We start from the raw sequence: 57,671 nt of genomic DNA, 5'->3' as shown, positions 1-57,671 counted from the left end.
CAGCGCCGATTGCGAATCGGTTGCCGCCGGGCGCACCAGAGTGACACTGATGCCACTGTCGGTCAGTTTCTTGGCCAGGACACCGGCGTTGTGGCCGTCATCGAGCAGCAGCGCACAGCTGTTCGCGGCAAACAGAGCCTCGGCGCTTGCGCCTGAGAATCTATCTGCCGCCGGCAGCTTTTTTAGGCTGACTCCCGAATGGGGCGGCAAGGCCACACTCGGCTGAGTGTTTGGCGTCTCATCGGTTTGGGTTAGCGGCTCGGCTGCATGCTCAGCGTTTGAACCGGCAAAACAATCTATGATCTGCCCCAGGGTGCGGCATTCGCTTAAGCTTGCGGCGTCCAGCTGTGGCAGCTCTGGCAATTGGTCTTGCACTGTGCCGAGAATTTCCACCCGCTTGATGGAATCGATACCGAGATCGGCCTCCATATCCATCCCCAGTTCGAGCATTTCGGCCGGGTAGCCGGTCTTCTCTGCCACTACCTGCAGCATGATTGCCGTGATATCACTCTGATTTGAAACTGGCTCAGGCTGCGCGTTTGAATCCACTCCGGCGCTTTGCTGCAGATAATCGACTATCTGCCCCAGGGTGCGGCATTCACTTAGAGTTGCGGCATCCAATTGTGGCAGCTCAGGCAATTGGTCCTGCACAGTGCCGAGAATTTCCACCCGCTTGATAGAATCGATACCGAGGTCGGCCTCCATATCCATCCCCAGCTCGAGCATTTCGGCCGGGTAGCCGGTCTTGTCGGCCACCACCTGCAGCATCAGTGCAGTGACATCATTCTGATTTGCATGAGCTGTGTTTGACTTGACTGTACTTGACAGGGCGGGGCTCGGCTGAATTGGCTCAGGCTGAACGCTTGAATCCACACCGGCGCTTTGCTGCAGATAGTCGACAATTTGCCCCAGGGTGCGGCATTCGCTTAGGGTGGCGGCATCCAGCGGCGGCAGCTCAGGCAATTCATCTTGCACTGTGCCGAGAATTTCCACCCGCTTGATGGAATCGATACCGAGATCGGCCTCCATATCCATCCCCAGCTCGAGCATTTCGGCCGGGTAGCCGGTTTTGTCGGCCACTACCTTCAGCATCAGTGCCGTGACATCATTTTGATCTGCATGAGCCGTGTTTGACAGGGCTGGGCTTGGCTGAATTGGCTCGGGCTGCACGCTGGCGTTCACACCGGCACTTTGCTGCAGATAGTCGACAATCTGCCCCAGGGTGCGGCATTCGCTTAGGGTGGCGGCATCCAATTGTGGCAAGTTGGGCAATTGATCCTGCACTGTGCCGAGAATTTCTACCCGTTTGATGGAATCGATACCGAGATCGGCCTCCATATCCATCCCCAGCTCCAGCATTTCGGCCGGGTAGCCGGTCTTGTCGGCTACTACCTGCAGCATCAGTGCCGTGACATCATTCTGATCTGCATGGGCCGTGCTTGACAGGGCGGGGCTCGGCTGAATTGGCTCAGGTTGAACGCTTGAATCCACACCGGCGCTTTGCTGCAGATAATCGACAATCTGCCCCAGGGTGCGGCATTCACTTAGAGTTGCCGCATCCAATTGTGGCAAGTTGGGCAATTGATCTTGCACTGTGCTCAAGATCTCCACCCGCTTGATGGAGTCGATACCGAGATCGGCCTCCATGTCCATCCCCAGCTCCAGCATTTCCGTGGGGTAGCCTGTCTTCTCGGCCACCACTTGCAACATCAGCTCTTCGACACCTGTGCTTGGCTTGGCAGTGGTTACGGCTACTGCTGGGGCTGGGACTGGGACAGGGGCTGGAGCTTGAGGCCGGCTCTGTAGCACTTGGCTTGGTTGCTGGGGCGTGCTCGCTGCTTTGACTGGCGCTGCGGCGTGAGTTACAGGCGCTGCAGCCTGGACGGGCACTGGCACTGCTTGGGTTTGCTCTATATTGGGCAACACAGCACCGCCCTGAAGTTGTTGCAACAACTGCTGGGCGCCGAGATTTTGCGACTGAATAAAGTCGTTGTGGATCTTCAACGTCTCGGCCTGGTGCTGGTGGAACATGGCCAGGGTCTGATTGAGGCTGTCAGGAATCGCTTTGCCGGCCGTCGCCAGTTTTACTTGCTCTGCGAGTAGTTGTTGCACACTGTTGCCATATTGCAATGGGATATTCAGAAACTGCTGATGCAGCTCGGCCAACTGTTGCTGGGCGCTGAAAAACTGCTGTAATTCGCTGCTGTTCGCTGCCTGTGGCGCTGTAGCTTGGCTCGGTTGACTCGGGTTCTGGCTTGCGGCCGCAACTGGGATCTCGACGATTTTTTCCACGACTTTCTCGACTATTTTTGTCTGTTGACTGACCCGGCCCTCTTTGAGTGAGGCCGCCATCTTCTGGGCGGTCGCCGGGCTGATATAGTTACTGGCACCGAGCTTGATAGTCATCGGTGAGGCCTTGTGTTTGGCCTGGGTTTGTACGGCGCGATAGGCATCGGGATCTGTTAGAGGCAGGCCCGCCAATGCCAGGCTGAGCAGGGCTTGCTTCAGCTCAGTGTCGGCGGCCAGTGAATCGATACAGCTTGGGCTGTCCAGCGACAGGAACAGGCATTCGGCGGCGCGATCGCCCAAGGTGGCTTGTGCCAACCTGGCCAGGGTGTTTTTCGGGCCAAACTCGACAAATATTCTGGCGCCGTCCCGGTACATGCTCTCTATCTGCTCACTGAAGCGCACCTGCTTGAGCATATGCTGCTCCAGGTTGGCTCTGAGGCTTTCGGCATCCTGTGCCAGCTTATCACCTGTGGCATTGACATACAGAGGCGTTTTCGCATCGCTCAAGCCCTGGTGGGCAATCGCCTCGGCAAAGGGTTGCTGCGCATGGGCCACCAGCGGAGTGTGGAAGGCACCGGATACCGGCAGCGCTATGGCGCGCAAACCTGCCTCGTTCAGCTTGAGGTTGAGCCGGGCCACCGCTTCACTCGCGCCGGCAATCACAAGCTGAACCGGGCTGTTGATATTGGCTATCTGCACCTCGGGTTCAGTCTGCAGCAGCTGCTCGAGAGTATTGCGCTCTGCGGCCGAAGGCAGAATAACGGCGCTCATGCTGCCCGGGTCTTTATCCTCGGGGACGCTGGCCATGGCATCGCCTCTGGCGAAGGCCAGCGCGTAATAGCTCTCACGGCTCAAGGCACCAGCGGCGCGCAGTGCCGACAGCTCACCAAAGCTGTGACCGGCCAGCATATCCGCCTGGAATCCGGCCTGGCAAAGCAGAGTAAACTGCCCCATGCCGAGGGCGCCGATGGCGCTTTGGGCAAAGCGGGTATTGGCCAGTGCCAGTTCATCCTCTTTGCTGGCCAGGGGCGTGAATTTGGCTATCGGGAACACCCGCGCCGACAAGGGGCCCATGCCGTACTTGTCGGCTATGCCCTGGCGGGAAAACTCACGGTCGGCGGCGGCAAATTCGGCGCGAAGCTCGGGATAGAGCTGGGTTAGCCCAGAGCCCATCTGTAGATACTGACTGCCTTGACCGGCAAACAGGGCGGCGGTCTTGGCCTCAGTCAAAGGCGCGCTGCGGTACTCGACTCCCTGATGTTGCCAACGGGTTTGCGGCTGTTCTTCAGCCGTGCTTTGCAGCTTGTTCAAGGCCTGTTGCAGCTTTTGCTGCAGCTCTATGGTGTCGCAGGCAAGGAGTCCCAGCCTGGGGCCTTGTACCTGTGTCTGGCTGCCGAGGCGATAGGGCGCGCACAGGGTTTCAAGGTCGCCATGGGCATCTGACTCAAGCGTCTTGAGCAGAGCGCTTAGCTCTTGCTCCAGCGCCGGTTTGTCCGGCGCGCAGAACAGCAGCGGCAAAGGTGTGCGTCTCAGGCGAGCGGGTTGCTTGGGTAATTCGGGGCTGTGCTCTTCCAATACCAGGTGGAAGTTGGTGCCACCAAAGCCAAAGGAGCTGACGGCGGCGCGCCTTGGCGTACCGTCGGTTCTTGGCATCCAGGGGCGGGTTTGAGTGTTGAGATAGAAGGGCGATTGCTCCACTGCCATCTTGGGATTGGGCTGCTTTACATTGATGGTGGGCGGCAACACCTTGTGGTGCAGCGCCAAAGCCGCCTTGATCACCCCGGCGGTGCCGGCGGTCGACTTGGTATGGCCCACCTGGGACTTGATTGAACCCAGGGCGATATGTTGCAGCTCAGGATTATCCTGACTCATTACGGCGTTGAGGCCGCTGAATTCGGCCACATCACCGGCGGCCGTACCTGTGCCGTGGGCTTCCATCAGGCCCAGAGTATGGGGCGGGAATCCGGCATCATCGTAGGCCCGCTGCAGCGCTTTGGCCTGGCCTTCGGGGCGCGGCGCGTAAATGCTCTTGAACTTGCCGTCGCTGGAGGCGCCAACCCCTTTGATCACCGCATAGATGCGGTCACCGTCGCGCTCGGCATCATCCAGGCGTTTCAGCGCCACCATGCCTATGCCTTCGCCTATCATCATGCCGCGGGAGTCGGCGTCGAACGGCTTTATCTGCTCGTCGCTGGTAAAGGCCGGGGTCTTGGAGAAGCTCATGTACATATAGGCGGAGTTGTCGGTGCAGACGCCTCCGGTGAGCATCATATCGCTGCGGCCTTCGGTCAGCTCGGTGAGCGCCATTCGCATTGCCGCCAGCGATCCGGCACAGGCGGCGTCGACCACACAGTTCATGCCGCCGAGATCGAAACGGTTGGCAATCCGACCGGCGATAACATTGCCGAGCGACCCCGGGAAGGAGTTTTCCTCCCAATGTATATATTGGTCCTGGAACTTGCGGATCAGCATTTCGCTGTCCTGCTCACTGACGCCACTCTCGCGGAACACCTTTTTCAGCACAGGGTATTGCAGCCTGGCATTGAGGCTTTGGCTGATCTTCTGACCACCGCCAATTCCCAAGGTGATGCCGATGCGGTCGCGGTCATAGTCCGAGCCTTCATGGATACCTGCATCCTCCAACACCTCTTTGGCTACCACCAGCGACAGCAGCTGCGAGGTGTCGGTCAGTTCGAGGATATTGGGCGGCAGACCAAACTCCATGGGGTTGAAATCCACTTCCGGGATAAAGCCGCCGCGCTTGCAGTAACTCTTGTCGGCGGCTTTCTTGTCGGGGTCAAAATAGTCGGCCACTTGCCAGCGGTCGGCGGGCACTTGGGTGATGGCATCTATCTTGTCGCAGATCAGATCCCAAAACTGGTTCAGATAACGGCTGCCGGCAAACAGGCTCGCCATGCCGACTATGGCAATCGGCGTGTCTTTCAGCCTTTTGTTGAGGCGTTTGTCTATCTGAGAGGCTTGTTCTTGGCTCATTGAGCATCTCCATTGGTGGCTGCAAGTTGCGGCCTGGGTTTGCGCCCTGCCTTGGCGGCAGCGGGAAACCTGGACTGGAAAATATGGTAGTTGCGTACCAGCAAGCGGCGTAGTGCAAACGGGGCACGCTTGAGGACGTAGGCTATGTAGCGGTCGGCGGCGAGGGTGTCGTCATCCTGATAGATGTCGACATAGACCCAACCGCTGACGGGATCCATCCCTATGAGTACCGAATGGGTCTGTTGGCCTATGGGAATACTCATGGCTTCGACCTGAACCACAGTGTGTTCATCGGTACTGGGCAGCATCAACGCATCGGCGAGCGTTTGGCTGTTGAGGGTGTAGGTTTGCATTTTGCTGCCGCTGTAGACCGGCAGCTTATTGAAGTGTTTCGGTGGCAGCGAGTGCGCGGCATCGATATTGTCGAGCCGGGATGCGCCGTGGCGTTTCAGACAGCGGGCCAGCCCGGAGCGCGAAACATGGGGATTGATAAACTCCTGGGTGACTTGCAACAGCCTGTCCAGCGGCAGCTTGAGCTGCCAGCGCAGCCCGACAACCACATACTCCTGAATATCGCTCAGGGTAGTATTCAGATGATGCGGGGTATGGGATTGATCCTGTGTCGACTCGCGTTTACGCCACTTGCGAACGGTTGCTTCACTGATATTCAGTAACCGTGCCAGTTGGCTGACATTGAGCTCCGACTCTTGGATAAAGCGGCGCATTTCCGGGGTGGTGGTGGCATTACGATGACGCCGTTTTCCGGTTTGAGTTTGCTTCATAATCAGCTGGGACTAGGCCCTTGGGCTTCCTTTCTCGCCTGTCTGCCATGGTTGCAAACTTCCACAATACTGAGCGTCAGGCTGTTATTTCAGTAACAGGTGAAGCAGATTACCAGTGCCTGCCGCTCGATACAATCATCTGGGACTGAAAATCCTGCTTTTGTTTTAAAGACTTTTGTTCGCTAACTTCGCTTGTTGTTAACTTGTTTTTAAATTGATATAAATTGGTTGTTTTGGTTTTTTGTGCTGTAAAAATGGATATCTGATACCTATTTATCCCTAATCCCCAGTGGTCTGTTGCAGCTTATATTGCAGCTTATGTTACAACCTGGGTATCTGCCTTTAGGGCAACTGGATGAACTGGCATCAGCAACAGAAATGGAGAGTGTCAGGTGTATTTAACAAAAAATAATCTACTGGGAATGGCGAGTGCGGCCTTGTTTACACTACTCGGCGCCGGTTGCAGTGGTACCAGTACCACGACCGCCGAGTTGTCGCCTGAGGACGCGGCCCGCCAACAAAGACTCGATGAACAGGGATACCGCTGCGACCGGGTTAGGGTCACCGGCAGCAATATTCCCAACCGCCGCTGTACAACCGCCCAGCAGCGGGAAAGAGAGCGGGAAGAGGCGAGAGCCTATGTCGATAAAATGAATCAGCAAAACATGAATGATTAAGGAAGGTGCTAATAAGTCTTCGTGGCCTTCTCTTTTGTAGAGAGTGGCTTGCACAGCAATTGGCGTTCAAGGCACTTGAGGCAGGGGGGAGGCCAAGGCAAAATAGCCTACTCCCCCTTGGTTTTTTGGAGCCTCCCATCAACGCCGTGCAACTCTTTTTGTATCCCTTACGCCAGAGTGAGCCTTTAAAAATCAAAGACCTGGCGCTGTGCCTGACGCCGGCCGAGCGGGAAAAGTTTGCCCGAATAAGCCATAAAAAGGTACAACAACGAGCAATAACAAGCCGCGCCTTGCTGAGAAAGACCCTGAGTACTCAAGCGCCGCTTGCAGCCCGGGAGTGGTGTTTCGATTATGGTCCCCAGGGTAAGCCGCGCCTTTGTGATGAGCAGTTTCAACAGACTCAGCTGCATTTTAACCTCAGTCACAGCGGTGATTGGCTGCTGTTGGCATTGCTGAAACATCCTTCTCCTGAATTGCAACTCGGAGTCGATATAGAGCGTTTACGGATGCGCACGGCTATCGATACTGTGATGCGCCACTATTTTGCGCCTTTTGAGCTGCAGCAGTTACGAGATCTGGATGATGCCGCGCGGCGAGAGGCGTTTTTCGATCTCTGGGCCTTGAAAGAGTCTTATATCAAGGCGACAGGCAAAGGGTTGGCGCAGCCGCTCGATGGGTTTGCGTTTGACTTGAGCTCAGGGGAGGCATGCTCGGCCGAGCGGCCAGCCGAGATTGTTTCGATGCGCCGTGGGCTTTTGCTAAAGCCTAAGGAAAACACCCAGTGGCAGAGTTGGCTTGGCCATATGGAGCCGGGTTATCGATTGGCCCTGACGCTGGGGGCGCCTACAACCATCAACTGGCAACTGCAGTGGCACCTTGGTCAGTAGCACTTTGAAATGGGTTACCGGGCAGGAGCGAAAAAGCGGCTTTAAAGCCGCTTTATGTTCGATTACTGTCTTGCCAGGCGTTGGCTTTCCGGCACGTGCTCAAAGTCACTGCGGAAAGGGTTGATGTCCAATCCGCCTCTGCGGGTGTAGCGGGCGTAGACGGTCAATTTACTGCAATGGCAGAAACGCTTCAGATCGGTAAATATCCGCTCCACACACTGCTCGTGGAACTCGTTATGCTGGCGGAAAGAGATCAGATAACGCAGCAGTTTTTCCCTGTCTATCTTGGGTCCCTGGTAGCGGATCATCACGCTGCCCCAATCAGGCTGTGAGGTGATCAAACAGTTGGACTTAAGCAGGTTGGAGTTCAAGGTCTCGGCGACTATCTGCTTGTCGTCTGTGCTGTCCTCGAGCCATTTGGGGTTGAACCCATAGTCGCTGACTTCAATATCCAGATCGTCAATGCAGTGCCCCGGCAGCTCAACAACTCTCTGGCTGTTGAAGTGCTTGGGCTCAATCACTCTGACTTTTATCTCGCCATTGGCACAGCGGCTCAGATCTTGGGTCAGGGTCTGCTCGACGGCTTCAGTACTGTCAAAGCGGGTTTGATTGAAACTGTTCAGATAGAGCTTGAATGATTTGGACTCAATTAAATGCTCACTGTTGAGATCCAGCTGGAACTCGGCGATGGCCACCATGGGTTTGCCCTTGGCATTGAGCCAGGAGAGTTCATAGCCGGTCCAGATATCGGCCCCCTGAAACGGCAGAGGCGCACTCAGGTTGATTGCATCACGGTTGAGTTTGCGGGGCACACCCTGCAACAGCTCAGGGGCGTAATGCTCTTGATAATCTGTCTGCTGACCCAGTGTCAGGCCAGATAAGGCTTCGGCGTTCCGGTAAGGGTCGTGATTCTGTGTCATCAAGCGGGTTTCCGTGTCAAAATAGGCCACCATTATACCTGAATTTGGAAGTGCGATAAGTGTCTTGTGCCCAGGCGTTGGAGCAATTTCTCAGCCGTTATCATCAAAGTTACCAGTCGAGTCTGGGGGAAGGCCCCAGATATTATGCCAGGGGAGAGGCCTCGCCCTGTTTGCTGCAGGAGGATGGCGAAGATCCGCTACTGTGGCAGACTATTCGCCGTGAACAGCCAGGCAGTTTTGCCAATGTCAGTCATGCGCTGGAGTTGCCGCTGCATGCCGATATCGACGAGTTTTATGGGCAGTTTTTTGCCGCGCATCTGTTGTTTGAAGCCGATTTCGGCGAAGGGGAACTATTGCAGCCCTGGAGTCAGGATGATTTTGAGTTTCTGCAGCAGAATCTGATTGGTCACCTGATGATGAAACGCAAGCTCAAGCAGCCACCGACCTGGTTTATCGGTCTATTGGGGCAAGGTGATGAGATGATCTGCGTGGATAATGAAACCGGTGCTGTCTGGCGTGAGACCCCGGGTGAGCTCCCCTCAAAGAAGCTGGCAGACAGCCTGGAAGAGTTTCTTGTTATGCTGCGCCCCAGAGTGGCGCCGGCGGTTGAGCCTGTGGAGGCGGCCATGGCGAATGTCGACCATCCCGGTCTCTGGGCGCGGATGAAGCTTATGTGGCAACACCTGTTTTCCCGCCGCTGACAGTCGGGGTTACCACAATCACTATTGATTGATGATCACTGCTATTGATGATCCTAGACTATTGATTGTCCCAGTTTATTGATGATCCCAGGAGAGGTTGGAGACTATCCGGCAGTTGTCACAGCGGAAATGAAATAGATCCAGCAACGGGCTGGGTTGGCGCCAGTCCGGGTTGCCGCAGCGGGGACAGGGACGGGCCAATTCGGCTTGCTTACTCTCTCCCCCGACCCGGTAAAGGTAGTAATAGGTAGGAATTTGGGTCAGATATTCGATGCGGCCGCGTAGATCCCAGCCGCGGCGAAACAGATCGCTGTCCGGGCTGGAAAGCTCCTCGAGGGCGGCAAACTCGGCCTTGGTTGCTGCGGCCATTTGCAGTTCATCACAGGCTTGCCACTCGGTTTGCCAACGGATCACCCGCTTGTGATCGCCGTTGAAGGTCGCGGGAATACGGTAGAGGGGAATGGGTAGCAAGTTATCGCCGCTGCGCAGCGGTGAGCACATATGCACATAGCTGGTATAAAGCAGCTGCCAACTTGGGGGCTCCAGGGTGCTGACCTCGGAATTGATATCCTGACCTATGAGCTTTTCCTTGGGGGCCAGCAGTTTGGCCTCGGTTAACTGCTGCAACGCCTGTTTGGCCCAGGGACTGTTGTGCCTGTTGGCCAGACTGGTTTCTTCCGGTAGCAGCAGCCTGACTCTGAACTCCCCGTCCCTAAAGGCCACCGCAAATTCGCGCCCCAATACCTGACCGTTGGCCCGCCAGGCCTCAAGCAGGGTATTGATGGCTTTTTCTGCGGCGCTGATAGTGGTGTTGGCAAAGCATTCAAACCTGAGTTCGCAGACAAACATTATTGCTGTTCCTCAAGCTTGGCGAGTCTTTGTTGCAAGGCCGCGAATTCTTGTTTCAGTTGCTGCTGATCCTGGCGTAGCAGGCTGATTTCCTGCTGGAGAACTTCTACTGTGGTGACAGCTTGTTGTGGCACGGTTTCTTGCAGTTGAGGTGCGTCTTCAAGCAGTTTTTCCCGTTCACTCTCTGGCAGGGATTTGAAACGCTGCAGACCTTCAACCAGCAGTGGCATTGGTAACTTGTTGCCGAGTCTTGCCTTAATCAGTGCCAGAGAGGGAGTATGGCCGCTTTGGGCTACTGCCGCCGCCGCGGCCATGACCTGTTCCAGTGGAGTGGACATCTTGGTAAAAAACCTCACATTTTCGCGAATAGCTACATAGTGCAGCAGTTGTTTGCTTTTATCATTTTGATATTTATCAGTTTATTTTTTGGCCTGCATGTTGCAAAGCGTTTGCTGCATTTGCTTAACAAAAGTCAACATTTGATAAATATAACAAGGAGTGACAATGAACAAGTTATTACTGCCACTGATGGGGATTGCAAGCTTAGGGCTTAGTGCCTGTGTGGTCAATGTCGGCGATCACGAAGCCAACTGGGATGAAAAGGAGTCCTGGCAATTACAGCAACAGCAAAATCAGCAACAACTGGCCAAGTTGACTCTGGGGATGGATCAGCAACAGGTGCAGCAGCTCATGGGGCAGGCCGACTTTAATGAAGCCTTTCTCTCCAATGATCAGCAAGTACAGGTACTATTTTACCGTACCCGCCACAGACACAGTGATGGCAAGACCACCAAGGATGAGTGCACCCCCTTGGTGTTTCGCGATCAACAACTGATTGGCTGGGGCGATAAGGCCTACGCGCAGCTGTAATTCAAACTCATCCCAATCCCAATCAACTCCTGAGCTGGGCGTCCAAATGGTCTATGGTGTCTGACCATTGGGCGTCCTCGGCCAGAGCCTCTGTTAAAAAAGTGCGCTGCGCTTCATTCCAGAATGGTGCATCCACCAGTTTGACTCCCTCGGGGATAGAATGTGCGCCGATAAAGCCTTCTATCGCCTTGCTGCTGCTGGGGAGTCCCAATTGCTCAAATAAATGGGCCAAGTCTGTGTGGGTGGTATCCATATTCTGACCTCCTGAAATCCCGACATATATTGCCAAGGTGATGAGTGATGGGTGAACAAGCCTTAATAAAACAGATAGTAAGCCTTATTCCTTCCCCTTAGGGAAGGTGCGAATAAGTCCTCGTGGCACTCTGGCTTGCACAGCAATTGGCGTTCAAGGCATATGACTGAAGGCATGCCGGGGCCTGTCGAAGTCAGATAACGCAGAGAGCCGGTTGCTGTGAAAGCCCCTAAGGGCGTGGCTTACAGGCCTGCCTGCTGTGTTGTGCTTCTTGCAAAGGACTAGGGCCATTTGCTGCGAACCACGCCTTGCATCCAAGCCCGTAAGCCGACGCAGAGCCCACATGGGACTTGTTCGCGCCTTCCTTAGCTTATACCAATCTGCCTAAAGATGAAGTGACAATGCCTGGCAAGCAAGATCAAGATATTGCACTTTGATCCAATATTGTTAAATTGGAAATTGCCCTTTTGGCTGACAAGGACAACAACAAATGGAAACCCAGACTCCCGATTCTCTGCGTGCCGTCTACCTGACAGCGGAAGATTTGCGCCTGGCCGCATCAATTCTCTATAACGCCTATCACGATGATGCGTTTTTTCAGCAGACCTTGCCGGCCGCCAATGCCGCCGAATATGAACAAAAGCTCAGGGCCGCGATCCGTGAAGAGCTCAATGAGCTTTGGCAACAGGAGCAGCCTCTTATTGGGTTGTTCGACGATGAGCGCTTGATTGGGGTTGCCTGCGTGGTGACCTCATCACTTCCCCAGGGGGAGGGGCGCTATTGGCATTGGCGTTTGAAAATGCTGCTGGGGACGGGCTGGCAATCAACGCAGAAGTTGATGCAGAAGGAGAATTCAATTCTGGAGCACCTGCCGGCTACTGAATACGGCATTATACAGTTCATTGCAGTAGCTTTAACCGAGCAGCGCAAGGGTTATGGCAAGTTGCTCGTCCAGGCGGTATTGGGTTGGTGTGATGAGCAGCCGGAGCTGGAAGGGGTTGGAGTTTTTGTGACTGAGGATGGCCATTCTCATCTGTTCCGAGAGCAAGGCTTTGTACCCGTGGTTGAGCTCAATATAGGGCAGTTAACCGGAGAGTTGCTCTTTTACCACAGTCATACCGATGATGACGTCTACCAATAACAGGAGTTAAGCATGGAGCAAAAGTACAAGAATTTTGCTGAGTTTTATCCTTTCTACCTGTCTCAGCATTCCGATCCCGTATGCCGAGGTTTGCATTATCTAGGTTCGACCCTGGTATTGCTTATTCTGTTATTCAGCCTGCTTAGTGGACAATTTGTATGGCTCTTGGCTCTGCCTGTGGTGGGTTATGGCTTTGCCTGGATTGGTCACTTTGGTTTTGAACACAATAAGCCGGCGACCTTTCAATACCCAGTCTACAGCTTGATGGCTGACTGGGTCATGTTGGCCCAATTTGTCAGTGGCAAACGTCGTTTCTGAGTGTTTTTGGTTATTTACCAGTACCAATGTGAGATATGTCTCACAAAGCTGTGCGACAAACATAAGACTTATTTGCTGTTCTTACTGGCGAATAATTAAATATTGTTAATAAACAATTAATTATCATTTCATTAGCGACTACTGAATATTTGTCATTCCTAGCCTGTTCTAAAATTGACCATCTCAAAGAGGGGTCCTTGGGTACACTTAAGTTGTGGTCAGGGCAGGATACTTTGACAGAGCTTCCAAGGAAAGGAGCTGAAGTTACGAGCCTCAAAGAAGAGAGGGCCTCAAGGAAGAGGGAGCCGCAAGGAAAGCAACGCCAAGGAGTTTAAGGCGGCAGCTAAGGCAGGGCAAGTGTCAGGATGACACGTTTGGGAAAGGCCTATGCAAGGACGAGCTGCAAGGAAGCCTGCTAAATGGATTTCAGTCATGGATGACAATCAAGACAGGACGTCTTGAAACCATTCCAGGGAAGTTCAAGCCAAGGAAACGGCTCGCAGGGAAAGCAGTATCCAGGATGGATACACAGGAGATTTTTCCGGTAATAAGGAAATTGCCGCGCCAGGAAAGGCAATTTGAGACAGGAAGGTCTGCTAAGGAAAGCGTTCAGGACGAAGTAGAGGACAGGCTCAGGGATGCCAGCCTTTGGGTTAAGGGAATACCCAACTCATGGACGACAGCTGCTAGTGGATGGGCAAACATGGAAGATGAGTGCCAGGAGGCCACAAGGAGGCTCAAGGGAATTGAGCAGACACCAGGATGGTTGTAAGCAGGGATGAAAAGATAGCTTGGAAGCTGTCGTAACTGAGACAAGGTGTCCACAGGAAGAAATTCATACGCATGGAAGGTGCAGGGAGCACAACTCAGCGGGATGGCTGACAGCAGTAAATAGGGCGCGTCTTAGGACGCGCCTTTTCTTTTGCTGTTTTTTTTATAGGACGTCATTAAAGCTAGGGTCATTCCGGTACTGATTTATAGGCGATGTGTCTTTAACTACACATCGTTTTCCATTAAAGCCGGGCATCGTGTGCGAGATGTCTCACAAGACTGTGAGACAAACAAGAGTTAAACAGCGGGTTTTGTCGTTAAAAAACAATTAAGCCTTTTAAAATCAATTTGTTATAAACATTATTTCAATTGCTACAAAAAAGTTTCACGAGTTATTGAACGGTTTCTGTACAACCCTGGGGCCGGGATTGGATTAGTATTTAAGTCATCCAAGGACAAGGATGATTCAGGGAACAAGGTCAGGAAGACCTAAACCGTGAGGAACACGGTCCAGGGATGACTCAAGGAAGATGCCTATCAGGATGATGGCAAACAGGGAAAGGTACTGACCCAAGGAATGTGGTCAGCGTCAGGAAGACGAAACAGGATGTATTGAACGGATGCGCAAGGACGATACTGGACACGCTTAAGGATAGAGCAAGGCCCGATCAAGGGATAATCGGGACTAAGGGAACAGGTACGCAAGTACAGGGACTCACCAGGATGGTACAGGGAGCGCAGGACGCACGGCATACGCATGGATGGTGCAGGGAAGCAACTTAATAGCTGGAAGGCTTAACAGAGAAACAGATGGGCGCGGCTTAATTGTCGCGCCCTTTCTTATTTTAGGGATTTTTTATTTGGGGACTTAAATGGTTCTCAAACTTTGATGGCGCAAGAGTCTGCTGCCATTTTTCTGATTTTTTATCTGTGTAACCTGGCAAACTTTACTGATTCTTCAACGACGGGGTCGGCTCAGTTTTCTGTCAGATGCAGCAAAATATCAGCGGCACTTACCCGAACTGCAACCACCGCGGGAGCCACAACCGCCACCGACGCTGCCTCTGGCAGTTGGCGCTTCATGCCACTCGGGTTCGGGAAATATTGGCCATTCAATTTTCTGGATCTGTTTACCGTGCATCAGGATGTGGCCGCGATACTGGTTGATGCCATCGGTACTGAACTCAAACATAAAGCGTGCATTCCAGCACAGGCCGTTCTTGCCGCCTATGCTGGGACGCGCCGACTCCATGGCGATGGCCAGCATCTGCACCTTTTGCCGTTGGCATTCCCGCTCGGCAAATATCCGACTGAGTTCGGCCATTTGTCGCAGTTGCCAGAAAAACGCAGCAATCATTACCAGCGCTGCGATCAGGAGAAAATCTGTCATCATTCTGTGGTCGCCCTGAACAGACCGCCAATGGCGCCGGATAGGCGGTCACTGCGGTGAGGATTGCGAAGTTCGCTCAATACCTGGGTACGTATCCCGGGTATGGCCACAATATCAGCAAAGATTTGATTAAAGAAGCTTTGCTCCTGCAAAGCCAGAGCCTCGAGATAAATTTTGCGGCATTCATCCTGTTTCAGACTAAGCCAGCAGCGGGCGGCAATGGCGATCAAGGCGTCAATATTCAGCGCCTGCTGACTATCCAGCTCTGTTATCGCCTGTTGGCAGAGTTTAGGGTGAGATGCCAAGGCGCGAAGGAAGTAAACCTTATGCTCGGGGGCAGCGTCTTTGAATGCCTGGAAGAGCGTTTCGGCAAGCGGCTCTGGCAATAGTATATGTTCCAGTTGCTGGCAAAGGGCAATCTGTACCTCGGCGGCACCTTTGCTTAACCCTTGTTGCAACAGGGCTGAGTGATCCAGTTCATTGACCCGGGCACAGATATCCGCCAGCCCTTGCAGTCCCAAATGTTGCCAGTTTTCGGCAGCCACCTTGCCGCTCAGGTATTGGCAGGCATATTCATACTGCACCGAAGCGGCTTGTCCCAGTTGTTTGCGCACCAAGGCGTTGAACAGGGCCAGTTTTTCTTGCGGGGGCTTGAAACTGAAGGGATGATTGGCCATCTGTTGCTGCTGGGCTTCGGTCAGTTCACGGGTCAGGTTTTCCCCCATGGCTTCAAGCAACATCTGAATAAACTGGCTGCGTGCAGCAGGGACCAGGAGTCCGCGCTCATCCAAAGGTAATTTCAGGAACCAGATATATTGCTGATTACTGCCATCCCAGAACACCAGGGCAAACTGGGCATGCCCTTGTATGGGGAAGGGATAGGGGCTTTGAAGGGCCTCTATCTGATGAAAAGCCATGGGATCTATGTGTTGCACCCGGCGGCCGAGATCATAGACCTGATATTGGGTGTTGGCGGCGCTGAGAAGTTCGCTGAGGGTAGTGATACTGTCCATGCTCGTTTGACTCTTGTACAACAAATGCGGTGCATTATAGGGATAAGCTTGGCCCGATGGTATGATTGGTGCCAATTTATTGTTTTGGATCTGCGAGGTGACAGATGCCTTTTCTGGCGACTGAAAAACTCCTGTTGGCCATAGAGGTCGAGTTGAAAGCCCTGGGAATGTGGAGCGCAACCGAACCTGGCGCGGCAGCCATGGCCAGTCAGGCGCCCTTTGCCTGCGAGAGCATGGCATTTGAAGCCTGGTTGCAGTTTATTTTGCTGCCAAAAATGCGCACGCTGATAGACGCCGAAATGCCGCTGCCATCAGCCATAGCAACTGCACCTATGGCCGAGCATGTCTGGGGCGAAGCGCCCACATACCGTAATTTGATCACTTTGTTGAGAACCTTGGATGAACTCCTTACCAAACAAGCAAGATGAGACCCAGCTTCAAGCCGAGATTTCGGAGCAAGCTTTGACACCTGTGGATGAAGAGTGCCCCGAGATCCGTATCCTCTATGAAGATGAACACTTGGTTGCCATCCATAAACCGGCGGGATTACTGGTGCATAGAACCTATCTGGCACGAAAAGAGCGTTTTTTCGCCATGCAGCTGACCCGTGATCTGGTGGGTTGTCATGTATTTCCGGTGCACAGGTTGGATAGGCCGACCTCGGGTGTCTTGTTGTTCGCCAAGAGCAGTGAAATTGCCGCTATTTTATGTCAGCAGTTTGCCGGGCGCGAGACACGCAAAGAGTATCTGGCCCTGGTGCGCGGCAATATGCACCAAGCCGGTACACTGGACTATCCACTCAAAGAAGAGCTCGATGCAGTGGCCGATAAACATGCCGACCGCAACAAGGAAGCCCAGGACGCCATTACTCATTATGCGCCGCTACTCAATGCCGAGATCCCTTTCCCGTCAGGGCGTTACCCCAGCAGTCGTTTTGCCTTGATACGTCTCTCGCCGCAGACTGGGCGCAAGCATCAGCTCAGAAGGCATATGGCTCATCTGCGTCACCCCATTATAGGTGACACCACCCACGGCGATGGCAAGCAAAACCGTTTCTTTCGCGAACACTTCGGCCTCAACCGTTTATGGTTGTTGGCTCAGAGCTTGAGTTTCACTCACCCAACGACAGGCGAACCCGTCACCATAGTGACAGAGCCGGAGGCCGAATGGCTGCAAGTGTTCGAAGGCCTGGGCTGGGACGAGTCCCAGCTTGAGTCAGACAGCGGTTTGCTGCTGGCTTAGGTTTCGTCTTTATTGGTGCGCTTGTGCATCATGTCAAGTAAGGGACGATAGGCGTCGAGTGGATAGTGGGCATGGTGTTGGTCTTGTTGAGCGGCTCTGAAGTAACACATACGGCGGACATGAGTTGCCCTTTGGTGTTGCTTCTGAAGTTTCTGCCTGCTGCTCTGTCGCATCGCTGCGTTTCCTTATCGCCAGTGGCGTGTCGGCTTGGTGTCTGTTGATGCTTGTGCTTGCAGCACAAGCAGACGATACAGTATGGTGGAGAACAATGAATATTGGCTCCGAGGTGCAGAGTATAACATGAAAAAAGTGAACCTGGTGTTTGGAACTGTCTATGGTAACGCCCAGTTTGTTGCCGAGACACTCCTGAAGCAGCTCCAGACTCATGGTGTGGATGCCAAACTTTGGCAAAGTCATGAGCTTAAAGGATATGTACCGACTGCCGATGAGTATCTGTTGCTGGTCTCTTCCACTACCGGCCAAGGGGATCTTCCGGATGATATTTTGCCCTGGTTTTTGGAACTGAAAGACACGGCCCCTTACTTACCAGACCTTAGATACGGGGTTATTGCCCTGGGAGACTCGAGTTATGAGACTTTCTGCGGCGCAGGTAAACAATTGGATGAACTGTTTGCGGAGCTTGGTGCCAAACGTGTCGGTGAGCGTTTGGAGATTGATGCCTGCGAAACCATGGAACCCGAGGTCGAGGCTCAAACATGGCTCAACAACTGGCTACCCCTGCTGAAAACAGAACCGGGCGCCTGAAAGGCTTTTCACAACATTGGTTTAAGTTTGCCCAGCGCCTGAGTCAGGCGCTGCTTGTCCCCATAGCTATCCTGCCTGCTGCCGGGGTGATGAAAGGCCTGGCCAGTACGCCGACAGGTATTTTGTCTCCTTCGCTCAATGAGTTGTTTGCCACCACAGGCAATCTCATCTTCACTATGATGCCGCTGCTGTTTGCCATCGCCATTGCCATAGGCTTTTGTCGCGATCAGGGGATTGCCGCCTTCAGCGCGGCGTTCGGCTTTGGGGTATTCAGTTCCACCTTATCGCTGCTGGCCTCGCAAAACCCCGTGCACACTTCGGTTTGGCTCGGAGTGGAGACCATAGATACAGGTATTGCCGGTGGTATGTTGCTCGGGGTGATGACCTGCCTGGCGATGGCCATGAGTCGTCACTTGCGTTTGCCGGCTATCTTTTCCTTCTTTGAGGGGCGCCGCAGCGCGCCATTGCTGATGTTGCCGTTGGCTGTGTTGCTGGCCTATTTGCTGGCGCTTATCTGGCCACCTTTGGCTCACTATATTGAGGTGTTCTCCAACTGGGCTGTATATCAAAAGCCGCAGCTGGCCTTTGCCATCTATGGCACAGTGGAACGCCTCTTGTTACCACTTGGGCTGCACCATATCTGGAATGCGCCTTTCTACCTGGAGCTTGGGCAGTATTATCAGGATGGTGAATGGCTCAGAGGCGAAGTGGCACGCTACCTCGCCGGCGATCCCCAGGCCGGCAATCTGGCCGGTGGCTATCTCATCAAGATGTGGGGCCTGCCGGCGGCGGCCCTGGCGATTTGGCGCTGTGCCGACAAGAGTGAACGCAATCGGGTGGCCGGCATCATGCTGTCGGCGGCGGCAACCAGTTGGCTTACCGGGGTGACTGAGCCGATTGAGTTTGCCTTCCTGTTTGTAGCACCTTTGCTGTATCTGGTGCACGCACTGCTGACCGGGCTGGCTTATGCAGTCTGTATCTGGCTCGACATTCACTATGGGCTGGTGTTTTCCAATGGTTTGCTGGATTTTGCCCTTCTGTGGCATCAATCTGCCAACGCCGGTTGGTTTCTGATCCTGGGCCCCTTGACCGCAGTCATCTATTATCTGATTTTCCGCGCTTCCATCATGGCATTCAATCTCAAGACGCCGGGGCGGCTGGAACCGGAAACCGCCTCGGGCGGCAATCTGCTGGCCATGATAGGCGCGCTCGGCGGCGCCGCCAATATCCGCAATCTCAGCGCCTGTATGACCCGCTTGCGCCTGAGTGTCGAACGCCCAGAGCTGGTGGACAAGTCCCGCCTGTTGGGATTGGGAGCCAAGGGCGTGATAGTGGTAGGGCAGGGCGTCCAGGTGGTGTTTGGCACCAAGGCCGAGACCTTGAGAGGGCTTTTGCAAAAGTATTTGGACAGTCGCCAGGCAAGCCGGAGATAACGGGCTGCTTTTGATGAATAAATTTTAAGCGCGCCAGCGGCGAGACTGTGGCATATTCAAACTTTGATGCAGCGACAGGAGCCGATATGCCACGCAAAATACTGATGATTGATTGTGCCGATGAATATGGGCTTATCGCCAGAGTCACCGGGGTATGCTTTCAGCACAGACTGAACATCATCAAGAACAACGAGTTTGTCGATAATCAGCAGGGGCGCTTTTTCATGCGTACCGAACTTGAAGGCGAGTTCGATGAAACTAAGCTGCTAAAGGAGTTGGCCGAGGTCCTGCCCAAGCAAAACCATATGAAACTGGTGGATGCCGGACGCAAGCGCATAGTGGTGCTGGCGACTAAGGAGGCCCATTGCCTCGGGGATCTCTTGATGAAAACCTACTATGGTGCTCTCGATGTGGAGATAGCCGCCATAGTGGCCAACTACGACACGCTGGCACCGCTGGCGGCCAAGTTTGAGGTGCCTTTTCATCACGTCTGTCATCAGAGGTTGGATCGCAGCGCCCACGAGCGCGCCATGTTGGAGATTATCGCCGGCTACCAGCCTGAATACCTGGTACTGGCCAAATATATGCGAGTACTCACCCCTGAGTTTGTCGAGCAGTATCCCAATAAGATAATCAATATTCATCACTCCTTCCTGCCGGCCTTTATCGGCGCCAATCCCTATCGTCAGGCGTGGGAGCGCGGGGTGAAGATTATTGGTGCCACGGCGCACTTTGTGAATAACTGTTTGGATGAGGGACCTATCATCAAGCAGGACGTGATCCCTGTGGATCACAGTTACAGCGCGGCAGATATGGCCAAAGCCGGCCGAGATGTGGAAAAAAGTGTTCTCAGCCGGGCTCTGGCGCTGGTACTCAATGAACAGGTCGTGGTGTACGGCAACAAGACCTTGGTGTTTTAACCCGAGTGTTTTGGGCTCAGTAGGTTCAGCGGAAACTCACGTAGAGTTTTTCCTCCTCTGGGATCATGGCCATATCGGAAATGGTCACTTTGCCGGGCAGGAAGCGGCCAATCTTTTTGGCGGTGCGATCGGCGCCGTGACTCATGGCAAACTGATGCAGTGACTCACCATTGCACACCAGACGGGGGAACACTCGCTGTTCATTGATCCGGTACTCACGCAGGGTATTGGAAAACGCTATCATGCTGTTGCTGGCACTGGACTTACAGACCTGGATCAACGCCTGCTCAATATAAGGATCCATTGCCGCCTGGGCACTGAGAGAGCCGAAGCTCAGGCCGGCGACAGCCAGTAATACGGCGCCGGTGCGGGTACGTTGGCAAAGGTTCATGGCTTGCTCCTTTTGGGGATGCTTCAAGTACCATTTAAGTACAGTCGCAGCCGGGGCATTTGCCAGCAATTGAATAGAGGCTTTCTGTCAGCAGTTGTTGCTGCTTGGGCAAGGCGTGTCCCAAGGTGTGGAAGTTTGTCTCTTGGTAAGTAAATGTGTCTGCCTGCGCCCTTATGGGCAGAGCAGACAGACACATAGATGGGGTTGCTGACCTGCTAAAGCGCTTATTGCTCGAGGTCAGCTCCCGAGGGCAAGGGTCAGTCGACCATCCGCAGCAGTTCGTTGATACCCACTTTACCGCGGGTCTTCTCGTCTACCTTTTTGACTATGATGGCGGCGTAAAGATTGTACTTGCCGCAGCTGGAGGGCAGAGTGCCTGACACCACTACAGAACCTGCTGGAACTCGGCCATAGTGAATTTCACCGGTTTCGCGGTCATAGATGCGGGTGCTCTGGCCGATATAGACCCCCATGGAGATCACTGAGCCTTCCTCGACCACTACCCCTTCAACGATTTCAGAGCGGGCACCGATAAAGCAGTTGTCTTCAATAATGGTCGGGCCGGCCTGCAGCGGCTCGAGTACGCCACCGATACCGACACCGCCGGAGAGATGCACGTTTTTACCAATTTGCGCACAGGAGCCAACCGTGGCCCAGGTGTCGACCATGGTGCCTTCATCTACATAGGCGCCCAGGTTAACGTAAGAGGGCATAAGCACAGTGTTTTTACCGATGAAAGAGCCTTTGCGCACCGCAGCGGGTGGCACAACGCGTATGGCTTCGGTGCGAAAACGCGCTTCATCATAGTCGGCAAACTTCTGTGGTACCTTGTCGAAATACTTGGTTTCGGCCCCGTCGATTACGCCATTGTCGAAGATACGGAAAGACAGCAAAACGGCTTTCTTGAGCCATTGGTGCACATGCCACTGGCCGTCCAGTTTCTCGGCCACTCTGGCCTCGCCTCTGTCCAGCATGTCAATCACTCGTTCCACATCGGCGCGCAGCTCGGCGTCAACTGTGGTTGGGCTTATCTGTGCGCGAGCTTCAAAAGCCGCCTCAATACGTTGGCGTAAAGCCTCCATTGGTTTCTCCCGTTTACTTAGGTTGTTGGGGTCCCGAATTGGGACAGGGCACTGATCAGTGACTCTTTCAGCCTTTGTTGCTGGGCTTCATCCAGTGCCAGTCCCTGATTGGTTTGTAGAATAAAAAAGTCCTCGGCGCGCTCGCCTATCGTAGTGATCTTGGCCGCCAGCAGGGTGACATCACAGCGATAGAAGGTTTCACCTATCTTGGCCAACAGGCCCGGGCTATCCAAGGCTATCAGTTCCATCATACTTGTACCATGGCGGCGGGTCGGCAGGAAACTGACCTGAGTCGGAACTTTAAAAGGTTTCATCTTGCGCGACAACTTGCGAAAGCGCGGGATCTTGGGTTGCTCGCCGCTAAGCGCTTTGCCAAGGGTCTTGCGTATGCTTTGTATCCGCGACAGCTGACTAACCGCCTTGCCGTCCTGTTCGAGGATCACAAAGGTATCCAGGGCGTAGTTGTCCTTGGATGTCATGATGTTGGCATCATGAACATTGATATTCTTGTTGTCCAGCACCGCCATCACAGTGGCAAACAGCTTGGGTTTGTCCTGGCAATAGACAAACAGCTCGGTACCGCCACGGGTGGTGTGTTTGGATACCATCACCAGTGGCTCATCCTGCTTGTGCTTGAGTATCGCCTCGGCGTGCCAGGCGATTTGATTGGGTTGATGACGCAAAAAGTAATCGGCCTTGAATCTCTGCCACAGCTGATCCAACGCCTTTTCCTTGAAGCCGCGCCGCAGCAACTCTTTCTTGGCCTTGGCCTGATGCTCCCGCACCCGGGCGCGAATATCCACCGGCTTTTCTTTGCCGCGGGCGAGTACCCTCTGGGTGGCAAAATAGAGATCCCTGAGCAGGGAGCCCTTCCAGTTGTTCCAGGTTTTTTCATTGGTGGCACAGATATCGGCCACTGTCAGGCAGTAGAGGTAACTCAGGTGCACCGCATCGCGAACCTTGTCGGCGAAATCGGCGACTACTTCGGGATCGGAAATATCCCGGCGCTGGGCAACAATCGACATCAACAGATGATTTTCCACCAACCAGCTGACCAAGCGGCCGTCGTGGTCGTTGAGGCCATGGAGTTTACAAAACTCCTGCGCATCCACGGCGCCGAGCTTACTGTGATCGCCGCCGCGACCCTTGGCGATGTCATGGAAAATGGCCGCCAAGACTAGAAGCCCTTTTTTCGGCAACTGATTGATCAGTACAGAGCCGAGTGGGAACTCCTCTTTCTGCTCTGCCTGGGCAAATTTGTCGATATTGAGCAGCAGCCTGTGGGTGTGTTCATCTACAGTGTAAGCATGGAAGAGGTCAAACTGCATCTGGCCCTCAATGGCGCGCCAGGCAGGCAAATAAGCCGACATCACCCCATGTTTGTGCATTAGCGACAGAGCCGCAATGCCACGAGGATGGCGGAGGATTTCCATAAATACTCTGCGGCAGCCTTCCCAGGCCATCAGAGGTTGCGGCTGGGCGCGTCTGGCCCTTCTAAGTGCCCTCAGAGTCGGGGCATAAATCCCCTGAATATTGGAATTGCGGGCCACATGCAAAAACAGTCTGACGATTTCTTCCGGATCGTCAAACAGTGCCAAGTCCAGCGCCTCGATAAAGCGGCCGCGGCGCTGATAGTGTTCATCTATAGGCTGGATTTCCAGCGCCTGGGTGTGCCCCAGGGTGGCACGCTTGAACAGTTGCAGCAGCATCTCGTTGAGCTCCATCACCCGCCGTACTGTGCGGTAATAGCGCTTCATCATCTGCTCGACCGCCAGTTGGGTGGCATCTTCGTAGCCCATCAAGCCGGCGACCTGACGCTGCAAGTCAAACAGCAAACGGTTTTCGTCACGGCCCGAAGCCAGGTGCAGGGCAAATCTCAGCTCCCAGAGGAAGTGCTGACACTCCAGCAGCTCTTCGAGTTCGGCCTGCTCCAGAAAACCGTGCCCGACCAACTCTTCGAGTTTGGCGGCATCGAAGTGGCGCATGGCGACCCAGGCTATGGTTTGAATATCCCTGAGGCCGCCGGGGCAGGTCTTGATATTGGGTTCAAGATCGAAGGCATTGGCCCTGGCGTGGCGGGCGCGCTGTTCATCGCGCTTGGCGCTGAAAAACTCGTTCGATGGCCAGAATTGGTGCTCGCGAATCGCGTCGTAGAGAGTATCAAACAGGATTTCCGGGCCGGTAAGCAGCCTGGCTTCGAGCAGGTTAGTGGCTATGGTGATGTCCTGGCGACCCTGCTGCAGGGTTTCGCCCAGGGTTCTGACACTGTGGCCGATTTCAAGACCTGCGTCCCAGAGAAAGGCGATATAGGCGCTGAGCCTGCTCTCGGCTGCCGGGTCCAGGTTGTCATCCACCAGAAACAGCAGATCTATGTCTGAATAGGGGTGCAGCTCGCCGCGGCCATAGCCGCCAACGGCGATAAGGGCGATGGGATAATCATTCAGCCCCTGGGCTTGCCATTGTTCAATCAGCTGCTTATCGACAAAGCGACAGCGGCTGGTAACCAGTTCGACTATCTTTTCTCGCGAGGTAAACCTGTCAAACAGGGCCTGATTCTGCTCACAAAGTGCCGTTTTGGCTGCCAGCGCTGTGCTCATTCTATTCCTTGGGTGACGCCTTATTTGGCGTGATTGATGATCCTCGGGAAATCTTCCTCGGCGCGCAGCGTCAGAACTTCTACGCCGGTCTGGGTGATCAACAGAGTATGTTCCCACTGAGCTGAATTTTTACCATCTGAGGTGGTGACAGTCCAGCCGTCATCCTTGTTCAGTACAGAAGTGTGGCGACCGGCGTTGATCATCGGCTCAATGGTAAAGCACATTCCTGGACGCAGTATGGTCTTGTCGTTGTTTTTGTAGTGCACTACCTGTGGTTCTTCGTGGAAACCGGCGCCGATACCGTGACCGCAGTAATCCTGCACTATCGAATATTTGTCCAGGCCTGACTTGCTGGCCTTGATAAACTTCTCGACCGTGGTGCCAATTTCACCCAACTGCATGCCGGGGCGAACTTTACGAATGGCGGCGTAGAGGCTTTCCTGAGCGATACGGCACAGGCGGCGATCTTTTGGGCTGACATCGCCAATCAGGAACATTTTGGAAGTGTCGCCGTGATAGCCATCCTTGATGACAGTGATGTCGATATTGAGAATATCGCCGTCCTTGAGCACGCGATCGCTGGGAATACCGTGGCAGATCACCTCATTGATAGAGGTACAGATGGACTTGGGAAAACCATGGTAGTTGAGCGGCGCAGAGATGGCGCCTTGTTCTTCCGTGTACTTGGCGCAGATATCGTTGAGCTCGTTGGTGCTGACCCCTGCCTTGACGTGCGGGGCTATCATTTCCAGTACACTGGCGGCCAACTTACCGGCGGCACGCATTTTCTCAATTTCGTCTGCTGTCTTGATGACTATACTCATGGGGGTTTTCTCTTAATAACCTGTGTCTTGGCCAAGGCCAATCCAACTTGTTTGTGAAACGGTAAAATAACGCTCCTGGCGCGGCTTTGAACTGAGTTTAAGGCCGACATATGAGCGGTAAAAAATTTGTGTTTGCCGGCGATTTATGGTATAAAGCGCGCCGTTATGTTTGACTCTAAGTGACTTTGAGCTGACGACTCTACGAGTTCGAATTGACTTCAAGTCGGGCTGCCTTCGGTGGGGGATCCCATTTCGTTGGCAGGTCAGAGTAAAGATGGCGGCCATTATACATGGCATTTAACTCAAATACTAAATCACACACGTATCGACACATTCTTCGGGGTGCCCGCGGCTTGGCCAAAGGGTCGAAGACATGGGATGCGTGGAGGTCTAACCCCTTAAATTAAGGTATAGAAAATGACTACAGTTTCAATGCGCGATATGCTCCAGGCCGGTGTACACTTCGGTCACCAAACCCGTTACTGGAACCCTAAGATGAAGCCTTTCATCTTCGGCGCCCGCAACGGTGTACACATCATCAACCTCGAGCACACTGTGCCAATGTTCAATGAAGCTCTGGCTTTCATCAGCAACATTGCTTCCAAGAAAGGTAAAATCCTGTTCGTAGGCACCAAGCGCGCTGCCAGTGAAGCCATCAAAGAAGCTGCCGTATCTTGCGAGCAGTTCTACGTGGACAAGCGCTGGCTCGGCGGTATGCTGACCAACTGGAAAACCGTTCGTCAGTCAATCAAGCGCCTGAAAGATCTGGAAACCCAGTCTGTTGACGGTACTTTCGACAAGCTGACCAAGAAAGAAGCGCTGATGCGTACCCGTGAGCTGGAAAAGCTTGAGAAGTCTCTGGGTGGTATCAAGAACATGGGCGGTCTGCCAGACGCCATTTTCGTTATCGGTGCTGACCATGAACACATCGCTATCAAAGAAGCCAACAACCTGGGTATCCCAGTTGTTGCCGTAGTAGATACCAACTCTGCTCCAGATGGCGTTGACTACATCATTCCTGGTAACGACGACGCTATGCGTGCAATCCGTTTGTATGCTGAGTCTGTAGCTGCTGCTGCCAAAGCTGGCCGTGGTCAGGACCTGGCTGTTCAAGCTGAAGAAGACGGTTTCATCGAAGCTGAATAATAAGGTGCGATGCTAGTACATCACCCTTATTAACCAAGAGATATGATTGGTTAACAGGGGCCATATGGCCCCTGTTTTATACCTGATTATCAACAGGTTAAATTTGTCGAATTATCAATTGAGGATTTAACAATGGCAATTACTGCTGCCCTGGTTAAAGAACTGCGCGACCGTACTGGCGCAGGCATGATGGATTGTAAAAAAGCCCTGACCGAAACTAACGGTGATATCGAAGCTGCAATCGATAACATGCGTAAGAGCGGCGCGGCCAAAGCGGCCAAGAAAGCCGGTAACATCGCTGCCGAAGGTACTATCCTGATCAAAAACGGTGCTGGTTACACTGCTCTGGTTGAAGTTAACTGCCAGACTGACTTCGTAGCAAAAGACTCCAACTTCCTGGCTTTCGCCAACGAAGTTCTGGAAGCTGCCGCTGCTGCCAAAGTGACTGTTGAAGATCTGAAAGCTCAGTTCGAAGAAGCGCGTGTTGCCCTGGTTGCCAAAATCGGTGAAAACATCAATGTTCGTCGCGTTGAGTACATCGACGGTGACAAGATGGCTTTCTACCGTCACGGCGATCGCATCGGTGTAGTTGTTACCGGTGAAGCCGATGAAGAAACGCTGAAGCACATTGCAATGCACGTTGCTGCCTCCAAGCCTGAGTACGTTAACCCAGAAGACGTTCCAGCCGAAGTGGTTGAGAAAGAGCGTTCCGTTCAAGTTGAAATCGCTATGAACGAAGGCAAGCCTCAGGAAATCGCTGAGAAGATGGTTGCCGGCCGCATGAAGAAGTTCACCGGTGAGGTTTCTCTGACTGGTCAGCCATTCATCATGGAGCCAAAGAAAACTGTTGGTGAAGTTCTGAAAGAGAAAGGCGCCACTGTGACTAACTTCATCCGCCTGGAAGTGGGTGAAGGTATCGAGAAGAAAGAAGAAGATTTCGCTTCTGAAGTAGCTGCCCAAATCGCTGCTTCCAAGAAGGCTTAATCGCCAATTCTTAACCCTCCCAAGACCGCAGCAGCCGCTGCGGTCTTGTTATGACCAGGACAGAAAAAGATGAGCACCAACCCAAAACCTGCATTTCGACGTATTCTGCTGAAACTGAGTGGCGAAGCCCTGATGGGCGAAGAAGGCTTCGGTATCGATCCCAAGGTACTGGATCGTATGGCCCAGGAGATTAAAGAGCTGGTTGAGCTCGGCATTCAGGTTGGCGTGGTCATCGGTGGCGGAAACCTGTTCCGTGGTGAAGGACTGGCCAAGGCTGGTATGAACCGCGTGGTGGGCGATCACATGGGTATGCTGGCGACAGTGATGAATGGTCTGGCGATGCGTGATGCGCTGCACCGTGCCTATGTTAATGCCCGTCTGATGTCTGCTATTCCGCTCAATGGTGTGTGCGATAGATACAACTGGGCCGAGGCTATCAGCCTGCTCAAGTCCGGACGTGTGGTGATTTTTGCTGCCGGTACCGGTAACCCATTCTGTACTACAGACTCTGCTGCTTGCCTGAGAGGGATTGAAATTGAAGCAGAAGTCGTGCTAAAAGGCACTAAAGTTGACGGCGTATATTCGGATGATCCGATGAAGAACCCCGAAGCCGTCAAATACGATGAACTGAGTTACACTGAAGTTCTGGATAAAGAATTGAAAGTCATGGATCTGGCCGCCTTCACCATGGCCCGTGACCACGACATGCCTATATTGGTCTTCAATATGAATAAGCCAGGCGCACTGCGCCGGGTGATCATGGGTGAAGAAGCCGAAGGCACGCTGATCAAAACGAAATAACCGACTGATTGCAAAAAGGACATTTAACGTGATTGATGCGATTAAAGAAGATGCACAGGTTCGTATGGACAAGTGTGTAGATGCCACCAAGGCGCAAATGGCCAAAGTGCGTACCGGCCGTGCTCACCCTGCATTGCTGGACTCTATCCAGGTGTCTTACTACGGCACCATGACCCCGCTCAAGCAGGTGGGTAATATCTCTGTTGAAGACAGCCGCACTCTGGCGGTTAACGTATTCGACCGTAGCATGATCCAGGCCGTAGAGAAGGCGATCATGAGCTCAGATTTGGGCCTGAACCCTATGTCTGCCGGTGCCACTATCCGTATCCCTCTGCCGGCTCTGACCGAAGAGCGTCGTCGTGATCTGGTTAAAGTGGTTCGCGCCGAAGCCGAAAACGGCCGCGTGGCTGTGCGTAACGTTCGTCGTGATGCCAACTCTGCGGTGAAGAACCTGGAGAAGGAAAAAGAGTGTACCGAGGACGATGTACGCCGTAGCGAAGAGGAAGTGCAGAAGATAACTGACGCACATATCAAGAAGATAGACGAGCTGTTGGCCGCAAAAGAAGCGGAATTGATGGAAGTCTGATATTGACTCGCTAAACTAGAGTTGATGCGCCGTGTAGGGGTATACTACGCGGCGTTTGTCTATTTATAAGGGTTGTTTATTCAGATGTCATCCAATATGGAAGCCGATCCTACGACTCCAACCAGCACCGGCGACTGCCTGACCTCTGAGTGCTTACCGGAGCAGCTTTCAGAGCTGGTAAAGCAGTCTATCCCGCAGCATGTGGCTATCATTATGGATGGTAACGGCCGTTGGGCTCAGGCCCAGGGTAAACCCAGAGTCATAGGCCATAAGGCCGGTGTCAAGGCTGTGCGCCGCGCCGTGAGTACCGCCAGGCAACTCGGGGTACGTTCACTGACCCTGTTTGCGTTTTCCAGTGAAAACTGGCGTCGTCCGGATCAGGAAGTCAGCCTGTTGATGGAACTGTTTTTTACCGTGCTGCGCCGGGAAATCAAACTGCTGCACCAAAACGGTGTCCGGCTGAACATCATAGGTGATACCAGCCGCTTCTCCGAGAGACTGCAAAAGCAGATCCGCGCAGCCGAAGAGAAAACCGCCGCCAACTCAGAGCTTATCCTCAATGTTGCCGCCAACTACGGTGGCCGCTGGGACATAATGCAAGCTGCTCGCAAACTGGCCGAAAAAGTAGAATCCGGTGAAATGACCAGCAGTCAGTTCAGCGAAGAGGCCTTGGCAGAACATTTGTGCATGCAAAATCAACATGAAGTTGATTTAATGATCCGTACGGGTGGGGATTACCGCATCAGTAATTTTATTCTCTGGCAGGCGGCTTATGCCGAGTTGGTCTTTACCGACACCCTTTGGCCGGATTTTGATGAGCAGGCGTTTCGCCAGGCAGTGGCGACTTTTGCCAGCCGCCAGCGTCGTTTTGGTCTGACCGGAAGTCAGATAGAAGAAATACGCAGCGTATAACATCTTACGAGGGACATTTTTTTGCTAAAACAACGAATAATAACAGCAATTTGGTTAATCCCACTGGTTATGGGGGCTATCTTTTTGCTCCCGGCAAGTTATTTTTCATGGGCCTTGGTGGCGGTATTTCTGATTGCGGCAAAAGAATGGGGCCGCATTATCGACAGCCGCTGTGAGGTTACTCAATGGAGTTTTACCGCTACCCTGGCGATAGTGCTGGTGGCGATTAATCTTCTGGTTCCGGCCGATGCCGTCTGGTCCAGGGGCCAGTTACACCCCATTATGCTGGCCATCATTCTTATCGGTGCCTGTTGGTGGTTGTTCTCTCTGGTGCTGGTGATCTCCTATCCCCGCAGCGCCAAACTTTGGCAGGGCAGCCCCATGCTCAAGTCCATGTTCGGCCAGTTGACCTTGCTACCTTGTTTCGCTTCCCTGATAGCCCTCAAAGCGCTCAGCAGTCCTGCTGACCCTTATTTTGGCGGTATCCTGGTGTTTTTGGTGATGCTGACGGTATGGGCCGCTGATTCAGGGGCCTACTTTGCCGGTAAGGCGCTGGGACGGATTAAACTCATGCCCAATGTCAGCCCGGCCAAGACCCTGGAAGGTTTGCTGGGTGGCCTGCTGACCACCATGGTGGTAGTGGCCGGTGTTTGCTATTTCTCTCCCGAACAGGAGCTTGGACTGCTGGTTGCCGTGACCCTGTTTACCGCACTAGCCTCGGCGCTTGGCGATCTGTCCGAGAGCATGTTCAAGCGCGCCGCTAAAATTAAAGACTCGGGCACCATATTGCCCGGCCACGGTGGTGTGCTGGATCGCATCGACAGCCTGACCGCAGCCTTGCCCGTCTTTACCCTTATCTATATTGCATTCTGGATGTAGTGCTATGCAAAACATGGTGATTTTAGGAGCGACTGGCTCAATTGGTGCCAGTACCCTCAGTGTGATCCAACATAATCCGGCGGCATATCATGTTTATGCGCTGGTGGCCAATACCAATGTGGACAAGATGGCCGAGTTGTGTGCGATCCACCGACCTGAAATTGCCCATATGGTTTGCCCTCAAGCGGCCAAGGCATTGGCCGAGCGTTTGGGTGCCGGCTCGGATACCCGGGTCAGTACCGGCGAGTCCGAACTACTTGAGCTGGTGACTCACAGCCGGGTCGATACCGTGATGGCGGCCATAGTTGGCGCCGCCGGTATGATACCAACACTGGCATCAGTCAAGGCAGGTAAGCGAGTGTTGCTGGCCAACAAAGAGGCGCTGGTAATGTCCGGGCGCTTATTTATGGAAGCCACCCGCCAATCGGGCGCGACTCTGCTGCCGGTAGACAGCGAGCACAACGCTATTTTCCAATGCCTGCCGGAAGCCGTGCAGCAACAGCTGGGTTATTGCAACCTTCAAGGTGCAGGGATTTCATCGATTCTGCTCACCGGCTCAGGCGGGCCATTTTTGAGCGCCGATCTTGCCAGTCTGGCGAGTGTGACGCCGGCCCAGGCTATCAAGCATCCCAACTGGTCCATGGGGCCTAAAATTTCTGTCGATTCGGCGACCATGATGAATAAAGGGCTTGAGTATGTAGAGGCGCGCTGGCTCTTCAACGCCAGTGCCGAGCAGCTCAAGGTGGTTATCCACCCCCAGAGTGTGATTCACTCCATGGTGCAGTATCAGGATGGCAGCGTGCTGGCGCAGCTGGGTAATCCGGATATGCGCACCCCGATAGCCCATTGTATGGCCTATCCAGAGAGAATTGTCTCCGGGGTTGAACCTTTGGACTTTTTCAAAGTCGGACAATTGAGCTTCTGTGAGCCGGATTTTGCCCGCTATCCCTGTCTGGAGCTGGCAATGAGTGCCTGCGCTTCGGGCCAGGAAGCCACTACAGTGCTTAATGCAGCCAATGAAATGGCCGTCGCCAGCTTCCTTAAAGGGGAAATCGGCTTTACCGATATCGCCCGGGTCAATGAAGCTTGTTTGGCGCGTGTGCCGCAATCGCCTTTAAATTCCATAGCGGATATTCTGGCATTGGACGGCCAAAGCCGTCAGTATGCCGAGGAAGCTATCGCCGGATGCAAGTGAGGAAAATAAGGTCTGATGTTTGATTTTTTATGGAACCTGGGCGCTTTTATCGTCGCCTTGGGGATACTGATCACCGCCCATGAATATGGCCACTTTTGGGTAGCCAGGCGCTGTGGTGTCAAGGTAGAGCGTTTCTCCATCGGCTTTGGTAAGGCGATTTGGCGTCGCCTCGGTAAAGATGGCACCGAATATGTGATAGCCATGATCCCGCTTGGGGGCTATGTCAAAATGCTCGACGAACGGGTCGAGGATGTGCCCGAGGAGCTTAAAGATCAGGCCTTTAATCGCAAGAGTGTCTGGGCGCGTATCGCGATAGTCGCTGCCGGGCCGATAGCCAACTTTATCTTTGCCATTTTCGCGCTCTATATTATGTATCTCATCGGTGTGCCTTCACTCAAGCCGGTGATCAGCGATGTCAGACCCGGCTCGCCTGCGGCCGTGATGCAGATAGATGGCCCACAGCAGATAGTGGCGGTTTCCGGGCAAAAGGTACGCAACTGGGAAGAGGTGAATCTGGCGCTGGTCGGTCATATCGGCGATGACAGCATGAGCTTGACCCTGAGGCCTCTCAGCCAGGTATCTCAGCCAGATGATGGGCTTGAGCCTTCCGGACGCACCTATCAGTTGGATATTCGCAACTGGCGTTTCGATCCGGAAAAAGAATCCCCCTTCAGCACCCTGGGGCTGGATATCTTCCGTCCGGATGTGATCCCTGAAGTGGAGACGGTTACCGAGGGCGGAGCGGCTGCCAAGGCCGGGGTCAAGGCCGGGGATATTCTGGTGGCCGTCAATGGTGAGGCATACAGCGACTGGCAAACCTTTGTCGGACAAATTAAAGTATCTGCCGGAAAGCCGCTGCAATTGACGGTTAAACGCGGCGGTGAGCAACAGACCTTCACTCTGATCCCGGACAGCCGCAAGGGTGCCAATGGGGAAATGGAAGGTGTCATCGGCCTGGTGCCCAAAGCCCCCAAGTGGCCGGACAACATGCTGCTGGATCTGCAGTATGGCCCGCTTGAGTCTATCTCGGTGGCGGCAGATAAAACATGGCAACTTGTGGTAGTCAGCTTTAAGATGATCGCCAAGTTGTTTACCGGTGATGTTTCGGTTAAAAATTTAAGCGGCCCCATCTCCATCGCGCAGGGGGCCGGTAACAGCGCCAACATAGGGTTGGTCTATTTTCTCGGGTTCCTCGCCCTGATAAGCGTAAACCTCGGCATTATTAACCTTTTGCCGTTGCCAGTGCTGGACGGGGGACACTTGATGTATTACTTGGTGGAAGTAATAACAGGTAAGCCTGTATCCGAACGGGTACAGGAAATTGGATTCAGATTTGGGGCGGCGTTGCTGCTGATGTTGATGAGCATTGCCCTTTTCAATGATTTTGCCCGACTCTGAGCAAGGACAGACAAATAATTAGAAGTGCGCTATGCGATTGAATAAACTTTTTGCCTCGATGTTATTAGTCGGCGCGTCGTTTTCAGGGAATGGTTGGGCAGAGTCTTTCCAGCCTTTTGAAGTGACCGACATCCAAGTTGAAGGTTTGCAACGAGTGGCACTCGGTGCGGCCTTGCTGAGTTTGCCTGTCAAAGTGGGCGACACAGTCGATCAACTCAAGTTGCAACAGGCGATAAAGAGCCTGTATGCCTCCAGTAACTTTGAAAATGTTCAGGTGTCCCGCGATGGTGGGGTGCTGATAGTGTCGGTACGTGAAAGACCGACCATCAGCGCTGTTACCTTCGAAGGTAACAAGGACATCAAAGATGAACAGCTGCAGGAAAGCCTGGACGGCAGTGGTGTGAAAGTGGGCGAAGCCCTCGACCGCACCATGCTCTCGGGTATCGAGAAGGGCCTGCAGGACTTCTACTACGGCGTGGGCAAATACGGCGCCAAGGTCGAGGCTCAGGTGATTAACCTGCCTCGTAACCGGGTAGAACTCAAGTTCAAGTTTACCGAAGGTCTGGCGGCCGAAATCCGTCAGATCAACATAGTGGGTAACGAGCGTTTCAGTGATGCCGACCTTATCGGTATGCTGGAGCTCAAAGACTATGTGGCCTGGTGGGATCTGTTCGGCGAGCGCCGTTATCAGAAGCAAAAGCTGCAGGCCGACCTCGAAACCATCAAGACCCACTACCACAACAATGGTTATATCCGTTTCAAGGTGACCTCGACTCAGGTGGCGATGACGCCGGACCGTAAGGGTCTCTACATCACCATCAATGTCGATGAAGGCGACCAGTACAAGGTTAAGGAAGTCAACCTGACCGGTGAACTCATGGGCCGTGAAGAGCTGCTCAAGGGTATCTTGCCTATCAAGGCCGGTGAGCAATACAACGGCGCCGATGTTACCTTTACCGAAGAGATGTACAGCAAGTATCTGGGCCGTTTCGGTTATGCCTATCCAGAGGTGAAGACTTTCCCTGAGATCGATGATGAAACCAAGGAAGTCACCCTGAATGTTAACGTCAAGCCCGGCAAGCGTGTTTATGTACGCTCCATCAACTTCACCGGTAATACAGTGACCAAAGATGAAGTGATGCGCCGTGAGCTGAGACAGATGGAAGGGGCCTGGTTAAACTCGGCCTTGGTCGAGCAATCCAAGGCGCGCCTCAACCGTTTGGGCTACTTTGAAACTGTCGACACCGAAACCGTGCAGGTGCCGGGCACAGACGACCTGGTGGATGTGGCCTTCAAGGTGAAAGAGCAGCCATCAGGCTCCTTTAACGCTGGTGTAGGTTATGGTACCGAGTCAGGACTGAGTCTGCAGTTCGGGGTTCAGCAGTCCAACTTCCTCGGTACGGGTAACCAGGCCGGGATTAACCTGAACACCAACAAGTACTCCAAGAACGTCAACCTGTCTTATACCGATCCTTATTTCACCAAGGATGGGGTCAGCCTGGGTGGCAGCATCTACTGGAACGAGTTCGACGCCAACGAGGCCAACCTCGAGCGTTATAAGAACAGCTCCTATGGGATTGCACTCAACAGCGGTTTCCCCATTAACGAGTACAACAGGATCAATGGCGGCATAGGCTATCGTCATAACACCATTTCTGAGATTTCCAGTTATGAGCAGGCGATCCGTTTCTATAACATTTACCGTGACAGTGATGACCCCAACTCTGACTTGAGCTTCGACAACTTTGAGCTCAGCCTCGGCTGGTATCGCAGTACCCTTAACCGCGGAACCTTCCCAACCGATGGTTCATCCCAGCGTTTGAGTGGTAAGATCACGGTTCCAGGTTCTGATCTGCAGTACTTCAAGACCGACTTTGACACCAGCTTCTACTGGCCGCTGACCCGCAGCCACAAGTTTGTGCTCTTGACCCGTGCCCGCTTGGGGTATGGCAACGGTTACGGTGGTTTCAATGAAAACGACCAAATCCTGCCATTCTGGGAAAACTACTACTCAGGTGGTTCCAGTTCACTGCGTGGCTTCAAGTCCAACTCTGTGGGCCCAAGGGCTTTCTATCTGTATCGCGGCAGCGAGCCTTGTTCACCCAATCCGGATGGTGAAGGCTGTAGCCTGCCGGGCGATCCAAACCAAGTTTACATCAGCTCAGGCCGCTCTATCGGTGGTAACGCCATCGCCACGGCCAGTATGGAGCTGATTGTGCCGACTCCTTTCCTGGATGAGGCCTATAGCAACTCAGTACGTACCAGCTTCTTTATCGATGCGGGTAACGTCTGGGATACGGAGTTTGATTATGACTCCTATCGTTTCTTGCCGGCAGATGAGTTTTCCAAGTTGGCCGATTACAGTGATCCGAGCCGTATCCGTGCTTCCTGGGGTCTTAGCCTGCAATGGCTGTCACCCATGGGCCCCATGGTGTTCAGCCTGGCCTGGCCTGTTAAGGAATACGACGATGACGAGACCGAGATCTTCTCGTTCAATATTGGCAAAACTTTCTAAATTACATAAACTCGGCAAGCATTGCTGAAGAAAAACAAGGAGTCTGACTTTGAAAAAAATGGTAAACGGCGCACTGATGACGCTGATGTTGATGGGTGCTCCCCTGGCCGCACAAGCGGAGAAACTGGCGGTTGTCGATATGGGCGCTGTGTTTGAACAACTGCCACAACGCGAGCAGATCAGCAACGCACTCAAGACTGAATTCGGCGATCGTATGGCTGAAGTACAGAAGCTGCAGGAAGACCTCCGTGGTTTGCTGGAAAAGCAGCAGCGTGATGCCGCGCTGATGAGCGAAGCGCAAAAGACCGAACTGGTTCGTAAAATGGAATCCCTGAAGGCTGACTATCAGCTCAAAGGTAAGGCGCTGGATGAAGATCTGCGTCGTCGTCAGGGTGAAGAGCAAAACAAACTGCTGGTAAAAGTGCAGAAGGCTATCAACACCATAGCTGAAAAAGAGAAGTACGACATGGTACTGCAACGCGGCGCCGTGGTTTATGTTAAGCCTGCTGCCGACATCAGCTCCAAAGTGGTTGAAGCCTTGAGCAAAGGCAAGTAAATCGATGAAGTCTTTTTCGTTGAAAGAGCTTGGCCAGCTGTTAGGGGCCGAAGTTCGTGGGGATGACAGTGTGACTGTCTCCTCTGTGGCGACACTTGAAAAGGCGCGGCCGGATCAGATCACCTTTCTGGCCAACACCAAATACCGTAGCCAGCTGGAGCAGACTCAGGCTGGTGCGGTATTGATCTCGCCTAAAGAGTTGGACGGTTTTGCCGGTAACGCCTTGGTGCTCAATGATCCTTATGTCGGCTTTGCCAGAGTTGCGCAATTGCTGGACAGCACGCCGGTTGCAGCAGAGGATATCCATCCCTCGGCGCAAATTCATCCCAGTGCCAAACTGGGTGAGGGCGTTGCAGTTGGCGCTAATGCGGTCATCGGGGCCAACAGTATTTTGGGCGAAAATGTCCAGATAGGTGCCGGTACAGTGGTTGGTCAGGATGTCATTATAGGCTCAGGCAGCCGCCTGTGGGCCAATGTCACCGTCTATCACGATGTACATTTGGGGCAAAACTGTATCGTTCACTCTGGGGCCGTTATCGGCTCCGATGGTTTCGGTTATGCCAACGAACGCGGTCAGTGGATCAAAATCCCTCAGACCGGCGGTGTGCGCATAGGTGACAGAGTGGAGATTGGCGCCGGTACTACTATAGATCGCGGCGCGATCGATCATACTGAAATCCATGATGGCGTGATAATCGACAACCAGGTGCAGGTAGCTCACAACGATGTCATAGGTGCCAACACTGCGATTGCCGGCTGCACAGTACTGGCAGGCAGCGTGACTATAGGTAAACATTGTATTATTGGTGGCAACTGCGCGATTTCCGGTCATCTGAGCATTACGGATGGGGTGCACGTCACTGGCAGCACCAACATTACTAACGATGTTCGTGAACCTGGGGTATACTCCTCGGCCACTGTGGCCATGCCCAACAGGCTGTGGCGTAAAAATACGGTTCGCTTCCGTCAGTTGGACGAGCTGTTCCAGCGGGTCAAAACCCTGGAAAAAACCGTTAAACCCCAAGATTAATACCGCTGTGCGTTAAGCGGCATGAGGAAACGAGTTCGTGTCTAATCAATTAAATACAATGGATATCAAAGAGATTTTGGCTTACCTGCCACATAGATATCCATTTTTGTTGATCGATAGAGTACTGGATTTTACTCCGGGTGAAACTTTGCATGCGATCAAGAACGTCACCATCAATGAGCCTTTCTTCCAGGGGCATTTCCCTGTTCAGCCGGTTATGCCTGGTGTGCTCATTCTGGAAGCCATGGCGCAGGCCACCGGCTTGTTGGCGTTCAAGACCATGAGCGACAAGCCGTCTCCGGACGTGCTGTATTATTTTGCCGGTATCGACAATGCTCGTTTCAAGCGGGTTGTTGAGCCAGGTGATCAGCTGCACTTTGAAGTGAAGATGATCAAGGAACGCCGCGGGATTGGCGTTTTCTACGGCGAGGCCAAAGTGGATGGTGAGCTGGTGTGTTCAGCCGAAATCATGTGTGCCCGCAGAGAGATTAGCAAGTGATAGATAAATTAGCTTTCGTTCACCCCGAAGCCAAGATAGGTAAAAATGTCACTATCGGCCCCTGGAGCTACATAGGGGCGGATGTGGAGATCGGCGATGACTGCTGGATCAGTTCCCACGTGGTTATCAAGGGACCCAGCATCATTGGCAAGGGCAACCGGATTTTCCAGTTTGCCTCCGTTGGTGAAGATTGCCAGGACAAGAAATATGCCGGTGAACCTACCCGGCTTATCATGGGTGATAACAATATCATCCGTGAATCTGTCACCATTCACCGCGGTACGGTGCAGGACAACAGCGAGACCCGTATCGGCTCTAATAACCTGTTTATGGCCTATGTACATATCGCCCACGACTGCGTGGTGGGCGACAATGTGATCATGGCCAACAACGCCTCTATTGCCGGTCATTGCCATGTGGGTGACTGGGCGATTCTCGGCGGTATGACAGGGGTGCACCAGTTTGTGCACATAGGTGCCCATGCCTTTACCGCAGGTTGCTCTTTGGTGCTGCAGGACGTGCCTCCTTTCGTGATGGCCTCTGGCCAGGCGGCCATTCCCCGTGGTCTGAATATGGAAGGCATGAAGCGCCGCGGTTTTGCCAAAGAGACCCAGCAAGCGCTGCGCCGGGCCTACAAGACCCTGTACCGCAGCAGCCTGACTCTGGAAGAGGCCGTTGCCGCCATGGCTGAAGACGCCGCAAAAGAGCCGCAGGTACAAGCATTTGTTGATTTTGTGACCTCCTCGAATCGAGGAATTATTCGCTGACACAGTGAGAACGAATGACACAAAATAGAAAGTTAGTCTTTGCAATGGTCGCCGGAGAAATCTCCGGCGATATTTTAGGTGCCGGCCTGATGAAAGCATTGCAACAGCGCTATCCGGACGCCTGTTTTATCGGTATCGGTGGCCCCCGCATGGAAGCTCTCGGATTCGAGTCGCTGTTTGCCATGGAGGAGTTGGCCGTGATGGGAATTGCCGAGGTGCTCTCCCGCCTGCCCAGATTGCTGAAGATACGCTCGAGTCTGGTCAAACAGATAACCGCGCTGCAGCCGGATTGCTTTATCGGTATAGATGCCCCGGACTTCAATATCGGCCTGGAGCTCAAGCTCAAGGCGCACGGGATCAAGACGGTGCATTATGTCAGCCCGTCGGTCTGGGCCTGGCGCCCTAAGCGGATCTTCAAAATCGCCCGCGCTACCAACATGGTGCTGTCACTGCTGCCGTTTGAAAAAGCCTTCTACGACAAGCATCAGGTGCCTTGCACCTTTGTCGGCCACACTCTGGCCGATGAGATCCCGATGGAGAATGACAAGCGTCTTGCCAGAGAAGCACTCGGCTTGAAAGTCGAAGCCGAATATCTGGCTATCCTGCCGGGTTCCCGTGGTGGTGAGCTGAAGATGTTGGCCCAACCCTTTGTGGAGGCGGCCAGGCTGCTGAAACAGCGCTATCCGGATCTCAAGTTTATTACCCCCTTGGTGAATGAAAAACGCCGCGAGCAGTTTCTTGCCGCACTGGAAACCTATGCGCCGGATCTGGAAATTCATATGACGGAAGGGCGCTCTCGGGAAGTGATGGCCGCCAGCGATACCATCTTGTTGGCATCGGGCACCGCCACGCTGGAAGCCATGTTGGTCAAGCGCCCCATGGTGGTTGGCTATCGGGTCAGCCCTATCACTTACCGTATTGCCAAGCGGATGATGCAGATAAACCACTTCTCTTTGCCCAATTTGTTGGCCGGAAGGGAGTTGGTGCCGGAGCTTATCCAAGACGATTGCACTGCCGAGCGGATAGCCGAAGAGGTGGGTAAATTGCTGGATAAAGATAACCGGCCGCTGCTGGCCGAGTTTACTAAGCTGCACAGCCTGCTGGCCTGCAACGCCAGTGAAAAGGCGGCCCAGGCGGTTGTGGCCTTGCTCGATAAAAAAGCCGAGGAAAAATGACAGTCTATAAGCAACTCTCGGAAGCCGAAGCGCAGCTTTTGTGCCAGGGGCTGGTCGCCGGGGTAGATGAAGTGGGGCGCGGCCCTTTGGTCGGCGATGTGGTCACCGCGGCGGTGATCCTGGATCCTGCCAATCCAATTAGCGGCCTTAATGATTCCAAGAAGCTCAGTGAAAAGAAACGTGATGCCCTCTATGAAGAGATCCTGGCCAAGGCGCTGGCGGTCTCAGTCGGTCGAGCCAGCCCGGCGGAAATCGATGAGCTCAACATATTACATGCCACCATGTTGGCGATGCAGCGCGCCGTGGCAGGCTTGAACGTGCGTCCCGAGAAAGTCTTGGTAGATGGTAATCGGACCCCGGATTTTGGCCTGCCTTCAGCCGCAGTGGTTAAGGGCGATGGCTTGATCCCTGTCATCAGCGCCGCCTCTATCATAGCCAAGGTCACCCGCGACCGGGAGATGGCCGAGCTTGACAGTCGCCACCCTGAGTATGGTTTTGCCGCCCATAAGGGCTACCCCACCAAGGCGCATTTCGAAGCCTTGAGTCAACACGGTGTCTTGCCTGAGCACAGACGCAGCTTCCGGCCGGTACGCGAATGGCTGGAGCAGCATTCATAAGCCGTACTGAAACCTAAAGATGCAACCAAAAGGGCAGCAGCGGCTGCCCTTTTTTGTGGCTCTGACATGGCGTAATCACAACGGCTGTACCTGCATTGTTGCCAAAACGTCTGCTTTGTTTCCCAAAACCGTGCTTGGCTTGCTCCTTTTAATTGGTAAATTTCTGCCCCATATCTGCAATATGTGATCTGCTGATGTAGACGTCAAGTTTATGAAAGTGTTAAATAATGTCTCTTTTTGGTTGCCTGTCGCAATTAATCTATACCGCGCACTGGATCGGGTAACCACAGCTGTACCGTGGTGGCGGTAGAGGAATATTTTGCATTGGAGGCAGTAGCATGGAGCATTCTTTACCTTATGATCCCGTTCATAAGGAGCGTTTTTGGCGTTCAGCGGTGGCGGATATTCGGCCCGAGACTGAGCTTTTTCGTGAGCTCATCCCCAGGCTCCCCATTGATACCAAACAACAACTCTCTTCGGCAGGTTCCTGTTTTGCCCAGCACATAGGAAATTGGCTGGAACAGCATAACTACTCTTATCTGCGCAGTGAGCTAAACCCAGATGTGACATCCAGTTTTGCCTTTGGCAACCTGTATAACGCCCGTGCTTTGTTGCAATGGTTTATCAAGGGGGAACAGGAACTTGCTCAGTACAGCATCTATTTTGATGAAGAAAACCAACGCTATTACGACTTACTGCTGCCGAAAAGCAAGGAAGGCTACTCCTCCCGGGAGGCATTGCTCGAATATCGTCGCAAGGTCGTGGCCGAAACCAAACGCCATATTGCCGCAAGTAACAGCTTTATTTTCACTCTGGGGTTGATTGAAACCTGGGTCGATCCCAATGGGGTTTGTTATCCCTCCTGTCCTGGAGTCAAACTGGGCGAGTTTGACCCTGATTGTTACCGGCTCAAGGTCTTTGATTACGAAGAGGTCTATATCGATCTCGACCGGCTGTTGCAGCAACTCAAGTGCATCAATCCAAAGCTGAAATTGATATTGACTGTATCTCCTGTGCCCCTCACAGCCACGGCCACTGAAGAACATGTGTTGGTGGCCAATGGTCATTCCAAGTCTGTTTTACGGGCCGTTGCCGGCAGCTTCTGCAAGGATGTCGCCGATGCCAGTTACTTTCCCTCCTATGAGTTGATCACTACCTCCTTGCCTGCGGATTTCCGGTTTCTGGACAACAGGCGCACTGTTTCCAAAGAGGGGGTCGGCTATGTGATGCGTCACTGGTCCAAGGCGTTGGCCTGCGAGGAAAACCTGGTTGCCAATCACCTTGAAGCCGATTGTGACGAAGAGTTGCTGGATGCCTTGCAAAGAACCGCCACAGGTGCCAAGGTCACGGCCGATACCCTGACACTGATTGGCGACAGCCATATGGGAAAATTGGCCAAGGCGTTTGAACATCTGGGGCAAGCTTTCTGCGGTGGCATGGTGATGAATGGCTCGGGATTTGCTCAGCATAAATTTGTACTGAGTCCGGAGAGTGACATCATGGTACCGCTGGAGAGTGCCGATTCGAGAAAGCTCTGGCAGCCGATCCTGGCCAACCTGGATGCTTTGGTAAAATCGGAGAAACTCGCAGACTCAGTTGTCTTGACCAATATAGGGCTACAGACGCATCAGACAGTTTCCATGTTTATTGAATGGATGCGGAATTCCAGAGCCGAAAAACTCAAGGATATTGAACTCAGCGACTATGTCGACTTCTTCAATGAACAGATGCAGGAGCAGATGACCATAGTGTTCAGGCTCAAAGAGCTGGGGCACAGAGTTGTGGTGATTTCAGATACCCCGTTCGTTGAGTATTTTGAAGAGTCCAAGTCAATGGCACCATTTGTGATGGCTTATATGGATGCCATGGAATATGTCTGGGATCAGATGGGGGTTGAGTTCCTGCACGCCGCCCGTCATTTCAACGAAACCATAACCGATCCTTTGGCCTATGCTTCAGAGCTGGTTTATGCCGATGGCCAACATGATTGGTTCCATGGTGGAGCGCCTTACTACGATTGGCTGGCGCGACAAATTAACGCCCTTCTGTAACTTCTTAACCCGGGCGCTGTCATTGATGGCGCCCGCAATCCATGGTTTGTCTCGCTGCTGATTTAACCGCGGCTTCGCAATACATTGTCCCTGTAGCTTGACCAGCCATGTCATGGCTTGCTGCCTTTATGCAGTGTATACGCCGAGTAGTGCAATGCCAATCCCGCCCATTTATACAGCTTTTATACAAACCCTACGGATATTTACACCCCGTTTTTATACCGGTTTTCATAAGCTTTGACCCTGAAATTAAAGTCTTTTTCAGGAGATATTCACTATGGCTGTTATGGAGTGGGCCGCTTTGCTGCTGGCCTTGGGATTATTTGGCTATCTGTTTTTTGCCCTGTTGCATCCAGAGGATTTCTGACTATGTTGACTATGGAATCCTTAGGTTTGCCGGCGATTTTTCTGGGGCTCTTGTTGGCGGTATCCCTATTGTTGGCAAAGCCGTTGGCGCTATTGATCCTGCATCAAAAGCTTTTCAAACGCGAGGCGGCGCTATGGTCCGGGATGGCCGCGGTATTTGAGGAGATGAACTGGCGCCAATATGCGGCGGCGCTCTTGTGTTTCAACGCCCTTGGCGCCCTGTGCCTGATGCTTATCCTGCTGTTGCAGCAATATCTGCCGCTTAACCCGCAAAACCTGCCGGGGATGGATTGGCAACTGGCGTTCAACACCTCAATCAGCTTTGTGACCAACACCAATTGGCAGGCCTATTCGGGCGAAACCAGTCTCAGTTACTTCAGCCAGATGGCGGGGCTGACGGTGCAGAACTTCTGCTCGGCCGCCACGGGTATGGTGGTGGCCTTTGCCATTATCAGAGCCTTGACAACCAAGGGGCAGACTATGCTCGGCAATGCTTGGTTGGATTTGCTGAGGGTGAACCTCTATCTGCTGTTGCCTCTGGCCTTGTTGATCGCCCTGTTGTTGGTGCAGCAGGGCGTCATTCAGAATCTTGCCGCTTATCTGCCGGTGACCGGATTGGAAGGGCAACAACAGCTGTTGCCCATGGGGCCGGTAGCATCCCAGGAAGCGATTAAGATGCTGGGTACCAATGGCGGCGGTTTCTTTGGTGCCAATTCGGCGCACCCCTTTGAAAATCCCACGGCGCTGAGCAATCTGCTGCAGATGCTGAGTATTTTCCTGTTGCCCTGCAGCCTGGTTATCGCCTTTGGTCTCTGCGCCGGGGATTGGCGCCAGGGGGCGAGTATTTTGGGGTGTATGGCATTGGTGTTTGTGGCGGCCTTTCTATGGATAAATCACTCTGAGCTGCAACTGCAGCAGATGGCCGACATTCACTTCCCTGGCAATATGGAAGGCAAGGAGACCCGCTTTGGCATCGGAGCAAGCAGCCTGTTTGCCACTGTCACCACGGCAGCTTCCTGCGGCGCGGTGAATGCCATGCACGACTCCTTTACCGCGCTTGGCGGCATGATGCCCATGTGGTTGATGCAACTTGGTGAGGTGATCTTCGGCGGCGTTGGCAGCGGTTTTTACGGCATCTTGTTGTTTGTATTCCTGACAGTGTTTATTGCCGGACTGATGATAGGCCGCAGCCCCGAGTATCTGGGCAAGAAGATTGAAACCCGGGAGATGAAACTCGTCTGTCTGGCACTGCTCTGTTCGCCTGTGATAGTGCTGTCCGGCGCGGCGCTTGGCTTGGTGCTCTCTCCCGAGTCGCTGCAGGAAACCGGCCCCCATGGCTTCAGCGAGCTGCTATACGCCCTGTCATCGGCGGCCAACAACAACGGCAGCGCCTTTGGTGGCTTCAACGCCAATACGCCTTTTTACAACCTTCTGCTGGCGGCGGCCATGCTACTTGGGCGCTTTGGCGTGATCCTACCTGTGCTGATGATAGCCGGCAGTATGGCTGCCAAACCCGCCCAAGAGGCAGGCCCAGGCACCTTGCCCACCCATGGCTGGCTGTTTGCCAGCATGTTGCTGGGAACCCTCTTGCTCTTTGGCGCCTTGACCTTTATTCCGGCATTGACTCTCGGGCCTGTGGCCGAGCAGCTGACATTCCCGTTGCCGCAAACACTGACGACAGCTCAATGAATTCAGGGAGAAACAGACAATGAAAACCTTCAGTTTTGATATAACGCCTGATCATCCAAGAGAGACAGGCTGCAACAAGCGTCATCCCGTGCTGCAGATAGATGCCGCCATGCTGAGGCAAACGCTGCTAAGCACGCTGACCAAGCTGAACCCCAGAGTGCAGCTGAAGAACCCCATCATGTTTGTGGTTTATGTCGCCAGTATTCTTCTGTCGCTGGAGGCGGTGGCCATAGGCTTGGGTTGGCGCGCCGGAAATCCCTGGTTCAGCGGTATTATCGCCATCTGGCTGTGGCTGACCTTGCTGTTTGCCAACTTTGCCGAGGCGCTGGCCGAGGGACGCAGCAAGGCGCAGGCCGACAGTCTGCGGGGACTCCGACGCAGCAGTTGGGCCAACAAGCAGACAGACAAGGGGCTTGAGAAAGTGCTCGCCGATACCCTGAAGTGCGGTGATATCGTGCGGGTGGAAGCCGGTGAGATCATTCCCTGCGATGGGGAGATTATTCAAGGGGTTGCCTCTGTGGATGAGAGCGCCATTACCGGTGAGTCGGCACCCGTTATCCGCGAGTCCGGCGGCGACTTCAGCTCTGTGGTGGGTGGAACCCGGCTGTTGTCAGACTGGCTGGTGGTGCGCTGCGCCCAGGAGAGCGGCAATACCTTTCTCGATCGCATGATTGCCATGGTGGACGGCGCCAAGCGGCGCAAGACCCCCAATGAGGTGGCGCTGAATATTTTGCTGATCACCCTGACGCTGATTTTCCTGTTGGTCACTGTGACTTTGGCGCCATTTTCCGCTTATGGTGCCATGGACAGCGGCGGCGAGCCTATCTCGATGACGGTGCTGCTGGCGCTGCTCATCTGCCTCATCCCCACCACCATAGGCGGGCTGCTGTCTACCGTGGGTATCGCCGGCATGAGCCGCATGATAGGCGTCAATGTGATAGCCACTTCGGGAAGGGCGGTGGAAGCCGCCGGTGATGTGGATGTGCTCTTGCTGGACAAGACAGGCACCATCACCCTGGGCAATCGCCAGGCGAGTGATTTTCTGCCTGTGGCCGGTATAGCTGAAGAGGCGTTGGCCAATGCGGCGCAGCTGGCCTCTCTTGCCGATGAAACCCCGGAGGGGCGCAGCATAGTGGTGCTGGCAAAACAGAAGTTTGCCATCCGGGAGCGCAGTCTTGCCGAACTCGACGCCAGTTTTATTCCCTTTACTGCCCAAACCCGCATGAGCGGTATCAATCTGGGGACGAGGCAGATACGCAAAGGTTCTTTCGATGCCATCAGCCAATATGTGAAGGCCAACGGCGGCGAGGTTCCCAAAGAACTGGGAGCCCTGGTGGATAAGGTGGCCAAGCAGGGCTCCACTCCTCTGGTGGTGGCCGAAGGCAACAAACTTCTCGGGGTGATAGCGCTCAAGGACATAGTCAAAGGCGGTATCAAGGAGCGCTTTATCCAACTGCGCAAGATGGGCATCAAAACCGTGATGATCACCGGCGATAACCCGCTCACCGCCGCGGCCATTGCCGCCGAGGCCGGGGTGGATGAGTATCTGGCCGAGGCCACACCCGAAGCCAAGCTGGCACTGATTCGGCAATACCAGAATGAGGGCCGCCTGGTGGCCATGACAGGCGATGGCACCAATGATGCACCTGCGCTGGCACAGTCGGATGTAGCCCTGGCAATGAACTCGGGCACCCAGGCGGCCAAGGAGGCCGGTAATATGGTGGATCTCGACTCCAACCCCACCAAGCTTATCGAAGTGGTGCATATCGGCAAACAGATGTTGATGACCCGTGGCTCGCTTACCAGCTTCAGCATAGCCAACGATCTGGCCAAGTATTTTGCCATCATTCCCGCGGCCTTCAGCACCACCTTTCCGGCGCTAGAGAGCCTCAATCTGATGCGACTGCACTCGCCCGAGTCGGCGGTCATTTCGGCGGTGATCTTCAATGCGCTGATCCTGGTGGCGCTGTTGCCGCTGGCGCTCAAGGGCGTGCGTTATCGCGCCATGGCGGCCGCCGCAGTGCTCAAACGCAACCTGTTGTTTTATGGGGTTGGCGGCCTACTGTTGCCCTTTGTTGCCATTAAAGTCATAGACGCATTGCTTGCCGCCACTGGCTGGATCTGATTGGAGTATGTTATGAAAACCTTGAAAATGGGCTTGTGGGTATTCGGCGTTATCTTTGTCGTGACCGGGTTGGTCTATCCGCTGCTGGTAACCGTTGGCGCCACGGCATTGTTCCCGCACCAGGCGGGAGGCAGCATAATAGAGCGAGATGGCGTCTTACTGGGCTCAGAGCTTATCGGGCAGGAGTACAAGACGGACGGTTTTTTTCATGGTCGCGCCTCGGCCTCGGCTTATGACGCCCTGGCTTCCGGCGGCAGTAATCTGTCGCCCCACAGCCGTGAGTTGCAATCCCTGTGGCAGCAGCGAGCCGCGGCCTTGAATGCCCACAACCCTGGAAATTCGTCTGTGCCTGGGCTGCTGGTCACTGCCTCCGGCAGTGGTCTGGACCCTCATATCTCACCCGAGGCCGCCTATTGGCAGCTGGGGCGAGTCGCCAAGGCGAGAGGGGTATCAGAGGCGCGGTTAAAGGCACTGATTGACAGCCATATTCGGCAGCCGCCCTTGCCCTTTATCGGCCAGCCCACGGTCAATGTATCATTGCTGAACCTGGCATTGAGCAAAATGGAGTAATCACTTGTCAGAAATCAGGCCCAATGCCGACTTGCTGCTACAGCAACAGCCGTCCTCCCGGGGGCGGCTCAAAATCTTCTTTGGCGCCTTTGCCGGGGTGGGCAAAACCTATGCCATGCTCAGCGAGGCTCGCAGGCTAAGACTGCAGGGGCTGGATGTACTGGCCGGATTGGTGGAAACCCACGGCAGAGATGAGACGGCGGCCCTGCTCGAAGGCCTGGAGCTGCTGCCGCCCAAAGCGCTGAACATAATGCACAGGCGTTATCAGGAGTTTGATATCGATGCCGTGCTTGCCCGGCATCCGGCGCTGGTATTGGTCGATGAGCTGGCCCACAGCAATGCCCCGGGATGCCGTCACCGCAAACGCTGGCAGGATGTCAAAGAGTTGCTGGATGCCGGTATAGATGTGTTTACCACAGTCAATGTGCAGCATCTGGAAAGCCTCAACGATCTGGTGGGCGGCATTACCGGTATCAAGGTGTCGGAAACCCTGCCGGACTCAGTGTTTTATGAGGCCGACGAAGTGGTGCTGGTGGACCTGCCACCCGATGACCTGATGCAGCGAATGCGTGAGGGTAAAATCTATCTCTCATCCCAGGTGGAAAGGGCGATAGAAAACTTCTTCAACCGTCAGAATCTCACCGCGCTCAGGGAGTTGGCCCTCAACGCCACCGCCGAGCGGCTGGAGCAGCGCAGGCGTCAGGACAATGAGCCCGGCCTCAGGGGCGGCCTGCTGCTTGGGCTGACCCATGGTGAGCAGCAGGAGAAGCTTATTCGCCACGCCATGCGTCTGGCCAAGCGTCTCAACTGCCGCTGGTATGCCCTGCATGTGGAAACGCCCGAGACGCAGCAGTGGGATGATAGCAAGCGGCAACAGCTGCAGGATAACCTCAAGCTGGCCGAGAGCCTGGGGGCCGAGACCGCGACTCTGGTGGATCATGATATCTGCCACGGCTTGCTGGAATTTGCCGGCGAGCACAGGTTGGAGCGGGTCCTTATTGGTCACCACAGCGGCAAGCGGCAGCTGCCATGGCGCCGGGAGCTGGGCCAGCGTTTGAGAAAGCGCGCCGCAGATGAGGAGATTATCAGCCTCAACCTTGATCAAGCCACTAAGCAGCCCAAGGCCGCCAATCCCAGAGCCTGGCCCAGGCTGCGCCCGGCGAATATTGCCCTGGCCCTGGGTATGTCGGCCTTTTGTACCTTGCTTGGCTATTGGTTGGCGCCCTGGTTTCACGCCACCAACATAGTGATGATCTACCTCTTGGGCACTGTCTTGCTGTCGCTCAGGCTCGACAGAATGAGTGCCTTGTTGGCAACTTTGGTCAATGTGGCCTGTTTTGACCTCTTCTTTGTCGAGCCCAGGTTCTCCTTCTCGGTTGCCGATGCCCAATATCTGATGACCTTCTTCGCCATGGCCATAGTCAGTATCGCCATCACCCAACTCACACATACCACGCGTATTCAGGCGCAAATGGCCCGGCAGCGGGAGCTGCGCACCTATCAGCTGTTTGAGATGTCGCAGCAACTGGGCTCGGCGCAAACCGAGCGGGAGATGGCTGCCATCGCCCAGCAGCATATCGGCAAGAGCTTCGCCGCGGCGGTGGCGGTATTGAAGGCCGAAGAGCAGGGGACCTTGCTGTTGACCAAGGGTTTTACCCGTTATGATTCGGCCATTGCCAAGTGGAGCATAGCCAACAACTGCGCAGCCGGCGCCGGAACGGATACCCTGCCCAATGCCGGTTGCTACTATCAGCCGGTAGCGATAGAGCAGCGGGTGCTGGCCATGGTGGTGCTCGAGCCTGTGAGTCTCAGCGGTTGGCTGGCACCTGAGCAGCAAAGGCTGCTCAATGCCTTTGTTTGCCTGTTGGCGCAGGCGCTTGAGCGGCTCGAGCTGGCCAAGGCCTCCAAGCAGGCGCAGTTGAATGTGGAAACCGAAAAGATGCGCAGCACCATGCTCTCTTCCCTGTCCCATGACTTGCGCACGCCGCTGACGCTTATCCGCAACCAGAGCGACAGCCTGGTGACCAGTCTGGCGCCTTTCCCCGAACAGTGTCAGCAGGCGCGCCAACTGGCGCAGCGGATAGGTGAAACCATTCGGTTGACCAACAATGTGATGGAGATGATCCGCCTCGAGTCCTGCCATTTTATTTTGCAGCTTGACTGGCAGGATCTGGAGGAGATCCTCGGGGTGACGCTAAGGCAACTGGAACCCAGAACCCTGGTTCGGTTGAATATCCCTGCCGAGCTGCCGCTTATCTATTGCGATGGCAATCTCATTCAGCGGGTGCTGTTGAATCTTTTGGAAAATGCATTTAAATATGGTCCGCCGGAGGTACAGATAAACATCAGTGCCCAGTTGGATGCCGAGCAGTTTTATATCGAAGTGGCCGACAACGGGCCCGGGCTTCCCACAGAGGATGCCAGTTGGCTGTTTACCAAGTTTGAGCGCGGTAACAAGGAGTGTGGCATTCCCGGGCTGGGGCTCGGCTTGGCCATCTGTCAGGCGATAGTCTCGGCCCATGGCGGCCGTATCTGGGCCCATAACCGCGAGCAGGGCGGCGCCGTGTTCACCTTCAGCTTGCCCTATGTTTCACCGCCCGAGATGTGCGGCGAAGAAGAGTATTTACCCGAGCAGGAATCCAGTTATGCCAGCATTGATTGATCCGCAGCCGTTTCATCATAGAAGGGTATTGGTGATAGATGATGCCCAGGAGATCTGTCAGTTTGTCAGTAAGGCCTTGCAGCAGTTGGGGCTTGAGGTGTTCACCGCTCACTCGCTCAATCAGGGCTTGATGGAGGCCTCGACCCGGCAGCCGGATACTGTGATCCTGGATCTCGGTTTGCCCGATGGCGATGGCCAGAGCTTTATTCCCCGTTTTCGCAGCTGGAGTGATGCCCCTGTGATAGTGCTGTCGGCCCGCAGCGATGAAGCCGACAAGGTGCAGGCGCTTAACAGCGGCGCCGACGATTACCTGTGCAAGCCCTTCGGCATAGAGGAGTTGCTGGCCCGGGTGCGGGTGGCGTTGAGGCGACACTTGCGCCACAGCCATGAGCCTGAAGCTCAGGTGCAGCTGGGAGAGGTCTTGTTCGACCGCCGCCGTCAGCAGCTGAGCCGTAACGGCGAGCCCGTGCATCTGACCAAGACGGAATTAAAGCTCCTGAACGCCTTGCTGGAGCAGCCGGGCAAGGTGTTGACTCAACAGAGCCTGCTGAAACAGGTCTGGGGGCCGACATTTGTCGAGCATGGCCACTATGTGCGCACCTATATGAAGCATCTGCGCAATAAGATAGAAGCTGAGCCCGCCAACCCCAAATACCTGCTCACGGAAATCGGCATAGGTTATCGCCTCGTCAGCGGTAAATAATGGAGAGGCCCGGCTCGGCTTCAGGCCTTAGTTTTTGATTTTGTCGCAAAAGCCGCCAGATAATGCCTTTGGCGTGATTTTGCCGGCAAGGCGGCCGGTTTTAACTTTGGTGAACCTCTTCCGGCGTGTTATCTTTCCCTATTGATTTTCAGCCAGTCAGAGCAATCGGATTTTCATGTCACAGCCCCGTTTCGTCCATCTACGTGTTCACTCAGACTTTTCCATGACCGATGGTCTGGCCAAGGTCAAGCCCATTCTGGCCAAGGTGGCCGATGAGGGCATGGCGGCAGTGGCGCTGACGGATCAGAACAACCTCTGTGGTCTGGTGAAATTCTACGGTGGCTGTCATGGCGCCGGGATAAAACCCATCATAGGGGCCGACTTCTGGATGTTGGTGCCCGGCTTTGAAGATGAGTTCTGCGCGCTTACTGTGCTGGCCATGGATAACGACGGCTACCAGAACCTGACTCAGCTGATCTCCAAGGCCTATCTGCGCGGTCAGGTGCGTGACCGGGTCGCTATCGATCAGGAGTGGCTGCTGGAGCACGGCGCCGGTATTTTGCTGCTCTCCGGCGCAAGGGAAGGGGACCTGGGCAAGGCACTACTCAAGGGCAACCTGAACCAGGCCCAGGAACTGACCGATTTCTACAAGCAGCACTTCAACGACCGTTACTTTATTGAACTGATCCGTACCGGGCGCCCGGATGAGGAGCGCTACCTGCATATGGCGGTGGAACATGCCGCCAACACAGGCCTGCCTGTGGTTGCCACCAACCAGGTGGTGTTCATGACCCCGGAAGAGTTCGAGGCCCATGAAATCCGGGTGGCTATCCACGATGGCTACACTCTGGCTGACCCCCGTAGACCCAAGAAATACAGCGAGCAGCAGTATCTCAAGACAGAAACTGAGATGTGCGAGCTGTTTGCCGACATTCCGGAAGCGCTGCAAAACACGGTGGAGATAGCCAAGCGCTGTAACGTTACCGTGCGGCTTGGCGAGTACTTCCTGCCCAACTTCCCCACGGGTGAGCTGTCCACCGCGGACTATCTGGTGATGCGCTCCAAAGAGGGGCTGGAAGAGCGTCTCGAGTTCCTGTTTCCGGACCCACAGGTGCGGGCGGAAAAGCGCGGCGAGTATGACGAGCGTCTGGATATTGAGCTCAAGGTAATCAACCAGATGGGCTTCCCCGGCTACTTCCTTATCGTGATGGAGTTTATCCAGTGGGGTAAGGACAACGGCATTCCCGTGGGCCCTGGGCGGGGGTCGGGTGCCGGCTCCCTGGTGGCCTATGCGCTTAAGATCACTGACTTGGACCCGCTGGAATTTGACCTGCTGTTCGAACGTTTTCTTAACCCCGAGCGGGTGTCGATGCCCGACTTCGACGTCGACTTCTGTATGGACAGGCGCGACGAGGTTATCGATCACGTGGCCGAACTCTATGGCCGGGATGCGGTATCGCAGATCATTACCTTCGGTACCATGGCCGCCAAGGCGGTAGTGCGTGATGTGGGCCGGGTGCTGGGTCACCCCTATGGTTTTGTCGACAGAATTTCCAAGATGATCCCGGCCGAGCCCGGGATGACGCTGGCCAAGGCTTTCGAGGCCGAGCCTGCGCTGCCCGAAGCCTATGAGGCCGATGAGGATGTCAAAGACCTTATCGACATGTGCCGCAAGCTTGAGGGGGTGACCCGTAACGCGGGTAAGCACGCCGGGGGCGTGGTGATTGCGCCGACCAAGATCACCGACTTCTCGCCGCTTTATTGCGACGCCGAAGGTAAAAACCCGGTGACCCAGTTCGACAAGAACGACGTGGAAACCGCCGGTCTGGTGAAGTTTGACTTCCTGGGTCTCAGAACCCTGACCATTATCGACTGGGCACTGGGGATGATTAATCCAAGGCTCGCCAAGCTCGGCAAGCCGCCGGTCGATATTGCCGCCATTCCGCTGGACGATGCCAAGTCCTTCGGGGTACTGAAACGCTACGAAACCACGGCGGTATTCCAGCTGGAATCCCGCGGCATGAAAGATCTTATCAAGCGTCTGCAGCCCGACTGTTTCGAAGATATGATCGCTCTGGTGGCCCTGTTCCGCCCAGGCCCGCTGCAGTCGGGGATGGTAGATAACTTTATCGAGCGTAAGCACGGCCACGAGGCCATCTCCTACCCGGATGAGAAGTGGCAACACGAGAGCCTTAAACCGATTTTGGATCCTACCTACGGCATCATCCTCTATCAGGAACAGGTGATGCAGATTGCCCAGACGCTGGCAGGGTATACCCTGGGCGGCGCGGACATGCTGCGCCGGGCCATGGGTAAGAAAAAACCGGAAGAGATGGCCAAGCAGCGTGCCGGTTTTGAGGCCGGGGCGATAAAAAACGGCGTCGACGGCGAACTGGCGATGAAGATCTTCGACCTGGTGGAGAAATTCGCCGGTTACGGCTTCAACAAATCGCACTCGGCCGCCTATGCACTGGTGTCTTATCAGACACTCTGGCTCAAGACCCACTATCCGTCTGAATTTATGGCGGCGGTAATGTCCGCCGATATGGACAACACAGACAAGATAGTGACCCTGGTGGATGAATGTGAGCGCATGGGACTCAAGCTTATTCCGCCGGATGTCAACAAGGGCCTGTTCAAGTTTACCGTCGATGAAGAGCTCAATATCGTCTACGGCATAGGCGCCATCAAGGGTGTGGGCGAGGGGCCGGTCGAATCGATTCTGGAAGCCCGCAAGGGTGGGCCGTTCAAAGACTTGTTCGACTTCTGCGCCCGGGTGGATTTGAAAAAACTCAACCGCCGGGTGATTGAGAAGCTTATCAATGCCGGCGCCATGGACAATCTGGGGCCGCACCGGGCTTCCATGATGGCTACCTTGCCGGAGGCGATACGCGCCGCCGATCAGCACGCCAAGGCCGAAGCCATAGGTCAGTGCGACATGTTCGGTCTGCTCAACGACGACCCCCAGGACAGCAAACAACAGTTTGTTGACTGCCCGCGTTGGCCGGACAAGGTCTGGTTGGAAGGGGAGCGTGAGACCCTGGGGCTTTACCTCACAGGTCACCCCATCAACCAATATCTCAAAGAGCTCAGGCACTACACCTCCGGGCGGCTCAAGGATATTCACCCCACAGACAGGGGCAAGACGGTCAAGGCCGCCGGATTGGTGGTCGCCACCCGGGTGATGCTGACCAAGCGAGGCTCCAAGATGGGGCTGCTGACGCTGGACGACAAGAGTGCCCGTCTGGAAGTGATGCTGTTTACCGAGGCCTTCGAGAAATTCAATCACCTGCTGGAGAAAGACAGGATCCTCATCTGTGAAGGTGAAGTGAGCTTCGATGACTTCTCCGGCGGCAACCGGATGACGGCGCGCAACATCATAGATATGGGCGAAGCCCGCAGCCACTTTGCGGCGGCGGTGGAGCTGGATCTCGACGCGGCAATATTGAGCCCGGAATGGCTGACACAGTTTTATGAGACCCTCTCACCCTGGCGCGGCGGCTCTGTGCCTGTGGCGATCAACTATCGTCAGTCCCTGGCCAAGGGGCAGTTCCGTTTGAGTGACGACTGGCGGGTGAACCCCAGCGATGAACTCATGATGGCACTGGAAGCCATGCTCGGCACAGATAAGGTCAGGATCCTCTTTTAATGTCTCATACTCTGGTCGATACCCTGGTATTCAAGTTAACGGCGCTGCTGGATCAAATCGGCGCCACGGCTGACAACCACCTCTGGCTGGGTTACAGCGGCGGTATGGACTCAGAGCTGTTGGCCTATACCTTGGCGCGCTTTCGCCAGACTCATCCCAAGACGCCTTATCAAGTCTCCCTGGTGCACGTACACCATGGCCTCAGCCGCAATGCCGATGCCTGGGCGGCCCATTGTCGCCAAAGAGCCGAGCATTATGGCCTGAATTTTGTTCTTCGGAAGGTGCAACTTGAGCTCGGCCCGCGCGTCAGTATCGAGGCCGAGGCGCGGCGCGGCCGCTATCAGGCGATTGCCGAGCTGCTCAATCCCGGCGACATTTTGCTGACGGCCCATCATCAGGACGATCAGTTGGAGACGCTGCTGCTGGCACTCAAGCGTGGTCAGGGCCCCAAGGGACTGGCGGCCATGGGGCAAGCCCAGCACTTGGCCCAGACACCCAAGGAAGAAAGTGCACCATGCTGGCAATTACGGCCCATGCTGGACAGCAGCCGGGCTCAGATAGAGCAGGCGGTGGCGAGTCTCGAGCTGCCCTATATCAATGATGAGAGTAATCAGGACACCCAGTATGACCGCAACTTCCTGCGCGCCGAGGTGATCCCTGTACTCAAGCAGCGCTGGCCTTCGATTGCCACTACGGCCTCACGCAGCGCCGCGCTGTGCGCCGAGCAGCAGTTGCTGCTCGATGAAGTCAGCACCGAAAAGTTACAGTCCTTGCTCAGCCGTTGCCGCTTCAGCGGCGTTCGGGTACTGGATAGCGCCGGGCTCAAAGCGCTGTCACCCCAGTGGCAGGCGCAGTTGCTGCGGCAGTTTATTCAGATGCAGCGCTTGCCCTTACCGGCGCAGGTGCAGTTGCAACAAGCCTTGGCGCAGTTACTCGATGCCAGGGAGGATGCTCAGCTTGAGCTTAGCTTTAAGGGATTGCTCCTCAGGCGTTATGGGCAACAGATCTATGCCATGGCGCCTCTGCCGGGGGCAGCATTCCAGCTGCTTGATGGGGTAGGTTCGGTTGAAGTTGATGTAGCTGCAAAACCTTCGAAACTGACCCTGAGCACAAAGCAGCTGCAAGCATTGAGCCAAGGGCAGAGTCTGAGTGTTGGGCTCGCCTCCCCCTGGCAGCGCCTGGAGCTGACATTGGCTGACTCAGGGCCCAGGGTGGCGCTGGCTCAGGTAATGTCTCCACAACTGGCGTCACTAAGGGTAAAAGTTCAGCCATCAGATACCGCTGCAGCACCTGAACTGGTCATGGGGCTCAAGGGCAGTTACCGCTGTCAGCCCCACAATCGCGACAAGGGCCGTGAGCTCAAGAAACTCTGGCATGAACTCGGGGTGCCGCCCTGGCTCAGAGACAGAGTGCCGCTGCTGATGCAAAATGGCCGACTGCTGGCGCTGGCCGGTGGTTTTGTCGAGCGTAGCGCACTGGCCTCTGGCTCTGAACCCGGAATCGTATTGAAGCTGGTTGCTGAAGCAACCCCTTAGCGCAAATAGTTGCGGGCACAGCGGCTCGGGAGGCGTTCTTGCTAATCGCTATTCAGCGTATGCAACAGTATTCTCTCACCTTCGGAGAGGCTATCGCCCTTAAGGAACTTTGCTGCCACAGGATTGCCATTAGAGCCCTGTCCAACGCTCAATGACTTCAAATGGTGACAACGCTTGTTGTGCAGCCAGGTCGATTTTGAGCACCAAATGGTAGTGATTACTCATAACCGCATAAGCGCAAACGTCGATGCAGAATACTGACGACAACTGCCTGATTTTATCCACTATCCAGCCACGTCTATGCTCGTAACTGCGTCCAGACAGTGCATCCTCACCACACAAAAATGCCCTTCTCACGCAGCGATTAATCACGTGGTAGAAAGGTGTACTTTCAGCATCTATCAACTGACGACGGGCAGTGGTCATGACCAACCTAGACTGAGCTTTGATGGGTATTTCAAAGGCTAGTCAAGGCTGTGTGAAACATCAAAAAGATATGACTGTCCTGTCTTTGTTGTGGTCCTGTCTTTGTTGCGTAACGTAGCTGGCTCCGAGTGCATTGGATTGTTAGACCCGCACAATAACACTTGGTTACAAGGCGTCCGTTTTTGCATATGTATTAAGCAGTAATTTTGCTGAAAGAACCCTTTTATGATGGTTCAAACTTAACTGGCTATACAATTCGTTAAGCAACCGGAACGTTTCGCGAGGGTACATGCGATTGGCTTCGCTATAACCGCGTGCGTTAGCTTCCCAATGGGCAAAAGCCCCATTTTCATCGTCTCTCAACGTGTCGCGACAATACTGTATAAGCTCTTTAGGATCAGTAAGTGAGTGGTAAAACTGAGTAATCAATGTTTGATCATACCGCCAAGGAAAGCGTGATAGCTCCACTTTCCAATGATCGAGATATCCAGAAGTACGGAACGCGTTAGCAATTGAGTGATCTAAATCTTCCCGCCGGATTACCAAACTATCTATATCATTAATGCTTTCGACATTAGGGTCTAATGCTCGTATGGCCATAAGCAAATTGTTAGTTTTTTCTCGCATTCCTTCGGTTGTATCACCTACCTGCTTTATTGTTTTGACTTCATTGTCTGAAACCACAACCCATGGATTCTCGACGTGCATCAATAGCTCAGAGTTCTTCAGATCATTCGGAGTGCAGTAATCAGGATTATTCACCAACATGATTCCTGCAGATGCATAGGCTCTAGCTACCATTCGTGAACAGAACTGCTTAATACCTCCTTTTCCAGCGATTTCCGGTGCTATTGATTTTGCAGCCTCTATTTTTGTATAAGATGTTCCTGTAGAGGCTCTTGCATAATTTACAATACTGTCTGCTTGAACCTGTGAAAGAGGTGTTTTTAGTCTCAAAATGTAGATCGCACATTCATCATCGTATAGGAGCTTCTGTATATTCCTTGCTTGCACACCTTCTTCCGTCGAATCAATGACAGACCCATAGGCAACACAAATCATAGCGTGAGATATATCACTGCGAGTTACTTTACGGATAAACCCACTGTCTTTCCCGGAAGTGGTCGTGAGAACAACATCGCCTTTCATCAGGATATCGGTATTAATTCTTTTCATAACGTTCCCAAAGGTCTAACGCCGCATTCAGCGGCTTGTCCGCTGCAATGCTTTGTTAGCCATTTCCAGCTCTAAATCATATAACTGCGTACTTACCTTATCGGATAATACTTTGTAGTCTTCTGTGACTTGCTCTTGACTCTTATTGGCAAGAAAAAACAAAGTGCCAGACATCGACTTGAGTAATGCAATTATAGGGTCGTGAGCGTCAAGCTTGTTATTTTTAGACCAGCGATCAATAGCTTTCTCTGTCAAACTCAATAAAGACTCGATGAATAGCCCAGATCCATTAACGATTTTGAGTGCATCTCTCTGTGCGTTGATTCTGTTATTAAATTCGCTCATAAATATCATTCTTCATAATTTTTAATATCCCCGTCATCCATGAATCTATTTCACCTAAAGCTTTTTTTGCTTGATCTATTTCGGCACTGTTTAGAATTGCGCCTAAGCCTCTTGTGCAGAGCACTCTGGATCTTTCTAACAAACTATATGTAGACGCATCAATAGGAATGCTGTGGTTACCCAAGTTGCGAGCTGAATTACGAGT

At 54.0% G+C, this 57,671-nt stretch carries 52 protein-coding genes and 1 pseudogene (1 of these 53 running past the window's edge); 36 read left to right on the top strand and 17 right to left on the bottom strand.

Annotated elements, in window-relative coordinates; all coding sequences use genetic code 11:
- A protein-coding gene (locus ON072_RS14850; protein WP_261753226.1) for a type I polyketide synthase crosses the window boundary here: on the bottom strand, positions 1-5,283 show its 5' portion. 2,289 nt of this gene lie to the left of the window's left edge; only the first 5,283 of its 7,572 coding nucleotides appear in the window; it begins with the start codon at positions 5,281-5,283; its stop codon lies off the left edge, out of view.
- Positions 5,280-6,065, bottom strand: a complete 786-nt coding sequence (locus tag ON072_RS14845; RefSeq protein WP_044734910.1) for a helix-turn-helix domain-containing protein — start codon at positions 6,063-6,065, stop codon at positions 5,280-5,282. The genes ON072_RS14850 and ON072_RS14845 overlap by 4 nt, the downstream gene beginning before the upstream one ends.
- Before the next feature lie 392 nt (positions 6,066-6,457).
- Between ON072_RS14845 and ON072_RS14840 the strand changes: the two genes are divergently transcribed.
- Together ON072_RS14840 and ON072_RS14835 are read left to right on the top strand one after the other, a co-directional pair.
- Positions 6,458-6,742, top strand: coding sequence for a hypothetical protein (locus ON072_RS14840; protein WP_145839011.1), 285 nt, complete (start codon positions 6,458-6,460; stop codon positions 6,740-6,742).
- Between the two features lie 146 nt (positions 6,743-6,888).
- Positions 6,889-7,629, top strand: coding sequence for a 4'-phosphopantetheinyl transferase family protein (locus ON072_RS14835; protein WP_261753227.1), 741 nt, complete (start codon positions 6,889-6,891; stop codon positions 7,627-7,629).
- Between the two features lie 62 nt (positions 7,630-7,691).
- On the opposite strand, the gene queF is transcribed toward ON072_RS14835, so the two are convergent.
- Positions 7,692-8,549, bottom strand: a complete 858-nt coding sequence (gene queF / locus ON072_RS14830) for an NADPH-dependent 7-cyano-7-deazaguanine reductase QueF (protein ID WP_261753228.1) — start codon at positions 8,547-8,549, stop codon at positions 7,692-7,694.
- A gap of 59 nt (positions 8,550-8,608) precedes the next feature.
- On the opposite strand from queF, the gene syd reads away from it, so the two are divergent.
- Positions 8,609-9,250 (top strand): SecY-interacting protein, encoded by a 642-nt coding sequence (syd, locus tag ON072_RS14825; protein ID WP_208161255.1) that lies wholly within the window; start codon positions 8,609-8,611, stop codon positions 9,248-9,250.
- 75 nt (positions 9,251-9,325) lie between these two features.
- On the opposite strand, the gene ON072_RS14820 is transcribed toward syd, so the two are convergent.
- A complete protein-coding gene (locus tag ON072_RS14820; RefSeq protein WP_028779837.1) occupies positions 9,326-10,099 on the bottom strand; it encodes a Zn-ribbon-containing protein in 774 nt (257 codons plus the stop codon).
- The gene (locus ON072_RS14815; RefSeq protein WP_208161254.1) at positions 10,099-10,437 is read right to left on the bottom strand and encodes a hypothetical protein; all 339 of its coding nucleotides are present in this window, start codon (positions 10,435-10,437) and stop codon (positions 10,099-10,101) included. The genes ON072_RS14820 and ON072_RS14815 overlap by 1 nt, the downstream gene beginning before the upstream one ends.
- A 166-nt stretch (positions 10,438-10,603) precedes the next feature.
- Here ON072_RS14815 and ON072_RS14810 point away from each other — a divergent pair, with 166 nt between their 5' ends.
- The gene (locus ON072_RS14810) at positions 10,604-10,969 is read left to right on the top strand and encodes a DUF3192 domain-containing protein (protein ID WP_037466957.1); all 366 of its coding nucleotides are present in this window, start codon (positions 10,604-10,606) and stop codon (positions 10,967-10,969) included.
- 22 nt (positions 10,970-10,991) lie between these two features.
- Here the strand turns inward: ON072_RS14810 and ON072_RS14805 are convergent, their stop codons facing one another.
- Positions 10,992-11,222, bottom strand: coding sequence for a DUF2789 domain-containing protein (locus tag ON072_RS14805; protein ID WP_025887242.1), 231 nt, complete (start codon positions 11,220-11,222; stop codon positions 10,992-10,994).
- A gap of 490 nt (positions 11,223-11,712) precedes the next feature.
- On the opposite strand from ON072_RS14805, the gene ON072_RS14800 reads away from it, so the two are divergent.
- The 3 genes from ON072_RS14800 (at position 11,713) to ON072_RS14790 (ending at position 13,453) form a co-directional block, all read left to right on the top strand.
- Positions 11,713-12,363 carry a GNAT family N-acetyltransferase gene (locus ON072_RS14800; protein WP_044734907.1) on the top strand — a complete coding sequence of 217 codons (651 nt, stop codon included), beginning with the start codon at positions 11,713-11,715 and terminating at the stop codon, positions 12,361-12,363.
- 12 nt (positions 12,364-12,375) lie between these two features.
- A complete protein-coding gene (locus tag ON072_RS14795) occupies positions 12,376-12,681 on the top strand; it encodes a DUF962 domain-containing protein (RefSeq protein ID WP_261753229.1) in 306 nt (101 codons plus the stop codon).
- Positions 12,682-13,117: 436 nt separating this feature from the next.
- The gene (locus ON072_RS14790; RefSeq protein ID WP_101060008.1) at positions 13,118-13,453 is read left to right on the top strand and encodes a hypothetical protein; all 336 of its coding nucleotides are present in this window, start codon (positions 13,118-13,120) and stop codon (positions 13,451-13,453) included.
- A gap of 1,002 nt (positions 13,454-14,455) precedes the next feature.
- Here ON072_RS14790 and ON072_RS14785 read toward each other — a convergent pair.
- Together ON072_RS14785 and ON072_RS14780 are read right to left on the bottom strand one after the other, a co-directional pair.
- Complete coding sequence (locus ON072_RS14785) at positions 14,456-14,845, bottom strand: DUF3301 domain-containing protein (protein ID WP_025010973.1); 390 nt, start codon at positions 14,843-14,845, stop codon at positions 14,456-14,458.
- Positions 14,842-15,855: a DUF3549 family protein gene (locus ON072_RS14780; protein ID WP_144438800.1), complete on the bottom strand. Its 1,014-nt coding sequence runs from the start codon at positions 15,853-15,855 to the stop codon at positions 14,842-14,844. The genes ON072_RS14785 and ON072_RS14780 overlap by 4 nt, the downstream gene beginning before the upstream one ends.
- A gap of 104 nt (positions 15,856-15,959) precedes the next feature.
- Between ON072_RS14780 and ON072_RS14775 the strand changes: the two genes are divergently transcribed.
- On the top strand, positions 15,960-16,283 hold the full coding sequence (locus tag ON072_RS14775; protein ID WP_208141981.1) for a YqcC family protein: 324 nt from the start codon (positions 15,960-15,962) through the stop codon (positions 16,281-16,283).
- Positions 16,255-17,097, top strand: a complete 843-nt coding sequence (gene truC, locus ON072_RS14770) for a tRNA pseudouridine(65) synthase TruC (protein ID WP_107110888.1) — start codon at positions 16,255-16,257, stop codon at positions 17,095-17,097. The genes ON072_RS14775 and truC overlap by 29 nt, the downstream gene beginning before the upstream one ends.
- Here the strand turns inward: truC and ON072_RS14765 are convergent.
- Positions 17,094-17,270 (bottom strand): hypothetical protein, encoded by a 177-nt coding sequence (locus ON072_RS14765; protein WP_096142632.1) that lies wholly within the window; start codon positions 17,268-17,270, stop codon positions 17,094-17,096. The genes truC and ON072_RS14765 overlap by 4 nt on opposite strands.
- A gap of 127 nt (positions 17,271-17,397) precedes the next feature.
- Between ON072_RS14765 and ON072_RS14760 the strand changes: the two genes are divergently transcribed.
- The 3 genes from ON072_RS14760 (at position 17,398) to purU (ending at position 20,215) form a co-directional block, all read left to right on the top strand.
- The gene (locus ON072_RS14760; protein ID WP_044735893.1) at positions 17,398-17,862 is read left to right on the top strand and encodes a flavodoxin; all 465 of its coding nucleotides are present in this window, start codon (positions 17,398-17,400) and stop codon (positions 17,860-17,862) included.
- Complete coding sequence (locus ON072_RS14755; RefSeq protein ID WP_045283557.1) at positions 17,814-19,295, top strand: PTS transporter subunit EIIC; 1,482 nt, start codon at positions 17,814-17,816, stop codon at positions 19,293-19,295. The genes ON072_RS14760 and ON072_RS14755 overlap by 49 nt, the downstream gene beginning before the upstream one ends.
- Positions 19,296-19,381: 86 nt before the next feature.
- A complete protein-coding gene (gene purU / locus ON072_RS14750; RefSeq protein ID WP_261753230.1) occupies positions 19,382-20,215 on the top strand; it encodes a formyltetrahydrofolate deformylase in 834 nt (277 codons plus the stop codon).
- A 25-nt stretch (positions 20,216-20,240) separates the two neighbouring features.
- Here purU and ON072_RS14745 read toward each other — a convergent pair whose 3' ends face one another.
- From ON072_RS14745 to map, 4 genes are all read right to left on the bottom strand, one after another.
- Positions 20,241-20,606: a DUF3718 domain-containing protein gene (locus ON072_RS14745; protein ID WP_025010977.1), complete on the bottom strand. Its 366-nt coding sequence runs from the start codon at positions 20,604-20,606 to the stop codon at positions 20,241-20,243.
- A 257-nt stretch (positions 20,607-20,863) separates the two neighbouring features.
- Positions 20,864-21,688, bottom strand: a complete 825-nt coding sequence (gene dapD / locus ON072_RS14740; protein WP_071238232.1) for a 2,3,4,5-tetrahydropyridine-2,6-dicarboxylate N-succinyltransferase — start codon at positions 21,686-21,688, stop codon at positions 20,864-20,866.
- Positions 21,689-21,705: 17 nt separating this feature from the next.
- On the bottom strand, positions 21,706-24,285 hold the full coding sequence (glnD, locus tag ON072_RS14735) for a bifunctional uridylyltransferase/uridylyl-removing protein GlnD (RefSeq protein WP_167715215.1): 2,580 nt from the start codon (positions 24,283-24,285) through the stop codon (positions 21,706-21,708).
- 20 nt (positions 24,286-24,305) lie between these two features.
- Entirely contained in the window at positions 24,306-25,109 is an 804-nt protein-coding gene (gene map / locus ON072_RS14730; protein WP_028779850.1) for a type I methionyl aminopeptidase, read from the bottom strand.
- A 417-nt stretch (positions 25,110-25,526) separates the two neighbouring features.
- Here map and rpsB point away from each other — a divergent pair, with 417 nt between their 5' ends.
- The 24 genes from rpsB to tilS all read left to right on the top strand — a co-directional run bounded on the left by rpsB (position 25,527) and on the right by tilS (position 55,519).
- Entirely contained in the window at positions 25,527-26,255 is a 729-nt protein-coding gene (gene rpsB / locus ON072_RS14725) for a 30S ribosomal protein S2 (RefSeq protein ID WP_025010979.1), read from the top strand.
- A gap of 132 nt (positions 26,256-26,387) precedes the next feature.
- The gene (tsf, locus tag ON072_RS14720; RefSeq protein ID WP_044734899.1) at positions 26,388-27,239 is read left to right on the top strand and encodes a translation elongation factor Ts; all 852 of its coding nucleotides are present in this window, start codon (positions 26,388-26,390) and stop codon (positions 27,237-27,239) included.
- Between the two features lie 69 nt (positions 27,240-27,308).
- Positions 27,309-28,040, top strand: coding sequence for a UMP kinase (pyrH, locus tag ON072_RS14715; RefSeq protein WP_025010980.1), 732 nt, complete (start codon positions 27,309-27,311; stop codon positions 28,038-28,040).
- Positions 28,041-28,068: 28 nt separating this feature from the next.
- Positions 28,069-28,626 carry a ribosome recycling factor gene (gene frr, locus ON072_RS14710; RefSeq protein WP_025010981.1) on the top strand — a complete coding sequence of 186 codons (558 nt, stop codon included), beginning with the start codon at positions 28,069-28,071 and terminating at the stop codon, positions 28,624-28,626.
- A gap of 84 nt (positions 28,627-28,710) precedes the next feature.
- Positions 28,711-29,538 carry a polyprenyl diphosphate synthase gene (gene uppS, locus ON072_RS14705; RefSeq protein WP_028779852.1) on the top strand — a complete coding sequence of 276 codons (828 nt, stop codon included), beginning with the start codon at positions 28,711-28,713 and terminating at the stop codon, positions 29,536-29,538.
- A gap of 21 nt (positions 29,539-29,559) precedes the next feature.
- The gene (locus ON072_RS14700) at positions 29,560-30,417 is read left to right on the top strand and encodes a phosphatidate cytidylyltransferase (protein WP_025887250.1); all 858 of its coding nucleotides are present in this window, start codon (positions 29,560-29,562) and stop codon (positions 30,415-30,417) included.
- A gap of 4 nt (positions 30,418-30,421) precedes the next feature.
- On the top strand, positions 30,422-31,612 hold the full coding sequence (ispC, locus tag ON072_RS14695) for a 1-deoxy-D-xylulose-5-phosphate reductoisomerase (protein ID WP_044734897.1): 1,191 nt from the start codon (positions 30,422-30,424) through the stop codon (positions 31,610-31,612).
- Positions 31,613-31,627: 15 nt separating this feature from the next.
- Positions 31,628-33,010: a sigma E protease regulator RseP gene (gene rseP / locus ON072_RS14690; RefSeq protein ID WP_261753231.1), complete on the top strand. Its 1,383-nt coding sequence runs from the start codon at positions 31,628-31,630 to the stop codon at positions 33,008-33,010.
- A 31-nt stretch (positions 33,011-33,041) separates the two neighbouring features.
- Positions 33,042-35,525, top strand: coding sequence for an outer membrane protein assembly factor BamA (gene bamA, locus ON072_RS14685; protein ID WP_025887252.1), 2,484 nt, complete (start codon positions 33,042-33,044; stop codon positions 35,523-35,525).
- Positions 35,526-35,583: 58 nt separating this feature from the next.
- Positions 35,584-36,081 carry an OmpH family outer membrane protein gene (locus tag ON072_RS14680; RefSeq protein ID WP_044735892.1) on the top strand — a complete coding sequence of 166 codons (498 nt, stop codon included), beginning with the start codon at positions 35,584-35,586 and terminating at the stop codon, positions 36,079-36,081.
- Positions 36,082-36,085: 4 nt separating this feature from the next.
- The gene (gene lpxD, locus ON072_RS14675) at positions 36,086-37,111 is read left to right on the top strand and encodes a UDP-3-O-(3-hydroxymyristoyl)glucosamine N-acyltransferase (protein WP_107110913.1); all 1,026 of its coding nucleotides are present in this window, start codon (positions 36,086-36,088) and stop codon (positions 37,109-37,111) included.
- A gap of 37 nt (positions 37,112-37,148) precedes the next feature.
- Positions 37,149-37,610 carry a 3-hydroxyacyl-ACP dehydratase FabZ gene (gene fabZ, locus ON072_RS14670; RefSeq protein WP_025010987.1) on the top strand — a complete coding sequence of 154 codons (462 nt, stop codon included), beginning with the start codon at positions 37,149-37,151 and terminating at the stop codon, positions 37,608-37,610.
- Positions 37,607-38,377, top strand: a complete 771-nt coding sequence (gene lpxA / locus ON072_RS14665; RefSeq protein ID WP_025010988.1) for an acyl-ACP--UDP-N-acetylglucosamine O-acyltransferase — start codon at positions 37,607-37,609, stop codon at positions 38,375-38,377. Before fabZ ends, lpxA begins: the two co-directional genes overlap by 4 nt.
- A gap of 14 nt (positions 38,378-38,391) precedes the next feature.
- Positions 38,392-39,552: a lipid-A-disaccharide synthase gene (gene lpxB, locus ON072_RS14660; protein ID WP_261753232.1), complete on the top strand. Its 1,161-nt coding sequence runs from the start codon at positions 38,392-38,394 to the stop codon at positions 39,550-39,552.
- The gene (gene rnhB / locus ON072_RS14655) at positions 39,549-40,169 is read left to right on the top strand and encodes a ribonuclease HII (protein ID WP_025010990.1); all 621 of its coding nucleotides are present in this window, start codon (positions 39,549-39,551) and stop codon (positions 40,167-40,169) included. The genes lpxB and rnhB overlap by 4 nt, the downstream gene beginning before the upstream one ends.
- Positions 40,170-40,507: 338 nt before the next feature.
- Positions 40,508-42,220, top strand: coding sequence for a GSCFA domain-containing protein (locus ON072_RS14650; RefSeq protein WP_261753233.1), 1,713 nt, complete (start codon positions 40,508-40,510; stop codon positions 42,218-42,220).
- Between the two features lie 277 nt (positions 42,221-42,497).
- Entirely contained in the window at positions 42,498-42,587 is a 90-nt protein-coding gene (kdpF, locus tag ON072_RS14645; RefSeq protein ID WP_081737100.1) for a K(+)-transporting ATPase subunit F, read from the top strand.
- Between the two features lie 2 nt (positions 42,588-42,589).
- Positions 42,590-44,275 (top strand): potassium-transporting ATPase subunit KdpA, encoded by a 1,686-nt coding sequence (kdpA, locus tag ON072_RS14640; protein WP_261753234.1) that lies wholly within the window; start codon positions 42,590-42,592, stop codon positions 44,273-44,275.
- A gap of 19 nt (positions 44,276-44,294) precedes the next feature.
- Positions 44,295-46,400 (top strand): potassium-transporting ATPase subunit KdpB, encoded by a 2,106-nt coding sequence (gene kdpB, locus ON072_RS14635; RefSeq protein ID WP_115390086.1) that lies wholly within the window; start codon positions 44,295-44,297, stop codon positions 46,398-46,400.
- A gap of 12 nt (positions 46,401-46,412) precedes the next feature.
- Positions 46,413-46,970 carry a potassium-transporting ATPase subunit KdpC gene (kdpC, locus tag ON072_RS14630; protein WP_208124950.1) on the top strand — a complete coding sequence of 186 codons (558 nt, stop codon included), beginning with the start codon at positions 46,413-46,415 and terminating at the stop codon, positions 46,968-46,970.
- 4 nt (positions 46,971-46,974) lie between these two features.
- Complete coding sequence (locus ON072_RS14625; protein WP_208194401.1) at positions 46,975-49,632, top strand: DUF4118 domain-containing protein; 2,658 nt, start codon at positions 46,975-46,977, stop codon at positions 49,630-49,632.
- A complete protein-coding gene (locus ON072_RS14620) occupies positions 49,616-50,335 on the top strand; it encodes a response regulator (protein WP_045283565.1) in 720 nt (239 codons plus the stop codon). The genes ON072_RS14625 and ON072_RS14620 overlap by 17 nt, the downstream gene beginning before the upstream one ends.
- Before the next feature lie 175 nt (positions 50,336-50,510).
- Entirely contained in the window at positions 50,511-53,984 is a 3,474-nt protein-coding gene (dnaE, locus tag ON072_RS14615) for a DNA polymerase III subunit alpha (RefSeq protein WP_274626086.1), read from the top strand.
- Positions 53,984-55,519 carry a tRNA lysidine(34) synthetase TilS gene (gene tilS / locus ON072_RS14610; protein ID WP_274626085.1) on the top strand — a complete coding sequence of 512 codons (1,536 nt, stop codon included), beginning with the start codon at positions 53,984-53,986 and terminating at the stop codon, positions 55,517-55,519. The genes dnaE and tilS overlap by 1 nt, the downstream gene beginning before the upstream one ends.
- Positions 55,520-55,572: 53 nt before the next feature.
- Here the strand turns inward: tilS and ON072_RS14605 are convergent.
- From ON072_RS14605 to ON072_RS14590, 4 genes and pseudogenes are all read right to left on the bottom strand, one after another.
- Positions 55,573-55,945, bottom strand: a pseudogene (locus tag ON072_RS14605) (alpha-amylase family glycosyl hydrolase); the annotation flags it as partial.
- A gap of 165 nt (positions 55,946-56,110) precedes the next feature.
- The gene (locus ON072_RS14600) at positions 56,111-57,121 is read right to left on the bottom strand and encodes a YiiX/YebB-like N1pC/P60 family cysteine hydrolase (RefSeq protein WP_274626084.1); all 1,011 of its coding nucleotides are present in this window, start codon (positions 57,119-57,121) and stop codon (positions 56,111-56,113) included.
- A gap of 27 nt (positions 57,122-57,148) precedes the next feature.
- Positions 57,149-57,466, bottom strand: a complete 318-nt coding sequence (locus tag ON072_RS14595) for a hypothetical protein (protein WP_251101551.1) — start codon at positions 57,464-57,466, stop codon at positions 57,149-57,151.
- A partial coding sequence (locus ON072_RS14590; RefSeq protein WP_274626083.1) for a hypothetical protein occupies positions 57,453-57,671 on the bottom strand: 219 nt, incomplete at its 5' end. The genes ON072_RS14595 and ON072_RS14590, both read right to left, overlap by 14 nt.

The sequence above is a fragment of the Shewanella sp. K8 genome (assembly GCF_028823715.1).
In the GTDB taxonomy this organism is placed as follows: Bacteria; Pseudomonadota; Gammaproteobacteria; order Enterobacterales; family Shewanellaceae; genus Shewanella; species Shewanella algae.
The sequence above is the reverse complement of the archived record's forward strand: the minus strand, read 5'-3'. Positions and strand labels throughout refer to the sequence as shown.

Bases quoted from the DNA above. Each gene is read 5' to 3' on its own strand.
- ON072_RS14790 (WP_101060008.1), top strand. From the start codon at position 13,118: ATGACAATCAAGACAGGACGTCTTGAAACCATTCCAGGGAAGTTCAAG.
- kdpF (WP_081737100.1), top strand. From the start codon at position 42,498: ATGGCTGTTATGGAGTGGGCCGCTTTGCTGCTGGCCTTGGGATTATTT.
- ON072_RS14780 (WP_144438800.1), bottom strand. From the start codon at position 15,855: ATGGACAGTATCACTACCCTCAGCGAACTTCTCAGCGCCGCCAACACC.
- pyrH (WP_025010980.1), top strand. From the start codon at position 27,309: ATGAGCACCAACCCAAAACCTGCATTTCGACGTATTCTGCTGAAACTG.
- rnhB (WP_025010990.1), top strand. From the start codon at position 39,549: ATGACAGTCTATAAGCAACTCTCGGAAGCCGAAGCGCAGCTTTTGTGC.
- ON072_RS14775 (WP_208141981.1), top strand. From the start codon at position 15,960: ATGCCTTTTCTGGCGACTGAAAAACTCCTGTTGGCCATAGAGGTCGAG.
- ON072_RS14810 (WP_037466957.1), top strand. From the start codon at position 10,604: ATGAACAAGTTATTACTGCCACTGATGGGGATTGCAAGCTTAGGGCTT.
- tsf (WP_044734899.1), top strand. From the start codon at position 26,388: ATGGCAATTACTGCTGCCCTGGTTAAAGAACTGCGCGACCGTACTGGC.
- truC (WP_107110888.1), top strand. From the start codon at position 16,255: ATGAACTCCTTACCAAACAAGCAAGATGAGACCCAGCTTCAAGCCGAG.
- queF (WP_261753228.1), bottom strand. From the start codon at position 8,549: ATGACACAGAATCACGACCCTTACCGGAACGCCGAAGCCTTATCTGGC.
- ispC (WP_044734897.1), top strand. From the start codon at position 30,422: ATGCAAAACATGGTGATTTTAGGAGCGACTGGCTCAATTGGTGCCAGT.
- ON072_RS14800 (WP_044734907.1), top strand. From the start codon at position 11,713: ATGGAAACCCAGACTCCCGATTCTCTGCGTGCCGTCTACCTGACAGCG.
- ON072_RS14620 (WP_045283565.1), top strand. From the start codon at position 49,616: ATGCCAGCATTGATTGATCCGCAGCCGTTTCATCATAGAAGGGTATTG.
- ON072_RS14745 (WP_025010977.1), bottom strand. From the start codon at position 20,606: ATGAACCTTTGCCAACGTACCCGCACCGGCGCCGTATTACTGGCTGTC.
- ON072_RS14805 (WP_025887242.1), bottom strand. From the start codon at position 11,222: ATGGATACCACCCACACAGACTTGGCCCATTTATTTGAGCAATTGGGA.
- kdpB (WP_115390086.1), top strand. From the start codon at position 44,295: ATGAAAACCTTCAGTTTTGATATAACGCCTGATCATCCAAGAGAGACA.
- lpxB (WP_261753232.1), top strand. From the start codon at position 38,392: ATGACACAAAATAGAAAGTTAGTCTTTGCAATGGTCGCCGGAGAAATC.
- glnD (WP_167715215.1), bottom strand. From the start codon at position 24,285: ATGAGCACAGCGCTGGCAGCCAAAACGGCACTTTGTGAGCAGAATCAG.
- kdpC (WP_208124950.1), top strand. From the start codon at position 46,413: ATGAAAACCTTGAAAATGGGCTTGTGGGTATTCGGCGTTATCTTTGTC.
- ON072_RS14785 (WP_025010973.1), bottom strand. From the start codon at position 14,845: ATGATGACAGATTTTCTCCTGATCGCAGCGCTGGTAATGATTGCTGCG.
- ON072_RS14600 (WP_274626084.1), bottom strand. From the start codon at position 57,121: ATGAAAAGAATTAATACCGATATCCTGATGAAAGGCGATGTTGTTCTC.
- ON072_RS14680 (WP_044735892.1), top strand. From the start codon at position 35,584: ATGGTAAACGGCGCACTGATGACGCTGATGTTGATGGGTGCTCCCCTG.
- ON072_RS14845 (WP_044734910.1), bottom strand. From the start codon at position 6,065: ATGAAGCAAACTCAAACCGGAAAACGGCGTCATCGTAATGCCACCACC.
- lpxD (WP_107110913.1), top strand. From the start codon at position 36,086: ATGAAGTCTTTTTCGTTGAAAGAGCTTGGCCAGCTGTTAGGGGCCGAA.
- ON072_RS14795 (WP_261753229.1), top strand. From the start codon at position 12,376: ATGGAGCAAAAGTACAAGAATTTTGCTGAGTTTTATCCTTTCTACCTG.
- tilS (WP_274626085.1), top strand. From the start codon at position 53,984: ATGTCTCATACTCTGGTCGATACCCTGGTATTCAAGTTAACGGCGCTG.
- dnaE (WP_274626086.1), top strand. From the start codon at position 50,511: ATGTCACAGCCCCGTTTCGTCCATCTACGTGTTCACTCAGACTTTTCC.
- rseP (WP_261753231.1), top strand. From the start codon at position 31,628: ATGTTTGATTTTTTATGGAACCTGGGCGCTTTTATCGTCGCCTTGGGG.
- ON072_RS14595 (WP_251101551.1), bottom strand. From the start codon at position 57,466: ATGAGCGAATTTAATAACAGAATCAACGCACAGAGAGATGCACTCAAA.
- kdpA (WP_261753234.1), top strand. From the start codon at position 42,590: ATGTTGACTATGGAATCCTTAGGTTTGCCGGCGATTTTTCTGGGGCTC.
- map (WP_028779850.1), bottom strand. From the start codon at position 25,109: ATGAGTATAGTCATCAAGACAGCAGACGAAATTGAGAAAATGCGTGCC.
- ON072_RS14815 (WP_208161254.1), bottom strand. From the start codon at position 10,437: ATGTCCACTCCACTGGAACAGGTCATGGCCGCGGCGGCGGCAGTAGCC.
- ON072_RS14650 (WP_261753233.1), top strand. From the start codon at position 40,508: ATGGAGCATTCTTTACCTTATGATCCCGTTCATAAGGAGCGTTTTTGG.
- rpsB (WP_025010979.1), top strand. From the start codon at position 25,527: ATGACTACAGTTTCAATGCGCGATATGCTCCAGGCCGGTGTACACTTC.
- dapD (WP_071238232.1), bottom strand. From the start codon at position 21,688: ATGGAGGCTTTACGCCAACGTATTGAGGCGGCTTTTGAAGCTCGCGCA.
- uppS (WP_028779852.1), top strand. From the start codon at position 28,711: ATGTCATCCAATATGGAAGCCGATCCTACGACTCCAACCAGCACCGGC.
- ON072_RS14765 (WP_096142632.1), bottom strand. From the start codon at position 17,270: ATGCGACAGAGCAGCAGGCAGAAACTTCAGAAGCAACACCAAAGGGCA.
- ON072_RS14820 (WP_028779837.1), bottom strand. From the start codon at position 10,099: ATGTTTGTCTGCGAACTCAGGTTTGAATGCTTTGCCAACACCACTATC.
- ON072_RS14760 (WP_044735893.1), top strand. From the start codon at position 17,398: ATGAAAAAAGTGAACCTGGTGTTTGGAACTGTCTATGGTAACGCCCAG.
- ON072_RS14755 (WP_045283557.1), top strand. From the start codon at position 17,814: ATGGCTCAACAACTGGCTACCCCTGCTGAAAACAGAACCGGGCGCCTG.
- purU (WP_261753230.1), top strand. From the start codon at position 19,382: ATGCCACGCAAAATACTGATGATTGATTGTGCCGATGAATATGGGCTT.
- bamA (WP_025887252.1), top strand. From the start codon at position 33,042: ATGCGATTGAATAAACTTTTTGCCTCGATGTTATTAGTCGGCGCGTCG.